This window comes from Pseudarthrobacter sp. SSS035 (assembly GCF_023273875.1).
Classification (GTDB): Bacteria; Actinomycetota; Actinomycetes; order Actinomycetales; family Micrococcaceae; genus Arthrobacter.
The window spans coordinates 1,657,765-1,715,435 of sequence record NZ_CP096882.1 but is presented as its reverse complement, the minus strand read 5'-3'; the positions used below and the strand labels follow the sequence as shown (position 1 = coordinate 1,715,435).

Here is a 57,671-nt window from a genome sequence, read left to right as displayed (position 1 = left end):
CGATGGGGGCGGTGATTCCCTCCACCCGGGCGAAGCTGAGGTAGCCCATAAAGACGGTGAAAAACAGCCACCACCAGGCCGGGGCGATGCCCTTCGCCTTCCGCGCACCGCGGGTAAGGAAAGCAAGCCCGACGGCGTTCAGGGCTGTGATGATCAGGAACCAGCACAGGAGGTAGAGGCTGGGTCCGGCAATGTTCGCGAGGAAGATGGGGATCTGCGCCAGCACCGGGTACACCCAGGGGCTGATCTTGCCGTCCAGGCTGTCCGGGTTGTAGCCGTCCATCGCCCACTGGCGGTACTGCTCGGTGTCGCTGAACGTATCGCCGTTGAGGAAGAACGACGCCATCCAGCCCAGGAAATACAGGTGGATGACCGCGAAGCCCCACCAGACGCTGGTCGGACGGGCGAACCAGTCCACCACGCGGGCGGGCAGGACGGTGCTGCGGACGCTGACCAGCCGGTCGAAGAACTTCGTGGAAATCTCAGGACTCCTTGAGCGCGGGGACGGACGCGGGAGTCTTTTTGCCCAGCGAGTACAGGCGCCGGACCGACCACAGGAACAGGACCACCAGGAGGACGTTGCGGATGGTCAGCACGCCGGCCATGAGGGGGTTGTTGTGGCTGAGGGCATCGTAGAACAGCGGGTAGATGAAGAACGTGGCCACGGCGATCGCGATGAGCATGGCCGCGGGGACCCGCCACTCACGCCAGCTGTGCGCCAGGCCCACCGCTACGGCCGGGGCCAGCCACACCATGAACTGGGGCGAGCCCACCTTGTTGAACACCACAAAGGCGGTGGCCAGGGTGAGCGCCCCGGCCAGCAGCAGCTCGGTGCGGTCCACGCCGCCGTCGGCCTTGCCGTTGCCGTTGAGCTTGCCGTTGTGCAGTGCCCAGAACGTCAGTCCGGCTACGAGCAGCGCGGCAAGGATGAGGAGCGGCTGCATGAGCACGGACATCACCGCGGTGCCGGGGCCGTCCACCTGCATGGAGTTGATATCGGTGTTCATGTACATCCGGGAGTCGCCGATGTTCAGCACGGACAGCCACAGCCACGGGGTGGTGAATGTTGCCTCGAGCTGCATGCCCCTGTCGCCCTGCTGGGTCAGGAAGTTCAGCAGCTTGGACACACTGCCAACCGCGGCGGCGAGTGCCACCACCACTGCTGACGTGGCCACTCCGGCCAGCACCACCAGCAGGCGGTTCTTGACCACGGCGAACAGGGCCAGCATGACGGCGGCCGGCCACACCTTCACCCAGGTGGCCGCGGCGAGCAGGACCGACGCGATAAACGGCCGGCCCACACCATAGGCCAGGGCCACCAGGACGATCGGTGCGGTGAGGCCGTCCACGCGCGCGAAGCCGAGCCAGCCCATCAGCAGCGTGAAGATCAGCCACCACCAGCCCGCGGGGATCGCGTCCTGGTTGCGGCCACGCTCCGTGAGCTTGGCCAGGGCCCAGCCGTTGAGGATGGTGGTCATCAGCACCCAGAGGAAGAAAAACGGTCCGGGACCGGCAAGCCCTGCAAGTGCCATGGGGATCAGCGCGAGGATCGGGTAAACCCACGGGCTGGGGCCGCCGCTGAGGTTGGTTTCGTCAAAACCCGCCCGGGCCCACTCGCGGTAAATGAAGGTGTCGCTGAAGGCCTCGCCGCGCAGGGAAAGCAGCGCCGCGAAGATCAGAAACCCCAGGTGCACCAGGATGAAGCCGGTGAGGAGCCCCCGCGGCGTGTTCAGCCAGGACCGTGCGCCCGCAGGCAGGATGACATTGCGGATCCGGGTGAGCGTGGCGAAGAATGCGTCCGTGGAAATGGCGGAATCCTTGTCAGAGAGGGGCAAAAACAGGTGCCGGATCTTGCCGCGGGGCTGGAGCCGGGAGCAACGGAGGTCCGTCTACAACAGCCTCCACCTTGAGTCAAGGGTAGTTGAATCTCGGAGGTGCCCAATAATCCTGCGGTTTCGTGAGCGGTCTACTCGGACTTGGTCTGGCGGTAGCGCTCGATCTGTTTGAGCCGCCGCAGGAGGCTGTCGCGCCGCGGGTGCGGGACGGCGTCGGGCGCCTCTGCGGTGAGGTCGATGTGTTTGGTGCCGTACTGCCAGAGCAGGAGGTCATCCAGCAGGCGGTCCGGGCCGGGGGAGTAGCGGTGGTCCAGCGCCTTGCGGACCTCGGTGATCCGTTGGGCGCTGAGCAGGCCGGCCAGCTGGACGGTCTGGTTGAGGCCGTGGGCGGCCATGAGCTCGGCGGCCCAGCCCCAGTCGTCATCCACTTTGCGGTCCACGTGCGGCAGCAGCGTCCGCCAGACGTCGCGGATCCGGTTGGGTGTGAGCTGCGCGGCGCCTTCACCGTCCAGGTCCCAGTAGCTGCGGACTTCCTCGTAGCGTTCGTGGAGGTCCGCGAAGGCGCTTTCCACGGTTTCCAGCATGGCGGCGGTGGCGGTGAACTGCCGGTCGAAATGCGGCGTCCAGGCGCGTGGGTCCTCTGCCTTGAAACGGATGTCGTGCTCGATCTCGCTCCACGCGTGGGCGAAGACGGTGCGGATCTGGCATTCAAAGAAGTAGCTGCCGTTGGCCGGAACGTCAGGATTGAAGGCCTGCTGGTAATCCTTGACGGCCTCGTTCTGGATGGTGCGCAGGATGAGGTGGCGGCTGGAGTAGCCGTACGTGCCGGACTCGATGGAGCCGATGTCCTTCTCGCGGTCGCCGCGGCAGTCGAACACCTGGCGCTGGCGCTTGATGATGTTGGCCACCAAGGCATTCTCCGCGGGCAGCTTGGTGATAACGCGCACGCCCACCATGTCGTTGAGGGTGCGGAACGGGTCCGGGAACTTCAATACTGGCGGACCGCCGGGTTCCAGCGGTTCCTCAATCCGGGAAATCTTCTCCCGGAACGATTCCACCGATTTGGTGCGCCCGGTGACAAACAGCGGCGTGACCTCGGTGTCCTTCAGCATGTCGCGGAGGATGTGGAGAACGTCCTTGGTGACCAGCTTCAGGGCAGGGCGGACGCGCTCGTAGATCTCCACGTTCTCCTGCACGGATTCACGCAGGCTGATGTCCAGGCTGTCCCAGTTACTCGGCATGCCCCCAGCTTACGGCGGGGGTGTGACAGCGGGTTGTCATGCCGGCACAGTGTTATGCCGAGGTGGAGTTGCGGACCACCAGGGAGCTCTCCAGCGTCAGCTGCGGCTGCTCCAGCCGATGGCCTTCTATGAGCCGGCGCAGCTGCCCGCCTGCCTTCAGCCCCAGTGAGGTTGCCGGCAGGTGAACGCTGGTCAGGCTGGGATTGCTGGTGGCGGAGTACGGCAGATCGTCGAAGCCGGCGATGGCCAGTTCGTCCGGAATCTGCACGCCTGCCACCCGTGCTTCCTGCAGCACGCCATAGGCGTGGGTGTCCGTGCAGCAGACGACGGCGGTGACCCCGGCCTGCTGCCACTCCGGCCAGGCGGCGGCGAACGCGGCGGCGGACGCGCCGACGTCGATGGTGGTACTGATGATGTGGCCGGGCTCCACCTTTATTCCGTGGGCCGCTGCCTCGTCCAGGAAGGCTCCGCGGCGGATGGCGAACGTGGCTGTGCCGGTGACGCTGTCCACGTAGGCCACCCGGCGGTGCCCGGTGTCCGCCAGATGCGCGGCCAGCTGGCGCGCGCCGTGCGCAACGTCCAGATTCACGGACGGGGCGTAGGCCTCCAGCCCCGGGGCATCGAGCAGGACCACGGGGCCGGCGGCTGAAAGATCGTCCAGGAATTCGGCGTTGGGGGGCACCCACCAGCAGCCCGGCCGGCCGGAGCGCCATCAGCTTCCGGACGTCGCCCGCCTGCGGGAACTCGCCGGCGGGGGTGACGGACAGCAGCAGCTGGTAATCAGCCCCGAGTGACTCCCGGACGCCGGCGATCACCTTGGCGAAAAACGGGTTGGAGATGTCCGGAGACACGAGGATAACGATGGAGCTTACACCTTTGGCCAGTGAGCTGCCGATCCCGTCCACCACGTACCCGAGCTCGGAAATTGCGTCCCGCACCCTGGCGACGTTGTCCTCAGAAACGCGGCCCGCAGTCTTGCCGTTGGCCACCAACGAAACCGTCGCCGTCGAGACGCCGGCGCGGGCCGCCACCATGGCGGCGGTGATGCGCGGCGTGCGTCCAGGGTGCTGCGCCTGCTCGACGGATTCCATACCCCCGATGGTAGCGGGCAGTAGGCGGTCGGGGTTGATGGCCAACGCCGCGGCTGGATCTACTTTCGGTGCGGGGCGGCTCCGGTGGAGGCGCGGATGGTTAGGTGGGTAGGAAGTTCGACCTGCATCCGAGGGGAAACGGTTGAGGGACGCAGGCGGCTGAGGAGCATGTCGGTTGCCACGCGGCCCGCCTGCTCGATGGGCGCCGTCAGGGTGGTCAGCGGCGGGTTGCAGAAGTCGGCGCCGAAGACATCGTCGCAGCCGATCACGCTCAGCTCCCCGGGCACGTCCACTCCGCGTTCCTTGAGCCGGACGAGCATGCCGATGGCGACCAGATCGTTGAAGGCGATGCACGCCGTGGCCCCGCTATTGAGGGCCGCATCGGCCGCGGCAGCTCCGGAGCGCTGGCTCGGATAATACGGCCCTAGCCTGCGGATGGAGATGCCCAAGGTGTCGGCGGTTTCCTGGAGTGCGGTCCAGCGGCGGCCGTCCGACCAGGAGGCAACCGGCCCGGCCATGTACGCGATGTCGCGGTGGCCCAGGGAAAACAGGTGCTCAACGGCTTGCTGGACACCGCGGGCGGTATCGATCAGGACGGTCGGAACGCCGGGGCTGGTCCTGTTGATCGTGACGATGGGGACCCTTGCGGCGGCCTGCGCGAGCTTGTCGTCGTCGAGCCGGCTGGCCGCCAGGATAAATCCGTCTACGGAGCCCCGCATCTGGTCCAGGTAGTTCTCCTCAAGGTCGTTGTCTTCTTCGGTGTCTACCAGCAGCTGCGTGAAACCCGAGGCCCGCAGCTGGCGCTGGGTGCCGCGGATGAGATCCAGGAAAAACCCATTGTTGATGTCAGGAACGAGCAGCGCGACGAACCCGGTACGCACGGAGCTTCTCGCACGGCCAACGGAGGTGGGCACATAGCCCAGCTCTGCCGCGGCCGCTTCGACCCGCTCCCTCGTGGCCCAGTTGACCCGACCGGGCTGGGACAGTGCCCGTGAGACCGTCGAGGTGGCAACCCCGCTGAGGGCCGCGACGTCCTTGATGGTCGGTGCCCGCCTGTGCACAGCCTCGTTTGGTTCAGCGGCGGTGACGTTTTCCATGGTAATCCCCTTGGCAACCCTGTTCGGATGATGTGTTTATCATGGCATTTTTGGCAATTTTTGGCAACGCATTGCGCCTGTTGCCATGCTTGCCATAGTGTCCCAGGTAACACTTCGGCCCTTTTGGCCGTGCCCTGTATATCCGGGCGATGACTCAATGAGGAGATACCAGAAGACATGAACAGAGCTAAGTTGCGGCTTATCGGCGCCGCCGCCTCCATCTCAATCGGTGCGTTGGGCCTCGTTGCCTGCGGCGGCCCCGAAGCCGCCACTGACGGCAAGGTAGACGGAGCCGGTAAGACACTGAACGTGCTGGTCGGAGCGAATGCCCAGCACGGTGAGAAGTACAAGGTCTGGCAGGCGCACATCGCTGAGGAGTTCAAGAAGTCCACCGGCGCGGATGTTGAGTTTGAGACGTTCGCGTCGGCTTCTGATGAACTGTCCAAGATCCAGACCTCGGTTGTGTCGGGGCAGGGCCCGGACGTTTATTCGGTGGGTACGACATTCGTGCCGACGGCATATTCAACGGATGCCTTCGTCAAGTTCGATGACCAGCAGTGGGACAAGGTCGGCGGCCGGGACCGTTTCGTGCCGGCGACGCTGGGTATCTCCGGTCCCGACGAGAAGAATGAAGTGGGAGTTCCTTTCCTGAGCCGGCCGTTCGTGCTGGCGTACAACACTGAACTCTTCGAGAAGGCGGGCCTGGGCAAGCCGGCGGAGACCTGGGACGGTTTGCTGGAGCAGGCGAAGAAGCTTACTGGCGGATCGACCTATGGGTTCGCGACCGGCTATGCGGATAACTATTCGCCGTGGAAGTTCATCTGGACCATGGCCAACCAGGCCGGAAATCCCCTGGTAGACGGGGACAAGGCACGCCTCGAGGACCCTGCAGTGCTGAAGGCCTACGAAACCTACTTCGGCTGGCTGACAAAGGACAAGGTGGTCAACCCGGCCGCAGCGGGCTGGAATGACAGCCAGGCTGCTGCAGATTTTGCCGCCGGCAAGTCGGCGATGATGCTCATGACGACGGCAAATGCCAAACCGACCTTCGACTCGTCCGCTATTAAGGGCAAGTACGCCTTCACCACCATGCCCACCGTACCGCCGGGCCAGAGCACCGCTCCTTCCGGCGGGAACGCTGTCACTTCGATCATCTCGGGTGACGATCTTGTGATCGCGGAGTACTCCGAGAACCAGGACTTGGCAGCCGCCTACATCAAGCTCGTGACCAGCGAGGACGAACAGCTGCACTACCACAAGACGTTCGGCGACCTGCCCGCCAATGCGGCGGCTGCAAAGAAGGTCGCTGACGCCGATGCGGCCCTGGCACCCATGATCGAGTCCGCGAAGCAGGCCAAGTCGACCCCCTTCACCGGAGCTTGGGGTGACATCCAGCTGGCCCTGACCAACATTGTTGCCCAAGCGCGCCCGGCCCTGGCCAACGGCGGGGTCAGCCAGTCCGCGATCGAAGCTGCCCTGGCCCAGGCGCAGAAGGACGCCCAAGCCTCACTGGACAGGGCAGCGGCCAGCAAGTGAGTATCCTGACGAAGAACAAAGACGCCCGACAAGGGCGCCCACCGGCCCCGGCACCTGACGGGGGGACGCCTACTGTCCGGCGGCGGACCGTTAGCGAACGCAGCCGCCCGTTGTGGCTGCTTACCCCCGGCGGTCTGCTGATCGGCCTGATCATAGTGATACCCCTGCTGCTGGGTGTCTACATCTCGATGCTGCAGCTGGACCAGTACACGATCCGCAAGTGGGTCAGCGCACCCTTCGTGGGCCTGTCCAACTTCGTTGAAGCGTTCACTGCCACGGACATGATGCACGCCTTCGGCAACAGCGTCTCGTTCTCCATCATCGCGACTTTGCTGACCGTGCCCCTCGGAGTGTTCGCAGCGCTTGCAACTCAGAATGCGTTCCGTGGCCGGGCGCTTGTCCGTTCGGTTTTTCTCATCCCCTATGTGCTGCCGTCTTTCGTAGTTGGCACGTTCTGGCGGACCATGCTCCAGCCCGACGGGATAGTCAACCAATTCTTGATGAGCGTGGGTCTCCCAGCCGGCCAATGGCTGAGCGGCCCGGCGAGCTATTGGGTGCTGGTCATGGTCGAAGTTTGGGCGGCCTGGCCGTTCATCTACCTCATGGCCCTGTCGGGTCTGCAGGCCGTGGACCAGGAGGTCCACGAGGCCGCGGCCATCGACGGCGCCCTGTGGTGGACGAAGCTGCGGTACGTAATCTTTCCCTACCTGCGCGGGCCGGTGGCCCTGGCCTGCCTCATTGCCACGCTCCATCACATCGAAAACTTCTCGCTGGCCTTCGTCCTCTTCGGCGTTCCGGCCCCGTACGACATCCAGCTCCTGCCGACCCTGGTCTACAGCATGAGCTTTACCAGCCTCCGGTTCGGTGTGGGCGCGGCGATGGGCCTGCTGTCCCTGCTGTTCATCGCCCTGCCGTTGTACTTCTACCTGCGGGCCGTCAAACTCGATACCGGCGCGGATTCAGGAGCCAAAAAATGACCGACACAACTACGGCCGCTGAGCAGGAGACCCTGCCGGGCAGAACCGAAGTCCGGGAGGCCGGCCGAAAGAGGGCCCGCTCAGGAGGGCAGTCGGCGGCCGTCAACAAGCTGCTGCCCAAACCACTGCTGGTCACCGGCATTGCGGGCCTCTGCACGATGATCGCCATCCCGCTCCTCTACCTCGTGTTCGCCTCGATGAATTCCGACGTGGAGGTAGCACGGGGCGCGTTCTTCCCCACCGAATTCACCTTGGAGAACTACACCAAGATCTGGAAAACGCTGCCCCTGGGCCTGGGCCTGACCAACAGCATCCTGATCGCCGGCGCCGTCGCGGTCGTAGCCTCCTTACTGGGCATCATCACCGCGTACGTACTGGTGCGTTTCGAATTCCGCGGACGTCTCGGCATCCTGCGCGGGTTGATCGGATTGCAAAGCCTGCCCGGCACCCTCCTGCTCCTGCCGGTGTTCGTGGTCTTCGCCTCCGCCGGAAACTACCTGGGCATCACCGTCATCGGCACCAGCTGGGGACTGTTCCTTGCGTACCTGACGTTCGCCCTGCCATTTGCGACCTGGGTCATGGTGACTTACCTGCGCGGACTGCCGAAGGAACTGGAGGAGGCGGCCCGGATCGACGGAGCCTCCTCCGTCGGTGTCCTTTTCCGGATCATTTTCCCGCTCAGCTGGCCAGGGCTGGTCGTTGCCGGCGTCTTTTCGTTCCTCCTAGGATGGAATGACGTTCTCTTCGCCTCGGTACTGACCCGCCCGAACACGCAGACCGTCGCCGTCGTCCTTCAGGTCTTCGGTTCCTCCTCGGAAGGAGGTGCACTGCCTCTCTACGGGCAGATGATGGCCGCCTCGCTGGTCTGCGCCGCACCGGTGGTCATCCTTTACCTCATTTTCCAACGCTTCCTCGTCGGCGGGCTCACCGCCGGCGGCGTCAAATAGCGACTCAAGTCCCTAAGGAAACCAAGAATGAACGAAAACAAGGTCACCTGGGCACTGTCCGGCTTCGGCGACGAAATCAGCCCCGACCCCGTCATCCAGATCGCCGTCCTTCAGGCGCTGGGCGCCAACCACATCGAAGTCCGCAGCACCTGGGGAACCAACATCGTTGACTTGTCCGAGGAAGACCTGCAGCGGCTGCAGGGCATCCTGTCCGAGCACAGCATGGGCGTTTCCGCGATCGCCTCGCCCGTCGGAAAGGTGGATGTCAGCGAACCGGTTGAGGCCGAAGTCGCACGGCTTCTCAGGGCCATCCATGCCGCGAAGACGCTGGGCACGCGATACATCCGCATTTTCTCGTTCTACCGCGCTCAGGATGCGACCGCCGAATCGATCCGTGAGCCGGTGATGGAGCGGATGCGCGCCCTGGCCGCCGCGGCCGAAGCCGCCGACGTGATCCTGCTGCATGAAAACGAAAAGGACATCTACGGGGACACCCCGGACCGCGTCCTGGACATCATCGAGACCGTTAACTCGCCGGCCCTGCGGGTGGCGTGGGATGCGGCCAACTTTGTCCAGGTCGGGGTCAGGCCGTTCACGGAGGGGTATGCACGACTCCGTCCCTACCTTGAATACCTTCAGGTTAAGGACGCCCGCATGGACAACCAGCTGGTCATGCCCGCCGGTGAAGGCGACGGAGAGATGCAGGAAACCATCAATGCGTTGCGCGATGACGGATTCACCGGGTTTGCTTCCCTGGAACCGCACCTTGCCAACACGCACCACCTTGGCGGATTCTCCGGCCCGGCCGCCTTCGGCGTCGCCGGACGAGCCTTCAACCGCATCCTCGACGCGGCAGGAGTGGCAACCCGATGAACAACGAAGCCGCGAACACCGAGACTTCACTCCCGGTCCAGCCCCCGGCCCGGTTACGCACCGCCCTGGTCGGTTGCGGGGTGATCGGTCGGCAGCATGCCCGCGTCGTCGCCTCCAACGACGACCTGGACCTCGTTGCTGTAATCGACGTTGCGGAACCCGCCGCAACGGCCCTGGCCGACACCGTCGCAGCCGAACTTCACCGCCCCCGCCCGGCCATCCACACTTCCCTGAGCGATGCCCTCGTAGGCGAACGCATCGACGTCGTGGTGATTTGCACACCCAGCGGTCTCCACTCCGACCTGGCAGTGGAAGCGCTGAACGCCGGCAAACACGTCATCATCGAGAAACCCCTCGACGTCGATCTGCCTAGCGCCCGCAAGGTGTCCAAGGCCGCCGAAGAGGCCAGTTCCCGGGGCCAGGTCATTTCAGTGATCAGCCAGCACAGGTTCGATCGGGCCAGCATCGCGGTTGCCTCGGCGATCGACGCCGGCCGCTTCGGCCGCGTCACCTCCGTCGTCGCCTCCCTTGCCTGGTGGCGCTCACAGGACTACTACGATTCCGGGCAGTGGCGGGGCACCTGGGATATGGACGGCGGCGGAGCCGTGATGAACCAGGGCGTGCACACCGTGGACCTGCTCCTGTGGTTCCTTGGCAGGCCCATGGAGATTCACGCCCACACAGCGCTGCTGGCCCACGAGAACATCGAAGTCGAAGATACCGCAGTGGCCACAATCCGCTTCGAATCCGGGGCCCTGGCGGTGCTGCACTGCACCACCGCCGCATACCCCGGGCTGACGGCCCGGCTGCAGGTCCACGGCAACCGCGGCTCTGCAGTCATCGACAACGACCGCCTGGTGTACTTCCATAGCGCCGCCAACGACCCGGACGTTGCCTCCGTTCCCTCCTACGGCCTTGCCGGCGGAGGGAACCAGGCTTTGGACGAAGTGGGCGAACGGGACGCGTCAGCCAACGCGAGCGGCGCCGATGACCTGCAGACAGCACACCAAAAGCAGTACGAAAACGTTGTCGACGCCATCCGAACAGGTTCCCCGACGCTCGTGGGGCTCAGTGAGGCCACCGCCGCGCTGGCCACAGTCCGCGCCCTCTACGTCTCGGCCACACTGGGAACCCCGGTGAAATTCGAGGATGTCATGGCCGGCAAATACGATGACCTCCGGCTGCTGACAGGCGGAGCGCCGTGAGGAGCGCCCGGTACTCCGCCTGAGCTGTGCCCGGAGGTTCCGGTGCATGCTGCAGGGCCCTCGGCCATCGACGGGACCCGCGGCACTTCATTGACCGGCCTGCGCTGACCGGCCGCGTCGCCGGAGCCGGCGGCGTGGCCCGGCAGGGTCAAGCCGCGTTAAGCCGCGGCAATGCGTCAAGCGTTTGACGTGCGGCAACGTTAAGCGCTTGACGCGCGGCTTGGGCAGGTGTCATGATCTCCGTGAATGCTTTCGGCCACTGCTCCGGCAGGCCCCAATGACGTGGAGATTTAACGTGGAATCCAAACCGATGAAACCCGCCCCCAAGAAGATCATTCTTGACTGCGACCCCGGGCATGACGACGCCGTGGCCATCCTGCTCGCACACGGCAACCCTGACATTGAACTGCTGGCCGTCACCACCGTGGTGGGCAACCAGACGCTCGAAAAGGTCACCAAGAACGCGCTCGCCGTCGGGACCATCGCCGGCATCACCGGTGTGCCGTTTGCCGCCGGCTGCGGCCGGCCCCTGGTCCGCACCATCGAAACCGCGCCGTCCATCCACGGCGAAACGGGCATGGACGGCCCTGCACAGCCCGAGTCCTCCATCGAACTGGACCCGCGCCACGCCGTCGACCTCATCATTGACACTGTGATGGCCCACGAACCGGGCACGGTCACTTTGGTCCCCACCGGCGGCCTTACCAACATCGCGCTGGCAGCCCGCAAGGAACCGCGCATTGTGGAACGCGTCAAGGAAGTTGTCCTGATGGGCGGCGGCTACCACGTGGGCAACTGGAGCGCCGTGGCCGAATTCAACATCATCATCGACCCCGAAGCCGCCCACATCGTGTTCAACGAGAAGTGGCCCGTGGTGATGGTGGGCCTGGACCTCACGCACCAGGCCCTGGCCACCCCGGACGTGGTGGAGAAGATTGCGGCTGTGGGAACCGGACCCGCCAAGTTCGTGATGGAACTGATGGAGTTCTTCACCCAGACCTACAAGGACGCCCAGGGCTTTGACTTCCCGCCCGTCCACGATCCGTGCGCCGTGGCCTATGTGATCGATCCCAGCATCGTCACCACCCGCAAGGTTCCGGTGGACATCGAACTGCAGGGCACACTGACGCTCGGCATGACCGTGGCCGACTTCCGCGCCCCCGCACCGGAGGACTGCACCACCTCCGTGGCCGTTGACCTGGACCACGCCCGTTTCTGGGACCTCGTCACGGATGCCCTCTTGCGCATCGGCGAACCTGCCGTTCTTGAAACCGCCGGCCTTGCAGCAGCCACGGGAGGCAAGTAAATGAGTGCCACCCTCACCGACACGAAGACCAGCCGCGGCAACGTCACTGCCCTGATGGTCGCCCTGCTGGCCGCGTGCGTCGCCTTCCAGCTCAACGCCTCCATGCTCAGCCCCGCCCTGGTCACCATGGGCAAGGAACTGAACACCGATCAGGCCGTCATCGGACTCTCCCAGACCTGGTTCTTCACCGCGGCCGCCCTGTTCTCGCTCTTCCTGCCGCGCCTGAGCGACATCATCGGCCGCAAGAAGATCCTGATCGGCATGATGCTCCTGATGGCCGTCGGTTCGGTCATCGCGGCCATGGCCCCGGACGTGACCTGGCTCTTTGTGGGCCGCATCATCCAGGGCGTCAGCGGCCCCACCGTGCCGTTGTGCCTGATCATGCTGCGGTCCGCCGTCAGCAACCCGCGCAAGTACGGGACGCTCATGGGCCTCATCACCGCCGTCAACGGCGGCGTGGCCGGCGTCGACTCCTTTGTGGGCGGCTACTTCGCCGAACACTTCGGGTTCCGCAGCATCTTCTGGCTCATGGTGGTCCTGGCCCTCGTCGCCACCGCCCTGATCGCCTTCCTCGCCGGCGAGAGCAAGCCGGCCGCCGGCACCTCCATGGACTGGCTGGGCGTGTTCTTCATCGTCGTCGCCGTGGGTGCGCTGCTCACCGCCCTCAACGAGGGCTCCAAGCTGGTGGGCGCCTTCGCACCCGGCACGCTCCTGCTGGCGATCGGACTGGTGGTGGTCGCCGCCGTCGCGTTCTACTGCTTCTGGACCGTGGAAAAGCGCGCCAAACAGCCCATGGTGGAAACCGTCCACCTGCGCCAGCGTTCCACCTGGGCGCCGCTGCTGACCACCACGCTGACCATGACCGGCATCTTCGCCGTGATCAACGGGATCGTGCCGGCGTATGTGCAGGCCGCGGACCCGGGATTCGGCATCGGCCCGACCGAAATGTCGCTCATCATCCTCACCCCGTACGCCCTGCTCGGCTGGCTGGTGGGTCCCCTCAGCGGCAGGCTCGCGCCCATTCTCGGCTACACCAAGGTCCTGCGCATCGGCATGCTGGGCAGCATCGCCGCCCTGGCCATCATCGCGTTCTTCGGCCTCAGCAGCCTGCCCATGATGATCGCCGGAACCGTCTTGCTGGGCATCATGTACGCCGGTACGGTCAACATCATGCTCAACGGACTCGGAGTTGTCCTCTCACCCGCCGGAAACCCGGGGTTCCTTCCCGGCATGAACGCGGGCGCCTTCAACCTGGGCGCCGGCCTGAGCTTCCTGGTGCTGCCCGCCGTGCTGGTGGCCACCTCGGCCCTCGGCGACGCCCAGGCGTCCTACCTCTCCGTGGTTGTGACGGGCTTGGTCATCACGGTGGCCGCTTTCGCCGCCTCGCTCCTCATCCCCAAGCCCGTCGAGGCTGAGGTGACCGAATGAGTTCCGCAACAGCCGGCACCCAAGGCCGGATCGTCGTCGTCGGTTCCCTGAACGCGGACCTGACCATCTACTGCGAGCGGCTGCCGCTCCCCGGCGAGACGGTGCACGGCAACGGTTTCGTAGTGAACCCGGGCGGCAAGAGCGCCAACCAGGCCGTCGCCGCCAGCCTGCTGGGCGGGGCCGTCAGCCTTGTCGGTGCCGTGGGGGACGATTCCAACGGGAAGATGCTGCTTTCCTCCACCGCCGGCGCGGGCGTCCATGTCGGAGATGTTCGGACCGCCCCCACGGAGACCGGCGTCGCCGTCATCGCCGTGGATGCCCACGGCGAAAACAACATCATCATCTCTGCCGGCGCCAACGGCACCCTGTCGCCCGCGGATGTCACCGCCGCGGCGGAAACGTTCCACGGCGCCGCGGTGGTCTGCCTCTGCCTGGAGGTCAGCCTTGACACGGTTGAGGCCGCCGCCCTGGCAGGGCGCGACGCCGGCGCCACAGTTCTGCTCAACCTCTCGCCGTACGCGGAAATCCCGCAGCAGCTGGCGGACCTGACGGACGTCCTGCTGGTCAACGCCCATGAGGCCTCGCAGTTCCTTGGCGGCGCCGCCATTTCCGGCAGCGACGCGGATGCCGGCGACTGGGACACCGTCCGCCTCCGTTTCGCCGAGCGCGGGCTCCAGCGGGTCCTGGTCACGCTGGGTGCCCACGGTTCCGTGGTGCTGGATTCGCTGGCCCCCACCGGGCAGCAGCTGGTCCAGATAGCACCCGTCAAGGTTGACGCGGTGGACACCACCGGCGCCGGGGATGCCTTCACTGGCGCGGTGGCCGCGCGGCTGGCCGACGGGGCGTCACTGGCTGACGCCGCGGCCTTCGCCTCGATCGCCGCCGCACTCGCCACCACCCGCAAGGGAACGCAGGCCGCCTACCCGGATGAGAACGACGTCAAGCGCGTACTCACCTCGGGTGCCGTCTGACAGTCTGACGGCAGCTACACAAGAAGCGCCCGACGGCGGCAGTCTCCTGCCGCCGTCGGGCGCTTCTTTTCCTTGGGGTTACGGGTCCGGGGCTATCGGCTGCGGCTGCCGGATGGTTTCCACTGGTGAACGGCGGCCGGCGTGAACCGGGCTCCCGTGTCGGGGAACGAAGGGACCTCGATCCGGGCGTGAGTGTGGACCTCCTCGACGGTCCTGCGGGTGTGCTCGGCGATCTCCTCCATGGTGGTGACCCACATGCCGTCCATTGATTTCACCCGGTCAATCAGCTTTTCCAGGGCGACGGCCTTGGACGGGCGCCCCGAGATGAACGGGTGGTTGGTCAGGACAAAGCAGCTGCCCTGGGCGTGGTGCGCCTCGGCTTCCAGTGTCCACATTTCCAGGACCTTGGCCGGGCTTTCGATCACACCGCTGCCGGTGACGCCTGGGTAGAACGCGTACTGTTCCCAGTCGTCCAGGGTCCAGTCGACCGGGATCTCCACGATGTCCCGGGAATCGCCTTCCGCCACCGCAAAACGGTACGGTGCGTCGCCGTCGAGCAGGCTCGAATCGTAGAGGAAACCGCGGTCCGCCAGCAGCGCCGGGGAGTGCCAGTTCAGTTCCCACCACGGCGCGCGGTACCCCACCGGTTCCACGCCGACCTTCGCGAGGGCCTCGAGCCCGCGGTCGATAAAGCGGGCCTCGGTCTCGGCATCGATCCCCTGCATGGGTTCGTGCAGGTACCCGTGGTGGGCCACCTCGTGCCCGGCGTCCACGATGCGCCGGACCGTGTCCGGGTAGCAGTCTGCCGTGAAGCCGGGAACGAAGAAGGTGGCCCGGATGTCCTGTCGCTGGAGGATCTGAAGCAACCGCGGGACCGCCACCTTGGGCCCGTACGACTGGTGGGTCATCAGGGACATCCGGCGCGTGCTCTTCGGATCGTGGGCGATGGTGCAGGACTCGGCGTCGACGTCGAACGTGAATGAGGCTGCTGCCCGCTTGCCCTCGGGCCAGGTGATGGGGTGGGCTGAATCCGCGAATGCTTCAAAGGTCATGGTGTGGTTCCTAGAGGTTCAGTGTCCGTCAGTAATTCAGGTCCGGGGCGTTTCAGAGACCGGCGGGGGCGTTGGTCCGGGCGGCGAATCCCAGGTCTGCGGACGCCGGATGGGCGGCGGCGTCCGTTTGGTCGGCCTCGAGGTATTTGCGGTGGACCTTCGGCCCGAGGATGGCGTAGGTGCCTGCACTGGCAAGGCCGCCGGCAAGCCAGGACAGGTCCCAGCCGCCCAGGGCCACGGCAATGGGGCCCTGCATCGCTGGAACGAGTCCGTACATAAACAGCCAGGTGGCGAAGATGCCGACCAGGAGGGAAACGACGCCTGCCCAGTTGACGCCGGGGAGGCGTTTGGTGCCGACGGCGTCGAAGAGCCTCTCCGGGTTGCCCGGCCAGCGCTTCTCGATCCAGAAGTAGTGGACCAGCATGACTCCGCCCCACGCGGCAACCCACGCCACGAGCCCGATGAGCCAGGCGTCGAGGACTGTTGCGAAGTCTTCCTGGAAGATGAAGAACACGACGGCGGCGAGAGAGAAGACGCCGACGAACAGGTTGAGTTTGCGGCGGCTGATGGTGATGTCCAGCGACTGCGTGGCCACGGAGAAGGTGTAGATGTTGAGGATGTTGGTGGCGATGGGGCCGTGCAGCACCATGAGCAGCACCGGCAGCGCGAGGACGCCGAAGTTCTGGACGATGAGCTTCCCTGGGTCGATTTCGCCGCTGTTGGTGGCCAGGCTTGCGCCGAGGATTCCCAGCCAGACAACGGGGATGAACTGGCCAAGGACCGACGCCAAGTAGACCTTTTTCTTGGGAACTTGGGTGCTCACGAACCGGGAGTAGTCTGCGGCGTAGGTGAACCAGGTGATGCCCCAGCCGATGCCGATGGCGGTCATCACGGCGCTCATGGCCGCGATCCGTTCGGAGCCTTCCAGGATGTTGCCGGCGGGCCCGGCGTACGTCCAGTTGATCTTCATGCCGAACCAGGCAACCGCGGACATCACGGCCAGGATGAGGATGGTGGGCGGCACGGTCCACTTTTCGAAGGCGGCGATGGCTTTGTAGCCGAACCAGGCGATGGCTACCTGCGCGGCCATGATGGCGGTGGCGACGCCGATCTTCCAGCCATAGTTGTGTGCTGTGGGATCCACCCATCCGAGCGTGCCGAAGAGTGCCATGACCAGGTCCAGGATGATCCACGTGTTAACCGCGCACCAGCCGATCACCAGGACCGCCTGGATGGCTGCCGGCAGGTAGTTGCCGCGGCGGCCGAAGGCTGCGCGGGCCAGGACCATGCCGGTGGCGCCGGTCTTTTGGCCGAGGAGCACAAAGCAGCCGAAGAGCAGCATGCCGATCAGGTTGCCCAGGACCAGGACGATGACGGTATCCGCGAAACCCAGCCCCAAGTGGATTCCGAGGGCACCCAGAACCCAGTTGATGGGCGCCAGGTTGGCGCCGGCCCAGATCCAGAACTGTCCGGAGACCTTGTGCGTCCGCTGGGATTCGGGGATCGGCTGGAGCCAGGCTTCGCAATCTTCAAGTGCAGGTTGCTGTCCTGCTCCTGCGGTTGAGGGTTTTTGTTGCATTGGGGCCTCTTCGTTGAGGGGATGGGGATTCCTCAAGATTATGTGTCTCACGCCACATGCACCACATACAATGTGTCTTGAAGTTTATGAGAAAACGCGACGGAGTGTCATGCCAATACGCCTGCAGGATGTTTTGAACCATTCCACCCTCACGCCCGCGGATCCGGTGGTCCGCGCAGCGGCGGCCATTGCGGCCCAGACGCAGCTGCGCTGGATTCACTCCAGTGAGGTTTTGGACATTGCCCCGCTACTTGGCGGCGGTGAACTGTTGCTGACCGGCGGCCAGGCTCTTGCTTTGGCAACGGACAAACGGCGCGCGGACTACATCTGGGAGCTGGCAGAACGCGGCGTGGCCGCGCTGGCCATAGAGACTGGCACGGAGCTGGCCTCGATACCGTCGTCGATGGTGGCAGCAGCTGAAGCGGCCGGCCTTCCGCTGATAGAGCTTCGCAAGGTGGTGCCCTTTGTAGGCGTGATGGAAGCCATCAACTCACTCCTGGTGAGCGAAACTGCTGCCCAGCTGCAGCAGGCTGACCGGGCCAGTCACGCGATGGCGGTGGAGTTGGCCCACGGCGGCAGTCTTGACCGGATCCTGGCTGTCCTGGCGGACGCTACCGGCGCGGAAGTTGTCCTGACATCCACCGCGGGTGCCCCGCTGGCCAGCGCACTGCCGGCTGATCATACGGTTGAGCCGGAGCCCGCCGAATCCAGCGACGCGCCGGACCGTGCCCGGACCATCCAGGTTGACGTGTCCGTGCGTGGCATTCCTTCAGCCCGCCTCAGCCTTCATGCCCTGGCGGGTGCCGACGTGAACCTGGCGAGGATCGCAGGGAACCGCTCGGTGGACATTCTGGCGTTGGCCCTGCTGCAGCGCATGCCCCCCGGCCTCAAGGAGATGGCGGGTGCGGCGCTGATCCGCGCCGTCGATTCCGGAACTCAAAACTGGCGGCTCCAGCAGCTCGCTCCGGCAGCCGGGATCCCGTTGGCCGCGCAGCTGGTGGCTGTTGTGGTTCGTTCCCCCGGCTCACGGCAACCCCGGATGGCTGTGGAGCACGTGCTGGAGCGGGTGGGGCATCACAGTGCAAGCTACGCCGACAACGCGGAACTCTTGGCGCTGGCCGTGCTCCGCCCCGGGAAGACGCAGGAAGACCGGGACGCAATTCTGGCCGGACTGCAGTCGCTGGCGTTGCCGGAAGGGACTGTCAGCGCCGTCGGTCCGGTGGCCACCGGAATCTCGGCGGCGCCATGGTCCCTGACGGAAGCCAGGCTGACGCTGGACCTTGCCGCCGGCGCCGAGCCGTTCAAGGCCGGGCCGGGGCAGTCCGGTGTGGTCCTCGATGCCGACGCTTTCGCGGTGGAGCGGCTCGCGTTCCATACGCTGGATGAAACCCAGCGCACGGACTATGTCAGCCAGCAGCTGGGTGCCCTCCTCGTCCACGATGCCCAACGAAACTCCGCGCTGGTTGAGACGCTGCGGGTCTGGCTGGATTCCGGTTGCAACACGGCGCAGGCCGCGCGTGAGCTGCACCTGGAGCGGCAGTCGATGCATCAGCGGCTCCAGCGGATCTTCTCCCTTTGCGGCGGCGATCCCCGCGGAACGGGCCGTCTGGCAGCGCTGCACCTGGCGACGAAGTTCGTGCGGCTGCCCCGCGCTGGATCTGTTACGCGTAACTAGAAGCGCGCTGTACGCAATGGGTTGAGGGTGGTGAGACCCCGCTACAGAAAGGTCCTGAAGAACGGCGAGAAAGTCAGCTCACGTTCTCTGACACCGAGTTCGAGCGCCGTCTCGCCGTCCTCCGCCGCATGGTGCGTAAGGATCAGGCGATGGCGGCCCGGAGCTCCTTGGCTGCCAATGCGGGATCAGCTGCACCATAAATGGCACCGCCGGCTACGGCAACCTCGGCGCCGGCCCGCTGGACGGCTTCGATGGTGGAGAGGTTAACGCCGCCGGCCACTGAGAAGGGCACGCGGGCCTCTTCCCCGGCACTGAGCAGTCCATCCAGGTCGAAGCCAGGCTGGGCCTGCTCGTCCAGGCCTGCGTGGAACTCCACGAATTTGGCGCCGAGGGCCCGTGCTTCCTTGGCGCGGGTGACCTTGTCCGGCACGCCGATGAGGTCCACGACGATGCCTTTGTTGTGTGCACGGGCCGCCTTCACGGCGCCGGCGATGGTCGAATCGTCGGCGCTTCCCAGCACGGAGACGAGGTCTGCGCCGGCCTTGAATGCGATGTCGGCTTCAAGTTCTCCGGCATCCATGGTCTTCATGTCGGCGAAAACGATCTTGTCAGGGTGGGCCTGCTTGACTGCGGTCACAGCCGTTAGTCCGGCTGCCTTGATCAGGGGCGTACCGAGTTCGATGATGTCAACGTACTCGGCGACCTTGCCGGCCAGCTCAAGCGCGTCTGCGGTGGTCAGGAGGTCCATGGCTACCTGAAGCTTCATGATGTTTCTCTTTCTGTTGGTGTTGGTATGGGGTAAAAGCGGGGGTTTATTCGAGGTTTGCGTGCCGGAGCCAGAGTTCTTCAGCCGGTGCGTCGGTGTCGTTCCAGATGGTTTGGAAAATGGCTTCGGTGAGGACAAAGAGGACCTGCTCGAACAGGCTTCCCGAATACTGGCGGGTGACATTGGAGCTGTGATCCGTCTTTTGCGCGGCAGGTACGATCACCAGGGAATCCGCCAGGTCTGCGAGGCGGGAGTCGGGGTTGGTGGTCACCGCGGCCACACGGGCACCGGCCGCCGCAGCTGTTTCGGCTGCCTTCACCACGCCGGATGTGGAGCCGGAGCCGGAAGCGACCAGAAGCACATCGCCGGCACGGATGGCCGGAGTTGTGGTGTCGCCCGCTACATGGACGTTGAGGCCGAGATGCATTAACCGCATGGCAGCCATACGGAGGACGAGGCCGCTGCGGCCGGCACCGGCGACGAAAACCCTGTCGGCGGAACGGATGGCTGCCGTCAGTGCTTCCAGGCGGTCTCCATCGACCTGGGCAGCGGTGCCACTGATCTCGCCGGCAATGAGGGACAGGTTCTGGAGAATTGCGCCGGCGCTGAGTCGGTCCGATGAACCGAGTGCTGTTGGACCCACAGTTATTTCCTTCGCTCTGTTGGAGGCGTCCATCCATCTGGGATGTATTCCGCCATTAATCCTGCCGCTGCTTTGGTATGGGTGGAACGCCCGCAAAAGGTGGCTATAGCTATACTTTCTGGTAGTTCGTAAGCTGTGCCCGTCGAAAGGACCCCATGACCGGCTCGCCAGTGGACAAGCTCCCACCACTTACACCGGATGGCAGCCCCGGAGTCCCGTCTTTGCCGTGGCCTTTGCTGCAGTCCATCGCGGCGGTGGCGAACGCGCCACTGACCTCCATAGCGGAAGAACTACGGAAGGCGCTTGCTCCTTATCTCGGAAGCAGCGCCCTGGTGATCTTCACGGAGGACTGCACCGGCAGGCCCCGGAAAAAGGCGGGTTTGGAGAGCATCATCTCAAGCGTGTCCATCGACGAACTGGACAGCCTCCGTGCTGCCCTCAGCGGGGAGGAACCTTGGGTGGGGGAGGCCGCGATAGCGGCAAAGGAACGACCAGTTCTCGCGATGAAATACCTCGCCAGCAGGGCCTTGCTGGTGGTTACAGACCCTGTTGCGCCCGGTCCTGAGACCGGTAACGCGGAAGCGGACGCAGACATCGCCAAGTACCTCTGGCACCTTGCCGCGCGCAGGATTCACGAAAAGGTCGCGGATGCTCCGCCCGCATATTTGTTGGAGTCCAGGGCGGCGTCTGCTGAACGCCTCCGGGTGACTTCCGAGCTGGTGGACCAGCACGCGACGACGCTTGAGATCGTCGCTGGGGCGCTGAGGTCAACGGCACTGGACGACGCCTCAGCACGTACGGCAGCCACGGATTTGGTGGCCAAAGCCCTTGTGCGTCTGCGCACGGTGAGTGACAGGACCACGGACCTGATCGAAGAACCGGTAGCCAGGGCATTCGAGCGCCTCAGGGAAGACCTACTTCCGCTGACGCGTTTCAGTGGGGTGGAGGTGCAGTTCGTCGAACCTCCCCTGACGGGGCGGGCCCTCCCGGGGGAAGTCGCCCACGCAGCCCGGGCCATCGTGCGGGGCTTACTGCTGGCCATGCTGGATCAGCCGGACGTTCGAAGGGTCAGGGCCCAGTGGGATTGCGACGGCGAGAATCTGCTGATCAATGTCTGCGACGACGGCGGCGGCACGCTTGCCGCCGACGCATCCAGTTTGGGCAGGCTGGACCGGAGGGTTCAGGCCCTGGACGGAAAGATGCAGGTAGATGTCATGCCCGGCTGGGGTGCAGATGTCTCGGTGACGCTTCCGTTGGATGCCCCGCAGGTTGCTCCTGCCGACGTCAGCGCTTGGAAATTGGGCAGCCGAGAGTTGGAAGTGCTGCAGCACCTTGCATCCGGTCAGCGGAACAGGTCCATCGCAGGCGCCCTCAACATCAGTGAAAACACGGTCAAGTTCCACGTGGGAAACATCTTCCGGAAGATGGGCGTCACCTCGCGTACGGAGGCAATAGCTCTGGCAACCAGCTTTGGCGTGCGATGAATTGAAGCACTAACCGCCCGCGAAGGGCGGCAGGACGTCAACCACATCGCGCGCACGGAGCGCCGAGTGGCGTTCCCGCACCGCGGCGATGATGCCGGCTAGGTCCGGTCGGATCAAGGGTTCGCCACCGGTGATTCGGAGTTCCCTCACACCCGGCATCTCGACACCGAGGCTCACGATTCTCTGGATCTCAGCTGCCGTCATGACAGCCTCCTTCGGAAGCCACTGCATGCCGTCTGCCGGCATGCAGTATGTGCAGCGAAGGTTGCATTTGTCGGTGACTGACAGCCGCAGATCGGTTGCTTGGCGGCCAAAGCGGTCCAGCAACTTCGAAGGCAATCCGGCCGGGCGTGAACTAAGTGCTGGCCCTTGATTGCTGTCCCTGGAACGCCGGATTACCGGGATGCCCAGCTGAACGGTCATGCTTTTGGGGCTGATGCGGCGCGGCCGGTGCAGCCTCCCTCAGCGGATACCAAAGTCGCTGTCGACGTACGAGCCGGGGCGGTTTTGCGTGGGGTGGTGGCAGGTGCAGCCGCTGACCAGCTGCAGCCGAACGGTTACTGGGTTTGATGATTCAAGCTGGATTTCCACAGACTCCTTCCCTTCACTGCTAACCCGGAGGATCTGTTCTTGATCGTGGCGCTCGGACATGTAGGTAACCTTTGCTGCTGGGTGTGGGGGTGTGCCCCGGTGGCACGGGCTGGGAAGCCGCGTGCTACCGGGGCGGGTTGTTTTGGTGGCGGGCTTATTTGGCGTTGTGGTCTGTGTGGCGGGTCTGGATGATGGGGATGCTGCCGGTGTGGGTTCCGCCTTGGTGGGAGTCGGGGTCCGGGCATGTATCGGCGCAGTCGTGTTTTGTGACGAGGTCGAATTGGATGCCGCCGTGTTGTTCCACGCCGGTTCTGATGGCCCGTTCGACGACGGATGTGGCCAGGCGTCGTCGTAGGGAGAGGGGATCGCGGCGCAGGTCTTTGGCGAGAGCGAAGCAGAGCAGGAGCATGACCACGATGAAGGGTAGTGCTGCCACGATGGTGATGCGTTGCAGTCCGGCCAGGGCTTCGGAGGGTTCGGCGCCGCCGGCGAGCAGCATGACTGCGGCGACGGCGCCGGTGAGGGTGCCCCAGAAGATCACCACTCCGCGGCGCGGGTGTTCGGCGCCGTTGGAGCTGAGTGATCCCATCACGATGGAAGCGGCGTCGGCGCCGGTGACGAAGAAGATCGCGACCAGTACCATGGCGAGCACGATGACGGCGGCAGTGAGCCAGCCGGGCATGCCAAGGTTTTTGACGAGGTCGAAGAGTGCGCCGTCGAAGTTGACGGACGAGACTCCGTCGGTTGTTGTTACGAGCCCGGGTGTGCCTGCCTTATCGGCTTCCTGCTGGACGTGGAAAGCGGCTCCGCCGAAGATTCCGAACCAGATGACGCTGACGACGCTGGGGACCAGCAGCACGCCGGTGACGAACTGGCGGATGGTGCGGCCGCGGCTGATGCGGGCAATAAACATCCCTACGAAGGGCGTCCAGGAGATCCACCAGGCCCAGTAGAAGATGGTCCAGCTGGTCATCCAGCTCCGAAGGGCTTCATCGCCGACTGCTTCGGTCCGGGATGACATTTCGGCCAGGTCGCGGGCGTAGTCGCCGACGGCGGACGGGATCAGGTTGAGGATGAACAGGGTGGGGCCGGCGATGAAAACGATGAGTGCGAGGATGACGGCCAGGACCATGTTGATGTTGGAGAGCCACTGGATGCCGCGGCTGATGCCGGAGACGGCCGAGGCGACGAAGCAGAAGGTCAGGACGGCGACGATCACAACCAGCACGGGAGTGCCGACTTCGCCGAACCAGCCGTTGGAGGTCATACCGCTGCCGATCTGCAGGGCGCCCAGGCCCAGGGAAGCGGCTGTGCCAAAGAGGGTGGCGAAAATGGCCAGGATGTTGATGAATTTCCCGAGCGGGCCTTCAACCATTCTGATACCGAAGAGTGAGGTGAAGGCTGCGGAGACCAGTTGCCGGCGGCCGAGGCGGTAGGTGCCGTATGCCATGGCAATGCCGACCACTGCGTACATTGCCCAGGGGTGCAGGGTCCAGTGGAAGATCGAGGTGGCCATGGCCGTTTGGATCGCTGCGGGGGTGCGGCCGTCCACGGTTCCGGGCGGGGGAGAGATGTAGTGGTAGAGCGGTTCGGCTACACCGTAGAACATCAGTCCGATGCCCATGCCGGCGGCGAACATCATCGCAACCCAGGAGACGGTACGGAATTCGGGTTTCTCGCCGTCCTTGCCCAGTGGGATGTTGCCGAACTTGCCTAGGGCCAGCCACAGGACGAACACTACGAACAGGGACGCCAGGACCATGAAGAGCCAGCCGGTGTATTCCATGACCCAGTTCAGGGCAACCGTGGAGGACGAGGCGAGGCTGTCCCGGCCGGCAAATCCCCAGATCACAAAGGCGACGGCGATGGCGCCAGTGATCCCGAAGGTGACTTTGTCGAGCGTGAGCGAGTGGTTCCGGCGCCGGGAGACGGCCTGTTCGGTTTTGGCATGACGCAGCTCTTCGAGGATCTGCTCGTATTCTTCTGAATCCGGCAGGTCCTCTGCGGCTCCGTCCTCCGGAACGAGGACAACAAGGCCCGTGTCTATCTCCTCGGAGACACCAAGGGCTGCTTTACTCCTCTTTCCACCTCCAGGTTCTTCGTTGCGGGGAGTTGCGGCCAAAGCGTTCTCGGCAGGCAACTCCTCGGGGGTATGGGATTTTAGATCACTATTTAGAGCCATGAACGGTCCTTTGATCGATGAGGCATGGGCCTGCGGCATAACACGGCCGTCAGGAATCAGGCCGGGAGGCTGGGGGCCCCGCCCAGTCGGGGCCTTGTGTATGGGGCACCTAGTTGGGGCCAGGGATCAACTTTGCTTACGTAAGGCCGGAAGCCTCCCATCGTTAGGCGCGGATCAACACATTTCCTCGGACTAGTTGCTGAGGTAGCCGTTCGGGTCCAGGACATACTTCGTGGCGGCTCCGGCATCGAATTCCGCGTACCCCCGAGGGGCATCCTGGAGCGAAATGGCCGTGGCGTTGACCGCCTTGGCGATCTGGATCCTGTCATGCAGGATCGCCATCATCAGCTGCCGGTTGTACTTCATCACCGGGCACTGGCCGGTGGCGAAGGAGAGGGACTTGGCCCAGCCGGTGCCCAGGGACAGGGACAGGCTGCCCTTCTGGGCCGCCTCGTCCGCGGCGCCCGGGTCCCCGGTGACATAAAGGCCGGGAATGCCCACGGACCCGCCGGCGGCGGTGAGATCCATCAGCGAATTGAGCACGGTGGCCGGCGCCTCCTGGGCACCGTGTCCGTGTCCGCGGGCTTCGAAACCGACTGCGTCGATTCCTGCATCGACCTCCCGGACCCCCAGAATCTGTTCGATCTGGTCAGCCGGGTCGCCGTTGGCCACATTGACGGTTTCGCAGCCAAAGGATCGTGCCTGGGCCAGGCGATCCTCATTGAGGTCCCCCACGATGACCACCGCGGCGCCCAGCAGTTGCGCGCTGGTGGCCGCGGCGAGACCCACGGGACCGGCCCCGGCAACGTAGACGGTGGACCCGACGCCGACACCTGCCGTGACGGCCCCGTGGAAACCGGTCGGAAGGATGTCCGAGAGCATGGTCAGGTCCATGATCTTCTCCAGGGCCTGGTCCCGATCAGGGAACCGCAACAGGTTCCAGTCCGCGTAGGGGACCAGGACGAACTCCGCCTGCCCGCCGACCCATCCGCCCATGTCAACATAGCCGTAGGCGGAGCCGGGACGGTCCGGGTTCACGTTCAGGCAGATTCCGGTCTTGCCCTCCTTGCAGTTCCGGCAGCGCCCACAGGAGATGTTGAAGGGGACCGAGACGATGTCCCCGACCTTGATGAACTCGACGTCGGGCCCGGTCTCGATGACTTCCCCGGTGATTTCGTGCCCCAGGACGAGACCGGCCGGGGCGGTGGTCCGGCCACGAACCATGTGCTGGTCCGAGCCGCAGATGTTGGTGCTCACGGTGCGCAGGATGACCCCGTGCGGGACTTTCCGGCCGACATTGACGGGATTGACGCCGGGACCGGCCTGCAGTTCAAAGGTGGGAAACGGGGTATCGATGATTTCCACGATCCCCGGCGCCTTGTATGCAACGGCTTTGTTACCTGACATTGAATGGCTCCTATGGGTTGGCGATCGAACCTCACAGTGTTGTCGGTCGCATCAGACTGTCTGTGAAGTAGTTGTTGTCAGTTTTGGTGAAGCTAGCTGGAGGCGGCTAGGCATCGATCACCAAATCGGTCCGGGCGGTGGAGCAGCAGGGCAGGAACTTGCCTGCATCGATTTCGCGGGCCCGGATCCCGCCCTGGTGGTTCATCTCGACCTCCCCGGAAAGCTTGACGACCTTGCAGGAGCCGCACATGCCCTCCTTGCAGTTCGCGCCGATCCTGACGCCCGCACGCTGGGCCGCCCCGAGGATGTGTTCGGCGGGGTCGATGCGCACGTTGATGCCGGTGCGCATGAAAGACAGGGTGAGGCTTCCTGTTCCGACCGTGTCGAAGCTCGAGGCATCGGGGGACCCGGCCTCCGGCCCCACGTCCTGACCGACGCCGGCAGCTTCGGGGTCGGGCGTCTCCGAGTCGAAGGTTTCCAGCGGCAGCCCCGTGGCTTTCAGCGTTCCCTCGGCGTCGTAACCGGGCTCATAGAGCCCGAAAGCGGTGGGCTGGCTTTCATAGTAGTCCTCGGCGGAATCGGCGATTTCCTCGGCGATTTCCTCCGCAATGTCCGCTGCAAGCGCTAGCTCGGCCTGGTATTCCAGGAGCGTCTGGCGATCCCCCGAGAAGAACTCCATGTGGATGGAGGTGCCGTCGACGCCCACGTTCCCCAGGAGCTCGGTGGCGGTATTCAGGTAACCCTCGGGGCCGCAGGCATAGACCTGGCGGCCGTTGGCGTCGGGGGCCACCTCGTCGAGCATGGCCGCCGTCAGCCTTCCGCTGAGCCCTTCCCACCCCTCGGGTTTGCTACGGTCGCCCAGGGAGTAGAAGACCTTGACCCGAGAGTCCACGGAGGCGATGTAGGCCAGCTCCTTGTGGAAGGCAAAGCCTCCGGCCTCCGCCCCGTGGTACAGCACCACAACATCGGCCTGTCCAGGAAGGGAGTGGATGGTCCGCACCATCGACATGATGGGGGTGATGCCGGCGCCGGCGGCAAGCAGGAGGTACCGTGCCCGGCGGTCGGCATCTGGCAGATGGAATGCCCCGACCGGTCCCAGCATCTCGAGGACGGTGCCGGGCTTGATGTTCTCGTGCACCCACGGTGAGACCAGTCCCGTGGGATCGCGCTTAACTGTGATGTCGAAGGTCCACGGTTTGGTGGGCGAACTGGACAGCGAGTAGCTGCGGTCCGCGGGATCCTGGTCCTCGCCGTTCACGGGGAAGGCAACGTTCACGTACTGGCCCGCGCGGAAAGCCAGGGGCGCACCGTCAGAGCGACGGAACACGAAGGTCATCATGCCGCCCACCTCGGGAACGATCTCGACACATTCGGCCATGAACTCCTGCGGATGCCAGGGACCCAAAGCACGGGCTGCACTGGCGGGTCCCTCTGTGCTGCCCATGACCCTGTTCCACGGCATCTCAAGACCGCGAATACGCTGTGGTTCCTGGGTTGCCGTCTCAGTGAGGAGTTCAATCATGCCAAGTGCTCCTGCACACGCTGGACATACCAGTTGATGAACGCCTCCACCTGGTATTCGCTCTTCATGTACGGGCCGGGCTCGTAGGCAGGACTGCCGGCGCCCTTCTGGCACAGCTCCACGAACGCCTTGTCCTGCAGATTGGTCTGCTTCCAGGTGTAGGTGAGTTTGTCCAGATCGTAGTCGACGCCTTCCTCGGCGTCGTCAGCTACCAGCCAGGTGGTGCGTACAAGTGACTGGTGTTCGTTGATGGGGAAGACGCCGAACGTGATGACGTGGTCCCCCAGGAAGTGGAACCAGCTGTTGGGCTGCAGGTGCATCGAGCAGCGGCCAAGGCGGAAGTCCCGCAAGTCGCCGAGCAGCTTCTTGGAGAGCCTGCGACCATCGGGCGAGAACGATTCGCCGTCACCATCGAGTGATTCCCGTGAGATGCGGATTCCCGCGATGCGCGTGTCAAGTTCCTCCACTACCTCATAGGGGAGACCATAGCGGCGGCAACGTTCCTCGAGCGATGACTGTGCTTCCTTGTTGCGGTCCCACACTTCCTCAAGATGGGCAGGGATCAGCCCCTCCGTCAGGCCCCAGGTGGGAAAGAGGGAACAGGCGAGCTCTGGGTGGCCGTCGCAGTGGTAGCACTCACGGTTGTTCTCCATGACGAGCTTCCAGTTGCCTTCCTCTACGATGTTCTGCTGGTAGGCGACTTTCGTCTTCGACAGATCGTGGGGCGCGAGGTAGGGCTCGAAGATCTTGGCGGTTTCGTCAAAATCCGCCGGCGGCTCGTCCGCAATGCAGACGAAGATGAGTCCGGCGACCACGCGGCTGTGGGCGCGCTTGAGGCCGAAGCAGCCCTTGTCGAACTTCGTCTCCCCCGGAGCGGAGGCGTGGATCAGATTCCCCTCCGGGGAGTATGTCCAGGAGTGGTAGCCACAGACCAGGTTTCCGGTTGACCCTGCGGGCTCAGTCAGGACGCGGGCGCCGCGGTGGCGGCACACGTTATGCAGGACGTTCACGCCGCCGTCGTCGTTGCGCAGCACGATCAGGGAGTAGGGCCCGTAGTCGACGGTGACGTAATCGCCCGGCTCCGGCAGTTCGGCGATGCTGGCGGCAAAGATCCAGTGCTGGCCGAAGATGGACTCCATATCGATCTTGAAAATCGTGGCATCGGTGTAGAAGGGGGCATCGAGGGAATATCCCTTGCGCCGGAACTCGAACAAATCGCTGATTTCCGCCAGCTGCTCTGCAGGCAAGGATGAAGCGAGCTTTCCGCGTGAGTTGAGGGGCAAGACTGGAACAGACATATGTTTCCTCCCGGGAGGCGTGGGTAAGTGTGTGATTCGTGGGGACCACGGCTGCGTGGGGCGCGAGCGGCGTTGTCGAAACCTTGTATTCATGAGATTAGGGATCATTGATCCGCAACAAAAGCGCAAGATTTGGATGATATCTGTGCACAATAGGTGCATGATCGATGCGAGGCTCATCACACTTCGGGTGTTCGCCCGGTGCGGCACCATTGGCGCCACCGCGGAGCTCACAGGGTATTCTCCCTCCGCCGTCTCCGCACAATTGCGCGAGCTCCAGCGTGTGCTTGGAATGCAGCTGCTGACGAAGGACGGCCGCGGAGTGCGCCTCACTGCCACGGGCCGCTTTCTAGTGGCCGGCTCGGACACCCTCATCGCCGAATGGGAGCGCCTGCGCGCAGCAGCCATGGAGGCCGGCGACCAGGTACAGTCCCGTTTTGGCCTGGGCGGTTTCTCCACGGCGGCCGCGCAGTTGCTTGCGCCACTGGCCGCTACCCTGCGTTCGACACGCCCACTGCTTGAGGTGCAGGTACTCGAGGCCAACCCGGCCCGCTGCTTCGATTTGTTGGTTGCCGAGCGAATCGACCTTGCGGTCATTGTTGCGATGCAGTCCGACACCTACGTTGAGGACGATCCTCGCTTTGAACAGACCGTTCTGCTCGACGATCCCCTGGACGTGATCATTCCCGCTGACCATCCGCTGGCATCGCGGGAAACGGTGACGCTTGAAGAGCTCGCGTCGGAGCCATGGATCACCGAAGCCGCCGGTTCCACCTACCACTCCCTCTTCACGGCGGCGTTCACGGCGGTCGGGGTGACACCGCGCATTGCCCATGAGGCCGTTGAATGGGAAACCCAGATCGCCTTCGTGGGTGCGGGGCTGGGCGTGGGCCTGCTGCCGCGACTGGCACCCCTGCGCAGTGCCGAAAACGTGGTTCGGCTGCGCATCACTGGCAGAGGGAAGCCCTCGCGCCGCATTGTCGCTGCGGTGCGGATGGGCAGCATCGCATCGCCTCTTATCCAGGAGTCACTCGGAATCCTGCAGGTCAGCGCTAATCGGATCCTCGCCGCCCGACCCGAAGACGATCTCTGAAATCGCCTGGCCGCGATTTGAGGGGCCTGCGGAAACCACTCATCGCCCATGAAGAATTGGTCGCATGGCTCACTAGCCGTACTGCCCGAAGAGCCCAGTAGCACTGGGGGCCTATGTCAACGACCCATCGCCCCGCCCTCCGTAGATGGAGAGCGTGGCGTTGGTGTTTGGCTATTGCGGTTACGCGGTCAGGGATTGTTGCATGTGCCCGCGCTGTTTTAGCGCCGTGGGGGTGGGATGTTTTTGGTGGTTGGTTGTGGGTGCCGCCTTGGCGGGAGTCGGGGTCCGGGCATGTGCCGGCGCAGTCGTGTCTTGTGGCGAGATTGAATTGGATGTCGCCGTCGTGGTTCCGGGCCACTCCGCTGAAGCTGGGCCCAGCCTTTCGCGACCGGCGTAGACGTTCAGGCTGTGACCCCGGCTGAATCCAACCAGCGTCAGTCCGGTCTCGACGGCGAGGTCGGCGGCCAGGCTTGAGGGCGCGCTCACAGCAGACAGGACGGGAATGCCGGCCATGGCGGCCTTCTGGACAAGTTCGAAGGACGCGCGCCCGGACACCTGGAGGACCGTGCCACTCAGAGGCAGCACGTTTTGGCGCAGCGCCCATCCCACCACTTTGTCCACAGCGTTATGGCGTCCGACATCCTCACGGAGACAAAGCAACTCAGGGCTGGCGCCATCCACCTTGAATAGGCCGGCCGCATGGACGCCGCCCGTCTTGTCGAAGACCGCCTGGGCCTCGCGAAGCCGCTCCGGCAGTTCGGCGAGGACATCCACGGGAATCTGCAGCGTGTGCTGGGCAGGATCGAAGGGAAGGGTCTTGCGGACGGAGTCGATCGAGTCTGTCCCGCAGATGCCGCAGGAGCTTGAGGTGTAGACATGCCGCATGGTGTCAGGCATGGGGACATCCGGCCTTAGCTGGGCCTCGACTACGTTATATGTCTGTTCTCCCCCGGCATCGCCGGCGCAAAAGCGCAGCGATACCAGCTCGGAGGGGGAACTGATGATGCCTTCCGAGACCAGGAACCCGGCCACCAGGTCAAATTCGTCCCCTGGGGTCCTCATGGTGACAGCGAAGGAGCGGCCGCCGATGCGGATTTCCAGGGGCTCCTCGGCGGCGAGTACGTCTTCCTTGAACCGCACCGGGTATTCGGCGCCGGAACCGTCCAGCTGGAAGCGGTGGATTTTGCGGCGCTGTGTCATGCGGGCCATGCTGTGCTCCGTGCTCGGTTGGTGGTGGAACGGATTGTTTCGTTGGTCTGCGTCCAGGGGAGTGGGAGCACAGGAACTGGCTCGCCGGATTGGACTCCGGCAGGGGGAACGGCCATGACGCCGTCGGCCCAAGCCAGTCCACGCATCATGCCGGGTCCTGTATGCGAGGTGGGGAAGGCAAGCCCCTCGATGAACGTGCAGGGAATCAGACGCGTACGGCCGGGGCACGGATCAAGGTCAGCCGCGGAGGTCACCTGTCCAACGGCACTCAGGGGCCTGCCTCCGAGTGCCTCCAGCAGCGGTGCACCCATAGTGATGAGAGCCATCATTGCTGCCAGGGGGTTACCGGGCAGCCCGACGACGAAGCGGCCGTCCGGGAGCCCCGCCAGGACTGCCGGGTGGCCCGGCCGCATGGCGATGCCATCCAGCAACAGCTGTCCGCCAAGGGCAGCGATGACGGCGCGAAAATAGTCTGTCCCGGAACAGCCGGTTCCGCCGGTGGTTATGGTCAGGTCCGGCATCCGCCCGGGGAACGCCTCAGAACCGCCAATCGCCGCGAGCCACTCGGGGTAGGAATCCCCGATCCGCAGGGAGCCGGCAGGCGTGCCCCCCAGAAGGGAAATGACCGTCCCCAGCTGCGGACCAAAAGTGTCCCGGACATGTCCTGGTTCCGGAACGCCTGACGTGACCACTTCGGAACCGGTCAATACGATGCCGACCATGGGCTTGGCCTGCACCTGCAGGTTGTCGTGGCCGGCCACGGCGGCGAGGGCAATGTGTCCCGGGTTCAGTGTTGTGCCGGCGGGGATCAGCACCTCACCGGCAGCAGCTTCCTCGCCCGCAGGACGAATGTGTTGGCCCAGGCCCGGCTCGCCTTCCTTTGCGTTGTCGGTGAGCCGCAGGAGAAGGCTGCCGTCGGCATCTTGGTGGATCTGGCCACTTTCCTTGCGGAGTATCGACTGGGCGCCAACACGTACCAGTCCGCCGGTGGCTATGACGCTGGCACTCCCGGGGCGCAAAAAGGGTTCGTGGCCGGCAAGGATCCATGGACCTCCGCCGTTGATGGCCCAGCCGTCCATGGCAGAAGAGTGGTAATGGGGGAGCTCCTGCAGGGCGGCCACGTCGCGGGTAAGCCTGTGGCCTGCTGCCAACGCGAGGGGAACCTCCACGGGCGCGAGCGGGACGGCGCAGTCGAAAGCCAGTTGCCGGGCTTCGAGCCAGGTGGGGGAGGGGTGTCCTGAAGATGGCTTTGCAGAGCGCAACTCCGAAGTGCTGCCGCTGGTGGCGGTATCTTGGGCCAGCAAGGGTGCCCCCTTTCCTGTAGGTAGTTGTGCAATGAAACGTGCGGGCCCTGGCCGGGTTGGTGCCAGGCTGGCCACGTCGGATTGCATTGCTCTCCGGCCATTGCCGGTGCTGCCCCGTTGCCCGAAAGCGGTGCTTCGATGAGGATACCTCCCCAGGTTTCAGGCCCACCGAAGCACCATTTACAGGAACGGGACAGCTCATTCTTCGCAAGGACGAAGGCTGTCAGTGGGATGCCGGGCGAGATTTCCTATCGACCGTGGATGAGACTCAACGCCTCGGCGCGGGCGGCCGGCAGGCGCAGTTCACCGCGGACTGCCGATGTGATGGTCTTGGCCCCGGGCTTGCGCACGCCCCGCATCGACATGCACAGGTGCTCGCACTCGATCACTACAATGGCGCCCAGCGGCCGCAGTGATGTGACCAGCGCGTCCACCACCTGGGTGGTGAGCCTCTCCTGGACCTGTGGCCTTCGCGCAAAGACGTCCACCAGCCTGGCAAGCTTGCTGAGGCCGGTCACGAGTCCCTCAGCGGACGGGATGTAACCTACGTGCGCCACGCCATGGAACGGCACCAGGTGATGTTCGCAGGTGGAATAGAACGGGATGTCCTTAACGATGACCATTTCACCGTGGCCGAGGTCGAAGGTCCTGTCCAGGACGGCAAGGGGATCCTCATGGAGCCCGCCGAAAATCTCCGCGGCCGCCCGGGCTACCCGCGCCGGGGTATCCACGAGCCCTGGCCTGTCCGGGTCCTCCCCGATGGCCAGGAGGTACTCGCGGACAGCCCGTTCCACCCTTGGCCCGTCCACACCCTGGGTGACGGTCGCTTCGGTCGTCAGGACGGAGCTCACGCTTCGGCCCGCTCAAGCCGCACGATAACGGACTTGGAGGTCGGCGTGCCGCTGGTGTCGGCTACCGAATCAAGCGGCACGAGGACGTTGGTTTCCGGGTAGTAGGCCGCCGCGCACCCCTTGGGCGTCGAGTATGACACGATGCGGAAGTTATCGGCGCGTCGTTCGGTCCCCTGGAATTCGGAGACGAGATGAACCATGTCCCCGTCCGTGAACCCCAGCTCAGTAATGTCGTCGGCGTTGATCATGACGACGCGGCGCCCGCCGTGGATGCCGCGGTAGCGGTCGTCCTTGCCGTAGATGGTGGTGTTGTACTGGTCATGGGAGCGCAGGGTCTGAAGGACGAGCCGTCCCGCGGGGACACTGATGAATTGGAGTTCGTTGCCTGTGAAGTGGGCCTTGCCCGAAGCCGTATCGAACTTTCTGGCATCCCGGGGAGGGTGGGGAAGGACGAACCCACCAGGATTCTTGATCCGTTCCTCGAAGTTCTCGAAGCCGCTGAGGACCGCCTCGATGTGTTTCCGGATGATGGAGTAGTCGTCCCTCATGGCGAGCCAATCGGCTTTGGGGGTATTGGGCAGCGGGAGGTTGTCGCTGCCGGTGAAGATTTTGTGGGCAACGTTGCAGACAATAGCCACTTCGGAGTGCAGGTGCTCACTGGCGGGCTTGAGGCGCCCGCGGGAGGCGTGGACCGCGCTCATGGAATCCTCGACTGTTACCCTCTGGTCGCCGGTGCGCTGGGTGTCCCGCTCGGTACGTCCGAGCGTCGGAAGAATCAGCGCACGACGACCCGTCGATACGTGGGAATGGTTCAGTTTCGTGGAGATCTGTACCGTCAGGCGGGTGTTGGCCAGCGCCTGTTCCGTGACCTCGGAATCGGGGGCTGCCCGCACGAAGTTGCCGCCCATGCCGATGAATACGCGGACCTTGCCGTCCCGCATGGCGCGGATGGCGGCCACGGTGTCGAAGCCATGCGCCCGGGGGGAGTGGAACTGGAACTCGTGGTCAAGCCGGTCGTGGAAGTTCTCCGGCATCTTCTCGAAGATGCCCATGGTCCGGTCGCCCTGGACGTTGGAGTGGCCGCGGACGGGGCAGACGCCGGCTCCGGGCTTGCCGATGTTGCCTTGCAGAAGCAGGACGTTGACCACGTCGCGGAGCGTGGGTACCGAGTGCTTGTGCTGGGTCAGGCCCATGGCCCAGCAGACGATCGTGGCGCTCGAGGCCAGGAGGCGCTCCCCGATGGACTTGATCTGTTCCAGTGTCAGTCCCGTGGCTTCGACGATGTCGTTCCATTCCGCCTTTTCGAGGTACCGCAGGTATTCGTCGATACCAACGGTGTGGTCCTTGATGAACTCATGGTCCAGCACAGTGGGGAGGCCGGGGGTCTTGCGCCCCTGGGCTTCGGCTTCGAGAAGGTATTTGCCAAGCCCTTGGAAGAGGGCCTGATCGCCGCCGGCACGGATTTGGAGGAAGTCGTCGGTCAGTTGTGTGCCCACCACCATGCCGGAAATGTTCTGCGGATTCTCGAACCGCAGGAGCCCGGCCTCGGGAAGCGGATTCACGGAGATGATGACGGCGCCGTTCTTCTTCGCCTTCTCCAGCGCGCTGAGCATACGCGGGTGGTTGGTGCCGGGATTCTGCCCCGCCACGAAAATCAGCGATGCCGTTTCCAGGTCCGTGAGGCTGACGGAGCCTTTGCCGATGCCGATGGTTTCGACCAGGGCGGAGCCGGACGATTCGTGGCACATGTTGGAGCAGTCGGGCAAATTGTTGGTCCCGATGCCGCGAACGAGGAGCTGGTAGGCGAAGGCTGCCTCGTTCGATGTCCGGCCGGAGGTGTAGAAGACCGACTGGTCGGCGTGCTCCATGTCCCTGATCTCCTGGGCGATCAGCTCATAAGCGTCGTCCCACGCGATGGGCTTGTAGTGGGTTGCGCCTTCATCGAGGAGCATCGGATGGGTCAGCCGGCCCTGTTGACCCAGCCAGAAGTCATCACGCGTCTTCAGGTCCGCAATGGAGTGTTGTGCGAAGAATTCGGGCGTGACGCGGCGGCGCGTGCCTTCTTCGGCCACCGCCTTGGCGCCGTTCTCGCAGAATTCCGCAGCATTGCGCTTTTCGTGTTCAGGCCAGGCGCAGCCCATGCAGTCAAAGCCGTCAACCTGGTTGACAGCCATGAGCGTCTGGATGCTGCGCAGCGGGCCCATCTGCTCAAGGGAAATTTTCAACGCGTTCGCTACAGCCGGAAGGCCGACGGCCGTCGTTTTGGGCTTCGTCACGGTCAGTTTTGACTCGTCGATATTCTGCTTGGGGGCTTTGGAAGCCATGTGATCTTCCCTTCAGATCTTGGCAGGAAACAATGGAATGGAGGTGCTGCCTGGGGCCAGCGTGGCGGTCGGCGGCAGTGTCCGCAGATCATCCAGGAGGCCAGGCATGCGGCCGAGATCGTTGAAGGTGTAGACATGGAACCCGGCAAAAAGGGGATCGCCCGCCACCTCCTGGCGGACCTCGCGGATCAGGCGTCCGCTGTCGTAGCTCAGGAAGTCGTCCCGACGCCAGAGAGCCCCCGCCATACCCGTCCCGCGGGCGAGCTTGAGGGAGCGCCCCACCCCGAGGCGCGCTCCCAGGGAGACCAGCTTCCTGATGGATACCGGGCCGGGGACTCCGACCCACACGGGCAGCTCTATGCCGCCCTTCCGGATTGTCCGAAGGTACCCGCTGATTGCCTCGGCGGAAAAGCACATCTGCGTGACGATGGAGGACGCCAAAGGCGCTTTCATGAGGAGGCTGCTGGTGAGCTGTTCCTCGCTGAGCTCCGGGTGGCCCTCCGGGTAACCGGCGATGCCTATGGAGAAGTCGGGTGAATAGGCGTTGACCGCCTCAAGGAGTTCTCCGCTCCAGGCGTAGGGACCTGCGGGCTTGTGCCGGTCACCGGCAACAATAAACAGTTCCGAGACCCCAGCGTTCTGCAGTTGCAGCAGCAGCGAATGCAGTTCTGCCTCGCCCGTGATGCTGCGGGCTGCGAGATGGGGAACGGTGTGATAACCCAGGCTCGCCAGATACACAGACGCCGCCACAGTCCGGGCAGGCCCGTGGTGCGGGAGGCACGTCACGCTGACGGACCCCGTGGTGTCAAAGGCTGCTGGGAGACGCGTGAGCAGATCGGCAGACGGAACCACTTCCAGTCGTATCCTTGCAACAGCCTCTGTGCTCATTGCTCTCCATTAAGGTTGACATTTTTCTGATGGAATATTGATATATCAGTTCTAGGAATACTATGTACACGAGGCCTTCGCGTCAAGGCTCAGCCGTGCATCGGGAGGAGACTTGGAAATGGCAAGCGGTGGAGAACTACCGTCGGATGCTGGGGGGTCCTTTCTGCCAACGAGGCAGGAGGAAGAGTCCTTCGCCGACTTCGCCTACAGGGTGCTCTGCGATGAACTGATCGTTTTGGACATCAAGCCCGGCGAACCATTGAATGACGAAGTGATTTCCAGGCGGCTCGGAGTGGGGAGGACACCCATCCGGGAGGCCATGAAGCGCCTTGAGAGCGACCATCTGGTGGTGGCATATCCCCGCCGGGGAACATTCGCCGCAGGGGTGGACATCACGGATTTGGCTGAAATCTCCGAAATCCGGCAGCTTTTGGAGCCTGCGGCCGCTGCACGGGCAGCCCGGATGGCGTCGCCGCAGCTCCGGCAGGAGATCAAGGAATTTGCCACGGAAGTCGGCCAGCTCCTGCCAAGAACGCACTCCCAGCGGGACCTGATGCGCCTGGACATGCGGGTCCACCGGATGATCTACCGGGCCACAGGGAGCCGCCATCTTGAGGATGTCCTGATCCGGTACGACAACCTGGCGACGCGGATCTGGAGCCTAGTGCTGGAGAAACTTCCTCCGGTATCCGAGCATATTGCCCAGCATATTGAGCTGCTCGAGTGCATCGCCGAAGGGGATTCCGAGGCGGCTGCGCGGCTGACCACCAAGCATGTGACGGACTTTGAGAACCTCATCAGGGCCGTTCTGTAGCTCCTTGGCAGGACACGGCCTCCGCGCCCGTGCAGATCGCATGGATCTGCACGGGCGCGGAGGCAACAACCGTGCCTAAGCGAAGCAGGTGTGCCTGCCGTGGGTCACCCGGCTGTTCCCCGGACCAAGGCACGCGACTGTTCCCGCGCGGCCTCGGTGGTGTGCAGGAGCAGCAGGGACGTGGTGACTGAGCCAACGCCACCCGGAACGGGTGTCAGCGCCCCGGCGATGCCCCGGACGCTGGCTTCGTCCGCATCCCCCGCGAGGGACCCGTCGGAAAGGACGTTGGTGCCGACGTCGATCACAACAGCCCCGGAGGAAATGTGGCCGCCGTTCAGCAGGCCGGTGCGCCCGGCGGCGACCACCACGACGTCGGCCGTCTTGGTGTATTTCTCCAGCGCCCCTGACCTGGAATGGCAGACGGTGACGGTGGCGTCGCGTTCCAGCAGTAGCAGGGACAGCGGTTTTCCGACGACGGCCGAGCGTCCAATCACGACGACGTTCCGGCCCGCCACAGGGATGTCGAAGTGGTTAAGGATCTCGGTGACGGCCCGTGCGGTGGCGGGGGCGAACGAGGGCTGGCCCACGGCCAGCCGGCCAAGGCTCAGAGGGTTCGCGCCGTCGATGTCCTTCTCAGGGGCGATGTGCCCAACCAGCGCCTCGGCGTCAACGCCGGGAGGCAATGGCGTCTGCAAGATGATGCCGTTCACCGATGACTCGGAGCTGAGGTCCTTCAGGACAGAGGCCAGCACCTGTCCTGTCGCGTCGCGGCCCAGGTCCACGATCCGGCAATTGATGCCCGCGCTTTCTGCAGCCCGTTGGATGGACCGCACATACCAGTGCGTGGAGCCGTCGTCGGTGGCCACAACCACTGCAAGGGTGGGGCGCAGGCCGTCAGTTTCGAGGTTCCGGGCTTCGTCGTGGGCCTTCTGCTGAATGAGCTTTGCCAGGTTTCGTCCGGAGAGGAGTGTGGTGCTCAACCGAGAATCCTTTCGCGCACGCGCTTCACGAGCGAGTCGGCTGCCAGGATGACCTTGTCCTCAAGGCCGTCCGTCTGCTCAGCCAGCCGGGAACGGGCTTCGGTGTCCTTGATGGCCACCACATTGATGTCGATGTTCACCCGTGCAGTGGTGGCGGCTGCCCGGGCTGCGTCGACGGCGGCGGCGACGTCACTGATCACGTTGGCATTGGCCACCTCGAACAGTTCCGTGGCAAGATCCACGATGGCGCCGGCAACGAGAATCAGTTGTGCCGGCGTTTTTGCGGCCTGGACCAGCGCGTCCTGGATGGATGCTGTCCGTTCGGCCTTGAGGTCGTCAGTGCCGGCGGGGAGCTTGTAGGCATCAATGACGCCTTGGAACGCGTGCTGGTCGGCGTCCGCGAGGTGCAGGGCCTGGGCCACCAGTCCGTCGGCGCTGCTGATGATCCTGGTGACTAGTTCGGTGTGCTGTTCGTATTTCGTGCCGGTGGTGTACCTGGCCACCATGGCGACAAGTGCCGCCCCCTGAGCGGCGTGGAGTGCTGCTGCGGCGCCGCCGCCCGGGGTGGGTTCGCGCGAGGCAAGCCTGGCGAGGTAGTCGTTTATTGTTTCTGAACTGATCATGTGTCTTCCTGGGCTGAAGCTCTACTCGACTGGCCTGGGGCATGGGACGGGCCATGGAAAAGCAGCGGCCCGGACTCTGGTTGCGAGGAAATGAATCCGGGCCGCGTGCCCTTGAATGGCCCGGCAGCTGTCAGCCGCGGAGCCGGGTCATCGTGGGGTCATACAGTGGATCGGCCGTGACCGTGGCCTGGATGCGCCGGCCAAAGTACTCGATTTCAACCGCGTCACCCACGGAGACGGCGGCGGGCAGGTACGCGTAGGCAATTGGCTTGGCCACGGTGTAGCCATAAGCGGCGCTCGTGACGTAGCCAACTGCCTGGTCCTTGTAGAAGACAGGTTCCTTGCCCAGCACAATGCTGCGGCCGTCGTCGACCGTCAGGCAGCGAAGGCGGCGGGCGGAGTTTTCCTCGGTCCGGCCTTCCAGTGCTGCCTTGCCGACGAAGTTTTCCTTGGTCATCTTCACTGCGAAACCGAGTCCCGCTTCCAGCGGGTCGTGCTCGGTGGTCATGTCGGTGCCCCACGAGCGGTAGCCCTTTTCCAGGCGCAGCGAGCTGAACGCGGCGCGGCCGGCAGCGATCACGCCGAACGGCTGCCCTGCCTTCCACAGTGCGTCCCACAGGCGCTGGCCGTTGTCCGCGCTGGTGTACAGTTCCCAGCCCAGCTCGCCGACGTAGGACAGCCGCATTGCGGTGACGGTGACGCCGCCGATGACAACCTTCTTCGCCCGGAAGTAGCGCAGGCCGTCGTTGGAGAAGTCGTCGCTGCTGACCGTGCTGATCAGGTCCCGGGCGAGGGGTCCCCACAAGCCGATGCAGCATGTCCCGCCGGTGGTGTCGCGCACCTGGACCCAGTCGCTGGCGGTTCCGTTCTCCGTCTGGTGGCGTGCGGCCCGCTCAAAGTAGGCCGTGTCGATGTTTCCATTTGCTCCGAGCTGGAAGGTGTCTTCGCTCAGGCGTGCCACGGTGATATCGCTTCGGATCCCGCCGGCGTGGTCCAGTAGGAGGGTGTAGGTGACGGCCCCCGGCTTCTTGGCCATGTCGGCCGTAGTCAGCTCCTGCAGCAGCTTCAGGGCTCCGGGGCCGGATACCTCAAGGCGCTTGAGCGGGGTCATGTCGTACATGGCCACCGCGGTGCGGGTCTTCCAGGCTTCGGCGGCGGCGATGGGCGAGCTGAACATCCCAGCCCAGGCGTCACGTGCGGGCGGCTGCCATTCGTCAGGCATCTCCTTGAGCAGTTCGGCGTTGGCTTCGAACCAGTAGGGGCGCTCCCATCCGGCGCCCTCCAGGAAGTAGCCTCCCAACTGCTTGTGACGGGCGTGGAACGGGCTGACTCGGAGGTTGCGTGGAGAGAGCTTGGGCTGCAGCGGGTGCAGCACGTCATAGATTTCCACGAAGTTCTGTTGGGACGTCTCGCTGACGTACTCGGGGGTCAGCTGGACCTCTTCGAAACGGTGGATATCGCAGTCACCAAGATCAATGCTGGACTTGCCGGTGGTCAGCAGCTCAGCAACGGCGCGGGCAATGCCGGCGGAGTGGGTCACCCACACGGCCTCAGCCACATAGAAGCCGTCCACTTCCTTCGATTCGCCCACCAGGGAGCCGCCGTCCGGGGTGAAGGAGAAGATGCCGTTGAAGCCATCCTCGATTTCGCTTTCGCGCAGGGCCGGCAGCAGTTGCTTGGTGGCTTCCCACGCAGGAAGGAAGTCCTCCAGGGTGAAGTCCAGGCGCGAAGGCATGTTGTGTTCGCTGATGCTGCTGGGCTCGTAGCTGCTCAGCTCGTCAAGATCCACAGGCATAGGGCGGTGCGCGTAGGAACCAATGCCGTAGCTCTCGCCGTGTTCGCGGTAGTAGAGGTCCTGGTCCTGGTGGCGCAGGATGGGCAGCGAAGCGCCGTTGGGCAGTTCGTTCTTGCCCTGCTGTGCCGGTACGGGAGTGGTCTTGACGTACTGGTGGGCCAGCGGGAGGAGCGGAACGGACATCCCGATCATCTCGCCGATCTTCGCGCCCCAGAAACCGGCGCAGGAAACCACGATGTCCGCGGGGATGACGCCTTCAGCGGTCTCCACTCCTGTGACCCGGCGGTTGGACTGTTCGATTCCGGTGACCTCGGTGTTGCCGATGTACTTAACCCCGGCGGCTTCCGTGCGCTTGATGAGCAGCTGGACTGCGCGGGCGGCGAGGGCCAGGCCGTCGCTGGGTACGTGGAGGCCACCCAGGATGTCTTCCTCATTGATGAGCGGGTAGAGCTCCTTGCATTCCTCGCGGGAAAGGATCTTGCCGTCGATGCCCCACGCGGCGGCATACCCGAGCTTCCGCTTCAGGTCCGCGAGGCGGGTCTCGGTGGTGGCAACTTCCAGACCGCCGACCTGGTTGAAGCAGCTGACGCCGTCTTCGCTCAGGGACAGGAGCTTCTCAACCGTGTACTTGGCGAAGGCAGCCATGGTCTTTGAAGGGTTCGTCTGGAAAACGAGGCCCGGAGCGTGGGACGTGGAGCCTCCAGGCATGTTCAGGGGTCCCTGGTCCAGGACCGTGATGTTGTTCCAACCCCGCGCGACCAGTTCGTCGGCCAGGTTCGTGCCGACGATTCCCGCTCCAATAATGACAATGCTTGGCGTCGAAGCCATGTGGTTTCTCCTGCTGATTTTCGGGTGTTGTCTCTGCTGATGTGGTGGTGGTGCTTACCGGAACACGACAGTGCTGGTTTGGTCCAGCAGCACACGGTGCTCGCAGTGCCACCGCACGGCGCGGGACAGTGCCAGCGCTTCCGCATCCTGCCCGACTGTTGACAGTGTGGTGGGACCGTAGCTGTGGTCCACCCGGATGACTTCCTGTTCGATGATTGGCCCTTCATCAAGTTCAGCCGTCACGTAGTGGGCGGTGGCACCTACCAGTTTGACGCCACGGTCGTACGCCTGGTGGTACGGGCGCGCTCCCTTGAAACCAGGAAGGAAGGAGTGGTGGATGTTGATGGCCCGGCCTTCAAGGGAGCGGCAGAGGTCATCGGAGAGCACCTGCATATACCGGGCGAGCACAACGAGGTCAATGTTGTGTTCGTCTACGAGGTCCAGCAGTCGCTGTTCGGCGTCGGCCTTCGTCTCGGGGGTCACGGGGAGGTAGATGAAGGGCAGGCCGGCGGCTTCGGCCATGGCCCGGTGCGTTTCATGATTGGACACCACGAGGACGATGTCGCCGCCGAGGCTGCCGCCGCGCCAGCGGAAGATCAGGTCATTCAGGCAGTGGCCGAACTTGGACACCATGACCAGAACGCGCTGTTTGGTCTGGTCGTGGAAGCTGAACTTCATCTCGAAGCGGTCCGCGATGGAATTGAACTCCGCCTCCAGCCGCTCCGGCGTGTACTCGGGGGAACCCGAGAATGCGGTGCGCAGGTGCAGCGTCTCGCGGAGCCCGTCGTCGAACTGTTGGTGCTCATCGATGTTGAAACCACGTTCGAAGAGAAAAGTGGTGACTGCTTGGACAATGCCGGCACGTTCGACGCACGACAGTGTGAGTACGAACTTCTGGGCCTTGTCCTTCACGCGGGGGTCGTTCTGAGTCAGCGTGCTGGTTGATGAGTCTGTTGCCACTAGGGTCATGTCTCCTCCTTTAGGTATCTTCCCGCTAGATATATTCTCAAAACATCAACTGATATATTAGGGTTGGGAATCAGCGTATACTGGTCAGTGGGCGAGGTCAATAGCCTGTTTGGCTTGAATGGAAGGGGTCCAGGTTATGGCAGTTGAAGCGTTGGCGATCGTGGCAGATGCGGTCAAGCAGTCGTTGGCGGACGTGGCGTATGAGCGTATCCGCGACCGGCTGCTGATGCTTGACATCAAGCCCGGGGATCTTCTCAACGACGACCACCTCGCCAGGGACCTCGGCATGGGGCGGACTCCGGTGCGGGAAGCTTTGAAGCGGCTCGAGCTCGACCGCCTGGTGGTTTCGTATCCGCGCAGGGGCACCTTTGCGACCCGCGTGGAGGTGACCGACCTTGCTTTCATTTCAGAAATCCGGACGCAGCTAGAACCGCTCGCCGCGTCCCGTGCCGCCCGGGTGGCCACGGAGCGGCAGCGGGAGCAGTTGCGGGCTGTGATGCGGGCTGTTGAATCCTTCGATACCCATGCGGCCTCCGTCGTCGAAACCCTGCGCCTTGATGCGCGCGTCCATCGAGGCATCTACGCGGCTGCGGCCAACCCCCACCTCGAGGACGTCCTGATCCGGTACGACAATCTCGCCACCCGCATCTGGTGCATGGTGCTGGATCGCCTTCCCGACCTTTCCCGCCACGTGCATGAGCACCTGGACCTGCTCGGCGCAGTGATTGACGGTGATGAGGCACGGGCCGCTGACCTGGCAAGGAGCCACGTCAGTGGCTTCGAGGATGCCGTCCGCAAGGCGCTCTTCACCTGATCCAAGCCCCACCTCGCAAACTTTCCACCAGAAGCGCGGCCCTTCCGGCCGCGCTTCCGGCGTCTCTGGGACGGCTTGAAAAATCTGTTGACACCCACTTGGCTGAATAGCATACTTGAGTCACGTAACTAATATATCAACAGGATATTAGATAGCAGAGGAGAAAAGATGGTCGACGTTCTGACCCGTACGCTCGCAGAGACCGATCCTGCGATCCACGCAGCCGTTCAGCAGGAGCTCCTGCGCCAGCAGGGCACGCTGGAGATGATCGCCTCCGAAAACTTTGCGCCGACTGCCGTCATGGAGGCACAGGGATCCGTCCTGACCAACAAGTACGCCGAAGGCTACCCGGGCAAGCGCTACTACGGCGGCTGCGAACACGTTGACGTGGTCGAGCAGCTGGCCATCGACCGTCTTAAGTCATTGTTCGGCTCCGAGTTCGCCAATGTGCAGCCACACTCCGGCGCCCAGGCCAACGCCGCGGCGATGTTCGCCCTGATCCAGCCCGGCGACACCATCCTGGGGCTGAACCTCGCACACGGTGGCCACCTCACCCACGGCATGAAGATCAACTTCTCCGGCAAGCTCTACAAAGTGGTCCCGTACGGAGTCGGCGAAGACACCCATACCATTGACATGGCCGAGGTTGAGCGCCTGGCGGTTGAGAACAGGCCGAAGCTGATCGTCGCCGGCTGGTCCGCCTACTCCCGGCAGCTGGACTTCGCCGAGTTCCGCCGTATCGCGGACCTGGTAGGCGCCTACCTGATGGTGGACATGGCCCATTTCGCCGGCCTCGTGGCCGCAGGGCTTCACCCCAGCCCCGTGCCTCACGCCCACATCGTCACAAGTACGACCCACAAGACCCTTGGCGGCCCGCGCGGTGGTGTGATCCTGACCAACGACGCCGGCATCGCCAAGAAGGTCAACTCCGCGGTGTTCCCCGGACAGCAGGGTGGCCCGCTGGAGCACGTTATTGCCGCGAAGGCTGTGGCGTTCAAGCTCGCCGCTGAGCCGGAGTTCCGCGACCGCCAGGAACGCACCCTGGAAGGCGCCCGCATCATCGCAGAACGCATGCTGGCGGCCGACGTTTCAGAGTCCGGCGTGACCGTCGTCAGCGGTGGCACCGACGTGCACCTGGTCCTGGTGGACCTCCGCAATTCTGAACTGGACGGCCAGCAGGGCGAAGACCGCCTGCACCGGATCGGCATCACGGTCAACCGCAACGCCGTGCCGTTCGACCCGCGTCCGCCGATGATCTCTTCCGGTCTTCGTATCGGCACGCCGGCACTGGCCACGCGTGGATTCGGGAAGACGGAATTCACCGAGGTCGCGGACATTATCGCCGGAGCACTCAAGCGCGAGTTCAGCGACGAGACCGTGGCGGAACTGCGGCAGCGGGTTGAACTCCTGGCCGGAAAGTTCCCGCTCTACCCCAACCTCTCCTCTGACGTGAACGAGGTGGCATGATGGCCGATCAGCTCCCGGAACACCCGGATTTCCTTTGGCGGAACCCGGAACCCAAGTCCTCGTACGACGCCGTGATTGTTGGTGGCGGCGGGCACGGCCTGGCCACCGCCTACTTCCTGGCCAAAAACCACGGCATGACAAACATCGCCGTCCTCGAAAAAGGCTGGCTGGCCGGCGGCAACATGGCCCGGAACACCACCATCATCCGGTCCAACTACCTCTGGGACGAGAGCGCGGCCATCTACGAGCACGCACTCAAGCTCTGGGAAGTCCTGCCGGAGCAGCTCGAATACGACTTCCTCTTCAGCCAGCGCGGCGTGATGAACCTCGCCCACACCCTGGGTGATGTCCGTGAAAGCATGCGGCGCGTGGGCGCGAACAAACTCAACGGAGTGGACGCCGAGTGGCTGGACCCGCAGCAGGTCAAGGAACTCTGCCCCATCCTGAACATCAACGACAACATCCGCTACCCCGTCATGGGCGCCACCTACCAGCCGCGCGCCGGCATCGCCAAGCATGACCACGTGGCCTGGGCCTTCGCCCGCAAGTGCGACGAACTGGGCGTGGACATCATCCAGAACTGCGAAGTCACCGGGTTCATCAAGGACGGTAACCGGGTCACCGGCGTCAAGACCAACCGAGGCACCATCAACACCGAAAAGGTGGGCCTGTGCGCCGCCGGGCACAGCTCGGTCCTGGCCGAAATGGCAGGCTTCCGGCTCCCCATCCAGTCCCACCCGCTGCAGGCGCTGGTTTCCGAACTGCACGAACCGGTCCACCCCACAGTGGTCATGTCCAACCACGTGCACGTCTACGTCTCCCAGGCCCACAAGGGCGAACTGGTCATGGGCGCCGGAGTGGACTCCTACAACGGTTACGGCCAGCGCGGCTCGTTCCACGTGATCGAGCACCAGATGGCGGCCGCCGTCGAGCTCTTCCCGATCTTTGCCCGTGCGCACGTACTCAGGACCTGGGGCGGCATCGTTGATACGACGCTGGACGCCTCCCCGATTGTGGGCACCACTCCGGTGGACAACATGTTCGTGAACTGTGGCTGGGGCACCGGCGGCTTCAAGGGCACGCCGGCCGCGGGCCTCACCTTTGCCCACACCATCGCCACGGGAACGCCGCACGAACTGAACAAGCCGTTTGCGCTGGAGCGGTTCGAAACCGGCGCCCTGATCGACGAACACGGCGCAGCCGCCGTGGCCCACTAGAAGAGAGTCCGGACATGCTCCTCATTTCATGCCCCAACTGCGGCTCCCGCGACGAGACCGAGTTCCACTACGGCGGGCAGGCCCACGTGGCCTATCCGGAAAACCCGAACGAACTGAACGACCGCGAATGGGCCGAGTTCCTGTTCTACCGGGACAACACCAAAGGCGCTTTTGCCGAACGCTGGCTCCACAGCACCGGCTGCCGCCAGTGGTTCAACATGCTCCGCGACACGGTCACCTACGAGATCCATGCGATCTACCCCATGGGCGCGCCCCGGCCTGACGCAGCCGCCCCGGCACGTGAGTCCGGCACGGCCAGCCTCGCGGCTGACAGCACCACCACCGGTACCGCTGCGCCGAGCACCGCCACGACCAGCATCGCCGCCAGCACCTCATCTGCCAGCATCACCGCCCCGGAAGGAGCAACCAAGTGACTTCCCAGAACGCCCGCCTCGCAGCCGGCGGACGCATCGACCGCACCATCTCCTGGCGATTCACCGTGGACGGCGAGGAATTCACCGGCCACCCCGGCGACACACTCGCCTCGGCGCTGCTCGCCAACGGCCGGATCGCCGCCGGAAACTCGCTGTACGAGGACCGCGCACGCGGCATCATGTCCGCCGGCGTTGAGGAATCCAACGCACTGGTTCGCGTTGAAGCCCGGTTCCCGGGCCACGTGGCCGAGTCCATGCTTCCCGCCACCACCGTCACCCTGGTGGACGGCCTGGCAGCAGGCATGCTGAACGGCCTGGGCAAGCTGGACCCGGAAGATGACCGTGCGGAGTACGACAAGAAGTACGTCCACACCGACGTCCTGATCATCGGCGGTGGCCCTGCCGGCCTGGCCGCGGCCCGTGAAGCGGTCCGCGCCGGCGCCCGGGTGATGCTGATGGACGACCAGCCCGAACTGGGCGGCTCCCTGCTGTCCGGGTCCACTGCCTCCGGCCTCGCCGAGACCATCGAAGGCAATCCGGCCCTGGAGTGGGTGGCGGACGTGGAAGCCGAACTGGTTTCCGGGGCCGAAAGCACGGTCCTGAACCGCACCACGGCCTTCGGCGCCTACGACGCCAACTACGTTATTGCGGTCCAGAACCGCACCGACCACCTGTCCAGCCCGGCAGCGCCCGGCGTCTCCCGGCAGCGGATTTGGCACGTGCGTGCTAATCAGGTGATTCTGGCCCCCGGCGCCCACGAGCGTCCGCTGGTCTTCGAGAACAACGACCGCCCCGGCATTATGCTGGCCTCCGCCGTCCGCAGCTACCTCAACCGTTACGCCGTCGCCGCTGGCCAGCGCGTGGTCATCAGCACCACCAACGACAGCGCCTACGCCCTCGCCGCGGACCTGCGGGCCGCCGGCGTCAAGGTGGCGGCCGTGGTCGACGCCCGCCCTGCCCTCACCCAGGTGGCAGCAGCCGCTGTCGAATCCGGCACCCGGGTTCTGATCGGCAGTGCCGTTGCCAACACGGCAGCCGGCGATGACGGCCGGCTGTTCGCAGTCACCGTCCGCAGCATCAACGACGACGGCGAGCTCACCTCCGGCGTCGAAGAGATCGCCTGCGACCTTCTGGCAGTCTCCGGCGGCTGGAGCCCGCTGGTGCACCTCCACTCCCAGCGGCAGGGCAAGCTGCGCTGGGACGACGAACTGGCCGCTTTCGTGCCAAGCACCGCAGTTCCGAACCAGCAGACCATCGGCTCCGGCCGCGGCAGCTTCGAACTTGCCGACGTCCTTGCCGAGGGCATTTCCGCCGGCGCCGCCGCGGCCATCGCCGCGGGATTCGCGTCGGAAACCAAACCGTCAGTCCTCGGCGAACCGAAAGCTTCAGCTCCGACCCGCCAGCTCTGGCTGGTACCGGGCCAGGACGGCACCCCGGATGACTGGCACCACCACTTCGTGGACTTCCAGCGGGACCAGTCAGTGGCTGACGTGCTGCGGTCCACCGGTGCCGGCATGCGGTCTGTGGAGCACATCAAGCGGTACACCTCCATCAGCACCGCCAACGACCAGGGCAAGACCTCCGGCGTCAACGCGATCGGCGTCATCGCCGCCGCGCTCCGGAGCGTCGGCGACGCGTCCCGAGGCATCGGCGACATTGGCACCACCACGTACCGCGCACCGTTCACTCCGGTGGCATTCGCAGCACTGGCCGGACGCCAGCGCGGCGAGCTGTTCGACCCCGCCCGCGTCACGTCGATCAACCCGTGGCACGTGGCCCAGGGCGCACTGTTCGAGGACGTGGGGCAGTGGAAGCGCCCCTGGTACTACCCGCAGATCGGGGAAGACATGGACGCAGCCGTGCTGCGCGAATGCGGTGCCGTCCGCGACTCCGTCGGGTTCATGGACGCCACCACCCTCGGCAAGATCGAAATCCGCGGCAAGGATGCCGGTGAGTTCCTCAACCGGATCTACACCAACGCGTTCAAAAAGCTCGCCCCGGGTTCGGCCCGCTACGGCGTGATGTGCATGGCGGACGGCATGATCTTCGACGACGGCGTGACCCTGCGCCTGGACGATGACCGTTACTTCATGACCACCACCACCGGCGGCGCCGCGAAGGTGCTGGACTGGCTGGAGGAATGGCTGCAGACCGAATGGCCGGAGCTGGACGTGCACTGCACCTCGGTGACCGAACAGTGGAGCACCATTGCCGTCGTCGGGCCTAAATCCCGCGCGGTCCTGGCAAAGGTGGCCCCCGAACTCGCAAAGGACGGCGGGCTGGAAGCCGAAGCCTTCCCGTTCATGACGTTCCGCGAAACCACCCTCGCCTCAGGCGTGCAGGCCAGGGTCTGCCGGATCTCCTTCTCCGGCGAACTGGCCTACGAGATCAACGTGCCGTCCTGGTACGGGCTTAATACCTGGGAAGCCGTGGCCGCGGCAGGCGCCGAATTCAACATCACCCCCTACGGCACCGAAACCATGCACGTGCTCCGCGCCGAAAAGGGCTACCCGATCGTCGGGCAGGACACCGACGGCACCGTCACCCCGCAGGATGCGGGCATGGAATGGGTGGTGTCCAAGGCCAAGGACTTCATCGGCAAGCGCTCCTACGCCCGAGCCGATGCCCGGCGCGAGGACCGCAAGCACCTGGTCAGCGTCCTGCCTGTGGACGGCACCATCCGGCTGCCCGAAGGCACCCAGCTCGTGGAGAAGGGCATCAGCACCAGCCCCGCCTACGGCCCGGTCCCCATGGAGGGCTTCGTCACCTCGAGCTACCACAGCGCCGCCCTGGGCCGCTCGTTTGGGCTGGCACTGATCAAGAATGGCCGCAACCGCATCGGCGAGACCCTGGTGGCCGCAGCCGGCGACCAGCTGGTTGATGTTGTTGTCGCAGAAACCGTACTTTTTGACCCCGAAGGGACCCGCAAAGATGGCTAATTCAGCAGCACTCGAAGGCATCAATGGACTCCGGGACATCCGCCGGAGCCCCGCCTCCCACCTGGCCCCGGCACTGGTGGCAGGCTCCGTCCGGGGCAAGGTTGTCCTGGCCGAGGGCCCCTTCCAGACCATGGCCGGGATCCGCGTGGACCCCCGCTCCGAGGAAGGGGCGCGGATCGCTTCTGTTGCCGGCGGCCTGCCGGCACGCTGCGGCGACGTGGGCGGCGCCGACGGCGTCAGCGTCCTCTGGCTGGGACCGGCGGAGTTCCTGGTGGTTGCACCCGAAGAGGCCCACGACTCCCTGGGCGGCAACCTCATCGGGTCCCTCACCGAGGCGCTGGGTGACGCCCCCGGCCAGGTGGTGGACCTGTCCGCCAACCGCACCACGTTTGAACTGTCCGGTCCCCGCGCCCGGGCCGTCCTGGAAAAAGGCTGCGCCCTTGACCTGCACCCGCGCAGTTTCACCCCGGGAACCGCCCTGAACACCGAGGTGGGCAACATCCCGGTGGTCCTGCAGAAGACCGGGGAGGAAAGCTTCCGGCTTTTCCCCCGCGCCTCCTTCGCGGACTTCCTGGGCCGGTGGCTCCTCGATGCAATGCGCGAGTATGCCTCGCCAGAGGTCCCCTAAATGGCACTCAGCGTCCTGGACCTCTTCTCCGTTGGTATCGGGCCCTCGTCGTCGCACACGGTGGGCCCGATGCGGGCGGCAAAGCTCTTCGCCGACGGACTCAAGGGCGACGGCCACCTGAGCGCCACCAGGCGCGTCCAGGCTGAGCTGTTCGGTTCGCTGGGTGCCACCGGGCGGGGCCACGGCTCGGACAAGGCCGTGGTCCTGGGCTTCAAGGGACTGGACCCGGAAACCGTGGACACCGCCACGGCGGACGACCAGGTGGCTGCCGCGGCCCTCGACGCCGAACTCCTGGTCGGTGGCCACCACCGCGTGGACTTCAACTGGGACGAGGACGTGGTGCTGCACCGGCGCAAGTCCCTCCCGGCCCACCCCAACGGCATGACCTTCCGCGCCCTGGACCACGCCGGGGCGGTGCTGAGCGAACGGAGCTTCTACTCGATCGGCGGCGGCTTTGTAGTGGACGGCGATGCCGGCGCCGAAGACAGGGTGGTGGCGGACTCCACCGTCCTCCCGTACCCCTTCAGCACCGCCGACGAACTCCTGGAGATCTGCAAGCGCGAGGGCATGTCCATTTCCGACGTTATGCTCGCCAACGAACTCACATGGCGCAGCGAAGCGGAACTCCGGGAAAAACTGCTGGCACTCTGGGCAGTCATGCGCGAATGCGTGGACAACGGCTGCGCCGCTGAGGGGATTCTTCCAGGCGGCCTTAACGTCAGACGACGGGCGCCGTCGTTGTTCCAGACCCTGACCGCAGACACCGGCGTCACCGATCCCCTGCGGGCCATGGAGTGGGTGAACCTCTTCGCCCTGGCGGTCAACGAGGAAAACGCCGCGGGCGGTCGCATTGTCACCGCCCCCACCAACGGCGCGGCGGGAATCGTGCCCGCCGTGCTGCACTACTACGTGAAGTTCGTGCCCGGCGCCAATGACGACGGTGTGGTTCGTTTCCTGCTGGCCGCGGCCGCAGTCGGAATTCTGTTCAAGATCAACGCTTCCATCTCCGGTGCGGAGGTTGGGTGCCAGGGGGAGGTGGGCTCGGCCTGCTCCATGGCGGCCGCGGGCCTATGCGAGGTCCTCGGAGGAACGCCCGAGCAGGTGGAGAATGCCGCCGAAGTAGGGATCGAACACAACCTCGGCCTGACCTGCGACCCCGTGGGCGGCCTGGTGCAGATTCCCTGCATCGAACGCAACGCCATCGCCAGCGTCAAAGCCATCAACGCCGCGCGGCTGTCCCTCCACGGGGACGGCAGCCACAAAGTGTCCCTGGATAAAGCGATCAAGACCATGCGGGAAACCGGCGCCGACATGAAAAGCAAATATAAGGAGACGTCCCGGGGTGGCCTCGCGGTAAACGTCATCGAATGCTGACTCGGTGAAACCCCTCTGGCCCCGGGTGTGCACATACACCCGGGGCCAGTCCCTTAACTCGAATGCCTGGCTTCGCAGGCGCCCCGTCCCCTTGGAGCAAGAAGTGACCCTGAAACGACTCCCCTACGAACATGTCGCTGTTACGGGCAGCAGCCGCGTCAAGCGCGGTATGGCTGAGATGCTCAAGGGCGGCGTCATCATGGACGTCGTCAACGTCGAACAGGCCCGCATCGCCGAGGACGCCGGTGCCGTTGCAGTGATGGCGCTGGAACGCGTTCCGGCTGATATCCGTGCCCAGGGCGGCGTGTCCCGCATGTCGGACCCGGACATGATCGAGGCGATCATCGCAGCCGTGTCCGTCCCGGTCATGGCCAAGGCCCGGATCGGCCACTTCGTGGAGGCCCAGGTCCTGCAGTCGTTGGGCGTGGACTACATTGACGAGTCCGAGGTCCTGACCCCGGCCGACTACGTCCACCACATCGACAAGTGGAACTTCAAGGTTCCCTTCGTCTGTGGCGCCACGAACCTGGGTGAGGCGCTGCGCCGCATCAACGAGGGTGCGGCCATGATCCGGTCCAAGGGCGAGGCCGGCACCGGCGACGTCTCCAACGCCACCGGGCACATGCGCCAGATCCGCGCCGAGATCGCCAAGCTTGCGGCGCTGCCCGAGGACGAGCTGTACGTCGCGGCCAAGGAACTGCAGGCCCCGCTCGAACTGGTCAAGGAAGTCGCCGCCGCCGGCAAGCTCCCCGTGGTGCTGTTCACCGCGGGCGGCATCGCCACCCCGGCCGACGCTGCGATGATGATGCAGCTCGGCGCCGAGGGGGTGTTTGTCGGTTCCGGCATCTTCAAGGCCGGCAATCCGGCCCAGCGTGCCGCCGCCGTCGTCAGGGCTACTGCCTATTACGACGACCCCGACGTCATCGCCCAGGTCTCCCGTGGCCTCGGCGAAGCCATGGTGGGCATCAACGTGGACGAGATCCCGCAGCCCCACCGCCTCGCCGAGCGCGGTTGGTAAAAAGGGGCGGCTGTGACGGGAAACCAACTGGAAAAGGCTGCCAGCGGACGTGGGTTGCGCACAGACTGGGCACGCCTCACGGGCCATACGGTTGAGGTCTGGTGCATGGACGAATACATTGTGACGGGCGTTGTTGACCAGGCCTCAGCAGACGACTCCGTGCTCTGGATTGCCGCAGCCGGAAACGACAGGCGACGGCTTTTCGACAAGCGGAGTGGATTTCAGGTCCGGGCCTAGGCCGCAGTGCCTTGGGAGGTGTTTCCTCGCCTCTTTGGCCGTACCCATGGTCGCCGCGGGCCGGAACGGGTACAACTGAGTGATGACGACTTCCCTGGTGCTTGGTCCCATGATGCGGTATGTGGATGAGACCTCGGCGAGCATCTGGGTGGAGACCCGGAGCGAGTCCCGCGTCACCGTCCGGGCCGGCGGCAGGGACTGGGCGGCGCGTACTTTCGCGGTGCACGGCCACCATTACGCACTGGTGGAGGCGGACGGACTGGAGCCCGGAACGGTGCTTCCCTACACCTTGGAAATCGACGGCGAACACGTCTGGCCGGATCCGGCCACCGGGTTTCCGCCGTCGGTGATCGCGACGCTGAAGCCCGGCAAGCCGCTGCGCCTGGCCTACGGCTACTGCCGCACCAGCGTCCCGCACGACGAGTCCGGCAACCGGACGCACGGCGTCGACTCGCTCCGCGCCTACGCCCTGGCGATGGCCTCAGGCGGTGACTTGCCGTGGCCGGACCTGGTGGCCTTCCTGGGCGACCAGGTCTACGCCGACCTGACCAGCGAACAGATGCAGCAATTCATCCGCGCCCGCCGCGACATCGACGAACCGCCCGGCGAGGAGCTCAAAGACTACGAAGAATATGCGCACCTCTACAATCTCGCCTGGTCCGACCCGGCGAACAGGTGGCTGTTGTCCACCCTGCCCAGCGCGATGATCTTCGACGACCACGACATCCGCGACGACTGGAACGCCTCGCTGAGCTGGAAAAGGGAGATGGAAGCCACCACGTGGTGGCACGGGCGGATTGTCTCGGGGCTTGCCTCCTACTGGGTGTACCAGCATCTGGGCAACCTCTCGCCACAGGAGCGGCGGGACGATGCCATCTGGCAGCGGATCGCCGGGCACCAGGGCGGGGCCGAACTCGACGTCAGTGCTGAACTGGACGGCTTCGCGGAACGCGCAGACCGGGACCCGGAATCCTACCGGTGGAGTTACTGCCGGGATTTCGGCGACACACGGCTGATAGTGGTTGACTCCCGCGCGGCCAGGAATCTGGACCCGGAAGCCCGCGCCCTGCTTGACGACGACGAAATGGCCTGGCTTGACGGCCGGATGCGAGGCGGATTCCGGCACCTGCTCGTGGCCACATCCCTGCCTTTCCTGCTGCCGATGGGCCTGCACCACGTTGAGTCGTGGAATGAGGCCGTTTCGGAGGGCGCGTGGGGGAAGCGCGCCGCCCGGGCTGGCGAGAAGCTGCGCCAGGCGGTGGACCTGGAACACTGGGGCGCCTTCCAAAAAAGCTTTCAGGACGTGGCTGCCATGGCGGCCGAGGTCGCCGATGGCAAGCGTGGCCCGTCACCCGAGACCGTGACATTCCTGTCCGGGGACGTCCATTTTTCTTACGTCGCCGAGGTGGAACGCTCCTCCGGCAGCCGGATCATCCAGGCAGTCTGTTCCCCGATCCGCAACCCCCTTCCCCGGCTGATGAGATACTTCGGGGCCGTCATGGCCTATGGCCTGGCTTCACCGGTAGGTGCCCTGGTGGCCCGCTCGGCGCGTGTGCCGAATCCGCCGTTCCGCTGGAAACGCCTCGAGGGGCCCTGGTTCACCAACAACCTGGCCAGTCTGGAGGTTGTCCCGGAGGGGCTGAAGCTGTGGTGGCAGACAGGCGTGGTGGAAGACGGCGACGAACTTCACCCACGGCTCGAGACTGTGGCATCCGTTATTGTGGCGTCCCGGGAGGAAGGCGGGAGCCCACGTGTCGGGCGGGGTTTGGACAGGCTCACCCACCGGCGCGCGGATCGAACCTAGCTGGCCAGGACCTAGCCGGCCAGGTGCACAATACCTTCGAGGTACCGCACGCACGTGCCGGAGAGCAGGGTGCGCTCCCCTTCCACACGGCAGAGCACGGTCCCGCCGCGTGCCGAGAGCTGGCGGGCGCCTGCCAGCCCAGAGCGGTGCCAGCTGGGAGTGCGCCGAGCCGGTCACCGGGTCCTCGCCAATGCCGGCCCGGGCACCGAAGAACCGTGAGACGAAGTCGTGGCCGGTTCCATCACCCGCAGCGGTGACGACGACGCCCCGCACCGGCAGCTTCGCAAGCGCCCCAAAGTCGGGGGTCAGGTTGCGCACGGTCTCGGCGTCCTTGACGACATGGATGAGGTCGGTTGCCAGGAAAGCCTCGAGTGCCGGAACGCCGAGGGCTTCGGTGACCGAGGGGTCGACGGCCACCGGTTCGGGCATCTCGGACGGGAAGTCCAGGATGAAGCCGTCACCGTCGCGCTCCACAAACAGCCAGCCGCTGCGGCTCCAAAATTGCAGCCGTTTGGCGTCAGGGTGAACGTCCGTGAAGAGGTACGACGCCGTGGCCAGGGTCGCGTGCCCGCAGAGGTCCACTTCAATGGCCGGCGTGAACCAGCGGAGGTGGTAGGCGGGCTGCGAGGAGTCGAAGGGCGTGGCCTCGTCCGGGATCGCGGCAACGAGAAAGGCCGTCTCGGAGAGGTTGTTCTCCTCGGCCAACTGTTGGAGCACACGGTTACCCAGCCAGCCCTCCAAAGGCATCACGGCTGCTGGATTGACTTCAAAAGGCTTGGTGGCGAAGGCGTCGATCTGGATCAGGGGTATGTGCATGCGCCCCACGGTAGCGGCGAACTGGACTGGAAAAATATAGCCAGTTTGAGAAAGTGTTTGCCCGCCGCGGTGGAAACGGCGACGGCGGCACACCGGACTGACCGGTGCGCCGCCGTCGGGGTTTCCGAAGAAGCGTCAGGCGTGAGTGCCCGCCAGGGCCGATTCCTCGTCCGTTGCGAGTGGGCCGTGCGGCTCAAATCGGACGAACATTGCCTTGAAGCCGGGGGAATTGGATTCGCGGGCCACGTTTTCCTGGTGGACCAGGGCGTTGGCTTCGGGGAAGTACGCGGCGGCGCAGCCCTTCGCCGTGGGGTAGGCCACCAGGCGGAATTTGTCGGCCTGCCGGTCGTGGCCATAGAAGGTGGTGTTGTACTGGTCGTGGCTGCGGATGGTCTGGAGGACCAGGTGTCCGTCCGGCGGGGTGAGGTATTCGAGCGGGCTGACGGTGAAGCGGCCGCGGCCGATGTCCGTCTTGAGCGAGCGGGTATCCCGCGGCCATGGCCTTCCAGTCCACGCCGTGGTCCTCGCCGAAGGACCGATAGCGCTGACCACCCTTGTGGCCTCATGGCCCAGCAGGATGGGGAAATCGTCAGTGATGCCGCCCTGCCTGTAGTGCAGGTCCGTGTGGCAGACCCCGCAGGTGAGGATGTCCACCAGTGCCTCCCCCCGGACCGGGGTCCCGGACCAGGATGGTCTCCACCGATACCGGGGCATTCTTTTGCTTGGCGATGACCGCCTTGACTCTGTGAACCATTAGCTGGCGTTCCTTTCCTGAGTCCAGGGACTCCTGGGCGACGGCGCTCCGGGCAATCCAGTCGACCCGTCGGGTTCAAAAGGTTCTCACGCCGCAGCTCCGGGCCCCCAGCCGCTGGTTGCTGGAACAGCTGTCCGAGCGACGGTGTGGATGTACGCCATTGTCGCAACATGATTTCATCCTACGCAACTGATGCCTTGTCTTCTCTGGCTGCGCGCCGCCGGGAAGCCCGATGCTGTCCCGGCGAGGAGCCATGTGCCGAGCAACAAAATAACCATTGACTGTGTTGCTGATCACGCTTAGTCTGTTGCAACAGCGTTGCGCTGATTGCAACCCCAAACAAACTTGGTGGATTCATGAGTAACGAAACTTCCTCTCCCGCTCGTGCGGGAGGCCGTGGCCCGCAACCGCATGATGTACCTGACGGCCACCCGTCCGGCCGCAGCACCATGAACGGCCAGAATTTTGAACCCGCTGACAACGTGGTCAGCAAAGAAACGCGCCGCAGAGTCATTGCGGCCAGCTTCATCGGCAACTTCGTTGAATGGTTCGACTACGCCGTCTACGGCTATCTGGCCGTCACGATTGCCACAGTCTTTTTCCCTGAATCAGATCCCCAGACCGGACTTCTGCTGACCTTCGCCCTGTTTGCGATTTCATTCCTGGTACGCCCGCTCGGCGGGTTCGTCTGGGGCCACATCGGTGACAGGGTGGGCCGGCGCACAGCGCTGTCCCTCTCGATCTTGATCATGTCAGGAGCAACCTTCTGCATTGCACTCATTCCGGGCTATGCCACGATCGGTATCTGGGCTCCCATCCTGCTTCTGGTCATCCGGGTAGTGCAGGGCTTCTCCGCCTCTGGTGAATACGCTGGAGCGTCGGCCTTCCTGGTCGAGTACGCTCCGGCCAACAAGCGTGGCCTATACGCCGCGGTTGTTCCCGCCAGTACCGCGGCCGGCTTGCTCCTCGGCTCCCTGATCGCAGGCCTGTTGACAGTCCTTCTGAGTTCCGATGCCATGCAAAGCTGGGGTTGGCGGCTGCCGTTCCTGCTCGCAGCCCCGATGGGACTGATCGGCCGCTACATCCGGACCAAGCTCGAAGACACCCCGGTGTTCCGCGAGCTGGCAGCGGAGGACGAGGCAATCAAGGCACCCGTATCCAGCCTGTTGCGGAACCACTGGCGGCAGCTGCTGCAGGCCGTCGGAGCGGTGCTGCTCAACGCCGTCGGGTTCTACGTCATCCTCAGCTACATGCCCACCTATTTGTCCTCGGAACTGGGCCTTGGCGAAACCGAATCGTTCCTTGCGACGACCATCGCGCTGGTCACGTACATCGGCTTTATCTTCCTGACCGGGATGCTTTCGGACCGTTACGGACGCAAGAAGGTGCTGATCAGTGCATCCGTCGCCTTTATTGTGCTGACCGTGCCCGCATTCGCACTGCTGGGAACCGGGAATTTCCTGGTCATCGTCCTCATGCAGATCCTGCTGGGAGCGATGCTCACCCTCAATGACGGAACACTTCCCAGCTTCCTGGCCGAAATGTTCCCCACCCGCGTCCGCTACAGCGGCTTCGCGGTCAGCTTCAACCTCTCCAACGCCCTGTTCGGCGGTACCGCCCCGTTCATGGCCACGCTCCTGATCGCGGCCACCGCAAGCGATCTGGCTCCGGCCTGGTACCTCGTCGCTGCGGCAGTCATCTCGCTGATCGCCGTTTCACTGTCCAGGGAAACCTGCAAAGAACCGCTGCGCCGCGAATAGCCGAACCCCTTCCAACCACTTCTCC

At 64.6% G+C, this 57,671-nt stretch carries 45 protein-coding genes and 4 pseudogenes (1 of these 49 running past the window's edge); 23 read left to right on the top strand and 26 right to left on the bottom strand.

Annotated features, from left to right (window positions below):
* From MUN23_RS07855 to MUN23_RS07835, 5 genes and pseudogenes are all read right to left on the bottom strand, one after another.
* On the bottom strand, positions 1 to 421 hold the 5' portion of the coding sequence (locus tag MUN23_RS07855) for a glycosyltransferase 87 family protein (protein ID WP_248763295.1). The gene continues 806 nt to the left of window position 1, outside the view; the window shows 421 of its 1,227 coding nt (coding positions 1-421); it begins with the start codon at positions 419 to 421; its stop codon lies off the left edge, out of view.
* A 61-nt stretch (positions 422 to 482) separates the two neighbouring features.
* Positions 483 to 1,808 carry a glycosyltransferase family 87 protein gene (locus MUN23_RS07850; protein WP_371876035.1) on the bottom strand — a complete coding sequence of 442 codons (1,326 nt, stop codon included), beginning with the start codon at positions 1,806 to 1,808 and terminating at the stop codon, positions 483 to 485.
* A 158-nt stretch (positions 1,809 to 1,966) separates the two neighbouring features.
* Positions 1,967 to 3,076, bottom strand: a complete 1,110-nt coding sequence (locus MUN23_RS07845; RefSeq protein ID WP_248763293.1) for a GTP pyrophosphokinase family protein — start codon at positions 3,074 to 3,076, stop codon at positions 1,967 to 1,969.
* Between the two features lie 52 nt (positions 3,077 to 3,128).
* A pseudogene (locus MUN23_RS07840) lies at positions 3,129 to 4,167 on the bottom strand (LacI family DNA-binding transcriptional regulator).
* A 59-nt stretch (positions 4,168 to 4,226) separates the two neighbouring features.
* Positions 4,227 to 5,264, bottom strand: a complete 1,038-nt coding sequence (locus MUN23_RS07835) for a LacI family DNA-binding transcriptional regulator (protein ID WP_248763292.1) — start codon at positions 5,262 to 5,264, stop codon at positions 4,227 to 4,229.
* 177 nt (positions 5,265 to 5,441) lie between these two features.
* On the opposite strand from MUN23_RS07835, the gene MUN23_RS07830 reads away from it, so the two are divergent.
* The 8 genes from MUN23_RS07830 to MUN23_RS07795 all read left to right on the top strand — a co-directional run bounded on the left by MUN23_RS07830 (position 5,442) and on the right by MUN23_RS07795 (position 14,507).
* Positions 5,442 to 6,800 (top strand): ABC transporter substrate-binding protein, encoded by a 1,359-nt coding sequence (locus MUN23_RS07830; RefSeq protein ID WP_248763291.1) that lies wholly within the window; start codon positions 5,442 to 5,444, stop codon positions 6,798 to 6,800.
* A complete protein-coding gene (locus MUN23_RS07825; protein ID WP_371875998.1) occupies positions 6,797 to 7,777 on the top strand; it encodes a carbohydrate ABC transporter permease in 981 nt (326 codons plus the stop codon). Before MUN23_RS07830 ends, MUN23_RS07825 begins: the two co-directional genes overlap by 4 nt.
* Before the next feature lie 158 nt (positions 7,778 to 7,935).
* Entirely contained in the window at positions 7,936 to 8,724 is a 789-nt protein-coding gene (locus MUN23_RS07820; protein WP_248764028.1) for a carbohydrate ABC transporter permease, read from the top strand.
* Between the two features lie 27 nt (positions 8,725 to 8,751).
* The gene (locus MUN23_RS07815; protein ID WP_248763290.1) at positions 8,752 to 9,597 is read left to right on the top strand and encodes a sugar phosphate isomerase/epimerase; all 846 of its coding nucleotides are present in this window, start codon (positions 8,752 to 8,754) and stop codon (positions 9,595 to 9,597) included.
* Positions 9,594 to 10,802: a Gfo/Idh/MocA family protein gene (locus MUN23_RS07810; protein ID WP_248763289.1), complete on the top strand. Its 1,209-nt coding sequence runs from the start codon at positions 9,594 to 9,596 to the stop codon at positions 10,800 to 10,802. Before MUN23_RS07815 ends, MUN23_RS07810 begins: the two co-directional genes overlap by 4 nt.
* A 277-nt stretch (positions 10,803 to 11,079) precedes the next feature.
* On the top strand, positions 11,080 to 12,108 hold the full coding sequence (locus MUN23_RS07805; RefSeq protein ID WP_371875997.1) for a nucleoside hydrolase: 1,029 nt from the start codon (positions 11,080 to 11,082) through the stop codon (positions 12,106 to 12,108).
* Complete coding sequence (locus tag MUN23_RS07800; protein WP_248763288.1) at positions 12,109 to 13,536, top strand: MFS transporter; 1,428 nt, start codon at positions 12,109 to 12,111, stop codon at positions 13,534 to 13,536.
* A complete protein-coding gene (locus MUN23_RS07795; protein ID WP_248763287.1) occupies positions 13,533 to 14,507 on the top strand; it encodes a ribokinase in 975 nt (324 codons plus the stop codon). The genes MUN23_RS07800 and MUN23_RS07795 overlap by 4 nt, the downstream gene beginning before the upstream one ends.
* A gap of 92 nt (positions 14,508 to 14,599) precedes the next feature.
* On the opposite strand, the gene MUN23_RS07790 is transcribed toward MUN23_RS07795, so the two are convergent.
* Positions 14,600 to 15,559, bottom strand: a complete 960-nt coding sequence (locus tag MUN23_RS07790; protein WP_248763286.1) for a polysaccharide deacetylase — start codon at positions 15,557 to 15,559, stop codon at positions 14,600 to 14,602.
* Positions 15,560 to 15,611: 52 nt separating this feature from the next.
* Positions 15,612 to 17,138, bottom strand: coding sequence for a cytosine permease (locus MUN23_RS07785; RefSeq protein ID WP_248763285.1), 1,527 nt, complete (start codon positions 17,136 to 17,138; stop codon positions 15,612 to 15,614).
* Positions 17,139 to 17,247: 109 nt separating this feature from the next.
* Between MUN23_RS07785 and MUN23_RS07780 the strand changes: the two genes are divergently transcribed.
* On the top strand, positions 17,248 to 18,813 hold the full coding sequence (locus MUN23_RS07780; RefSeq protein WP_248763284.1) for a PucR family transcriptional regulator: 1,566 nt from the start codon (positions 17,248 to 17,250) through the stop codon (positions 18,811 to 18,813).
* Between the two features lie 142 nt (positions 18,814 to 18,955).
* Here the strand turns inward: MUN23_RS07780 and hxlA are convergent, their stop codons facing one another.
* Together hxlA and hxlB are read right to left on the bottom strand one after the other, a co-directional pair.
* A complete protein-coding gene (gene hxlA / locus MUN23_RS07775; protein ID WP_248763283.1) occupies positions 18,956 to 19,579 on the bottom strand; it encodes a 3-hexulose-6-phosphate synthase in 624 nt (207 codons plus the stop codon).
* A 46-nt stretch (positions 19,580 to 19,625) separates the two neighbouring features.
* Complete coding sequence (gene hxlB, locus MUN23_RS07770) at positions 19,626 to 20,255, bottom strand: 6-phospho-3-hexuloisomerase (protein WP_371875996.1); 630 nt, start codon at positions 20,253 to 20,255, stop codon at positions 19,626 to 19,628.
* A 122-nt stretch (positions 20,256 to 20,377) separates the two neighbouring features.
* Here hxlB and MUN23_RS07765 point away from each other — a divergent pair, with 122 nt between their 5' ends.
* Positions 20,378 to 21,706 (top strand): LuxR C-terminal-related transcriptional regulator, encoded by a 1,329-nt coding sequence (locus MUN23_RS07765; RefSeq protein ID WP_248763281.1) that lies wholly within the window; start codon positions 20,378 to 20,380, stop codon positions 21,704 to 21,706.
* A gap of 57 nt (positions 21,707 to 21,763) precedes the next feature.
* Here the strand turns inward: MUN23_RS07765 and MUN23_RS07760 are convergent.
* From MUN23_RS07760 to MUN23_RS07735, 6 genes and pseudogenes are all read right to left on the bottom strand, one after another.
* A pseudogene (locus tag MUN23_RS07760) lies at positions 21,764 to 22,129 on the bottom strand (radical SAM protein); the annotation flags it as partial.
* Positions 22,130 to 22,168: 39 nt separating this feature from the next.
* Positions 22,169 to 22,357: a hypothetical protein gene (locus tag MUN23_RS07755; RefSeq protein ID WP_248763280.1), complete on the bottom strand. Its 189-nt coding sequence runs from the start codon at positions 22,355 to 22,357 to the stop codon at positions 22,169 to 22,171.
* Positions 22,358 to 22,451: 94 nt separating this feature from the next.
* Complete coding sequence (locus MUN23_RS07750) at positions 22,452 to 24,479, bottom strand: BCCT family transporter (RefSeq protein ID WP_248763279.1); 2,028 nt, start codon at positions 24,477 to 24,479, stop codon at positions 22,452 to 22,454.
* 192 nt (positions 24,480 to 24,671) lie between these two features.
* Positions 24,672 to 25,886: a formaldehyde dehydrogenase, glutathione-independent gene (fdhA, locus tag MUN23_RS07745; RefSeq protein ID WP_248763278.1), complete on the bottom strand. Its 1,215-nt coding sequence runs from the start codon at positions 25,884 to 25,886 to the stop codon at positions 24,672 to 24,674.
* Between the two features lie 106 nt (positions 25,887 to 25,992).
* Positions 25,993 to 27,408 (bottom strand): ferredoxin reductase, encoded by a 1,416-nt coding sequence (locus MUN23_RS07740; RefSeq protein WP_248763277.1) that lies wholly within the window; start codon positions 27,406 to 27,408, stop codon positions 25,993 to 25,995.
* Positions 27,405 to 28,706 carry an SRPBCC family protein gene (locus MUN23_RS07735; protein ID WP_248763276.1) on the bottom strand — a complete coding sequence of 434 codons (1,302 nt, stop codon included), beginning with the start codon at positions 28,704 to 28,706 and terminating at the stop codon, positions 27,405 to 27,407. The genes MUN23_RS07740 and MUN23_RS07735 overlap by 4 nt, the downstream gene beginning before the upstream one ends.
* Before the next feature lie 160 nt (positions 28,707 to 28,866).
* Between MUN23_RS07735 and MUN23_RS07730 the strand changes: the two genes are divergently transcribed.
* Complete coding sequence (locus tag MUN23_RS07730) at positions 28,867 to 29,799, top strand: LysR family transcriptional regulator (protein WP_248763275.1); 933 nt, start codon at positions 28,867 to 28,869, stop codon at positions 29,797 to 29,799.
* A 375-nt stretch (positions 29,800 to 30,174) separates the two neighbouring features.
* On the opposite strand, the pseudogene fdhD reads toward MUN23_RS07730, so the two are convergent.
* From fdhD to MUN23_RS07705, 5 genes and pseudogenes are all read right to left on the bottom strand, one after another.
* Positions 30,175 to 31,008, bottom strand: a pseudogene (gene fdhD / locus MUN23_RS07725) (formate dehydrogenase accessory sulfurtransferase FdhD); the annotation flags it as partial.
* Entirely contained in the window at positions 30,996 to 32,312 is a 1,317-nt protein-coding gene (locus MUN23_RS07720) for a molybdopterin molybdotransferase MoeA (RefSeq protein WP_371875995.1), read from the bottom strand. The gene MUN23_RS07720 and the pseudogene fdhD, both read right to left, overlap by 13 nt.
* A 248-nt stretch (positions 32,313 to 32,560) precedes the next feature.
* Positions 32,561 to 33,163 carry a GTP cyclohydrolase I FolE gene (gene folE / locus MUN23_RS07715; RefSeq protein WP_248763274.1) on the bottom strand — a complete coding sequence of 201 codons (603 nt, stop codon included), beginning with the start codon at positions 33,161 to 33,163 and terminating at the stop codon, positions 32,561 to 32,563.
* Positions 33,160 to 35,487, bottom strand: a complete 2,328-nt coding sequence (locus MUN23_RS07710; RefSeq protein ID WP_248763273.1) for an FdhF/YdeP family oxidoreductase — start codon at positions 35,485 to 35,487, stop codon at positions 33,160 to 33,162. The genes folE and MUN23_RS07710 overlap by 4 nt, the downstream gene beginning before the upstream one ends.
* Positions 35,488 to 35,499: 12 nt before the next feature.
* Positions 35,500 to 36,375, bottom strand: a complete 876-nt coding sequence (locus MUN23_RS07705; RefSeq protein WP_248763272.1) for a methylenetetrahydrofolate reductase — start codon at positions 36,373 to 36,375, stop codon at positions 35,500 to 35,502.
* 118 nt (positions 36,376 to 36,493) lie between these two features.
* Here MUN23_RS07705 and MUN23_RS07700 point away from each other — a divergent pair, with 118 nt between their 5' ends.
* Entirely contained in the window at positions 36,494 to 37,189 is a 696-nt protein-coding gene (locus MUN23_RS07700; RefSeq protein WP_248763271.1) for a GntR family transcriptional regulator, read from the top strand.
* Positions 37,190 to 37,293: 104 nt separating this feature from the next.
* On the opposite strand, the gene MUN23_RS07695 is transcribed toward MUN23_RS07700, so the two are convergent.
* The 4 genes from MUN23_RS07695 to purU form a co-directional block, all read right to left on the bottom strand.
* Positions 37,294 to 38,169, bottom strand: coding sequence for a bifunctional 5,10-methylenetetrahydrofolate dehydrogenase/5,10-methenyltetrahydrofolate cyclohydrolase (locus tag MUN23_RS07695; protein ID WP_248763270.1), 876 nt, complete (start codon positions 38,167 to 38,169; stop codon positions 37,294 to 37,296).
* A complete protein-coding gene (locus MUN23_RS07690) occupies positions 38,166 to 38,792 on the bottom strand; it encodes a cyclodeaminase/cyclohydrolase family protein (protein ID WP_248763269.1) in 627 nt (208 codons plus the stop codon). Before MUN23_RS07690 ends, MUN23_RS07695 begins: the two co-directional genes overlap by 4 nt.
* Before the next feature lie 130 nt (positions 38,793 to 38,922).
* Positions 38,923 to 41,415, bottom strand: coding sequence for an FAD-dependent oxidoreductase (locus MUN23_RS07685; RefSeq protein WP_248763268.1), 2,493 nt, complete (start codon positions 41,413 to 41,415; stop codon positions 38,923 to 38,925).
* A gap of 54 nt (positions 41,416 to 41,469) precedes the next feature.
* Positions 41,470 to 42,384 (bottom strand): formyltetrahydrofolate deformylase, encoded by a 915-nt coding sequence (gene purU, locus MUN23_RS07680; RefSeq protein ID WP_248763267.1) that lies wholly within the window; start codon positions 42,382 to 42,384, stop codon positions 41,470 to 41,472.
* A gap of 136 nt (positions 42,385 to 42,520) precedes the next feature.
* On the opposite strand from purU, the gene MUN23_RS07675 reads away from it, so the two are divergent.
* The 10 genes from MUN23_RS07675 (at position 42,521) to MUN23_RS07630 (ending at position 54,316) form a co-directional block, all read left to right on the top strand.
* Positions 42,521 to 43,198, top strand: coding sequence for a GntR family transcriptional regulator (locus tag MUN23_RS07675; protein WP_248763266.1), 678 nt, complete (start codon positions 42,521 to 42,523; stop codon positions 43,196 to 43,198).
* 168 nt (positions 43,199 to 43,366) lie between these two features.
* A complete protein-coding gene (gene glyA / locus MUN23_RS07670) occupies positions 43,367 to 44,665 on the top strand; it encodes a serine hydroxymethyltransferase (protein WP_248763265.1) in 1,299 nt (432 codons plus the stop codon).
* Complete coding sequence (locus tag MUN23_RS07665) at positions 44,662 to 45,882, top strand: sarcosine oxidase subunit beta family protein (protein ID WP_371875994.1); 1,221 nt, start codon at positions 44,662 to 44,664, stop codon at positions 45,880 to 45,882. The genes glyA and MUN23_RS07665 overlap by 4 nt, the downstream gene beginning before the upstream one ends.
* A gap of 14 nt (positions 45,883 to 45,896) precedes the next feature.
* Entirely contained in the window at positions 45,897 to 46,316 is a 420-nt protein-coding gene (locus MUN23_RS07660) for a sarcosine oxidase subunit delta (RefSeq protein ID WP_248763264.1), read from the top strand.
* The gene (locus MUN23_RS07655) at positions 46,313 to 49,255 is read left to right on the top strand and encodes a 2Fe-2S iron-sulfur cluster-binding protein (RefSeq protein WP_248763263.1); all 2,943 of its coding nucleotides are present in this window, start codon (positions 46,313 to 46,315) and stop codon (positions 49,253 to 49,255) included. The genes MUN23_RS07660 and MUN23_RS07655 overlap by 4 nt, the downstream gene beginning before the upstream one ends.
* Positions 49,248 to 49,883: a sarcosine oxidase subunit gamma gene (locus tag MUN23_RS07650; protein WP_248763262.1), complete on the top strand. Its 636-nt coding sequence runs from the start codon at positions 49,248 to 49,250 to the stop codon at positions 49,881 to 49,883. The genes MUN23_RS07655 and MUN23_RS07650 overlap by 8 nt, the downstream gene beginning before the upstream one ends.
* Complete coding sequence (locus tag MUN23_RS07645; RefSeq protein WP_248763261.1) at positions 49,884 to 51,257, top strand: L-serine ammonia-lyase; 1,374 nt, start codon at positions 49,884 to 49,886, stop codon at positions 51,255 to 51,257.
* 109 nt (positions 51,258 to 51,366) lie between these two features.
* Entirely contained in the window at positions 51,367 to 52,275 is a 909-nt protein-coding gene (gene pdxS, locus MUN23_RS07640; protein WP_371876034.1) for a pyridoxal 5'-phosphate synthase lyase subunit PdxS, read from the top strand.
* A gap of 12 nt (positions 52,276 to 52,287) precedes the next feature.
* Positions 52,288 to 52,512, top strand: coding sequence for a hypothetical protein (locus MUN23_RS07635; RefSeq protein WP_058930478.1), 225 nt, complete (start codon positions 52,288 to 52,290; stop codon positions 52,510 to 52,512).
* Positions 52,513 to 52,594: 82 nt separating this feature from the next.
* Positions 52,595 to 54,316 carry an alkaline phosphatase D family protein gene (locus MUN23_RS07630; protein ID WP_248763260.1) on the top strand — a complete coding sequence of 574 codons (1,722 nt, stop codon included), beginning with the start codon at positions 52,595 to 52,597 and terminating at the stop codon, positions 54,314 to 54,316.
* Positions 54,317 to 54,457: 141 nt separating this feature from the next.
* Here MUN23_RS07630 and MUN23_RS23620 read toward each other — a convergent pair.
* Together MUN23_RS23620 and MUN23_RS23615 are read right to left on the bottom strand one after the other, a co-directional pair.
* Positions 54,458 to 55,132: pseudogene (locus MUN23_RS23620) on the bottom strand (PhzF family phenazine biosynthesis protein); the annotation flags it as partial.
* Between the two features lie 135 nt (positions 55,133 to 55,267).
* Positions 55,268 to 55,846 (bottom strand): alcohol dehydrogenase catalytic domain-containing protein, encoded by a 579-nt coding sequence (locus MUN23_RS23615; protein ID WP_371875993.1) that lies wholly within the window; start codon positions 55,844 to 55,846, stop codon positions 55,268 to 55,270.
* A 489-nt stretch (positions 55,847 to 56,335) separates the two neighbouring features.
* Here MUN23_RS23615 and MUN23_RS07615 point away from each other — a divergent pair, with 489 nt between their 5' ends.
* Positions 56,336 to 57,646 carry an MFS transporter gene (locus tag MUN23_RS07615; RefSeq protein WP_248764023.1) on the top strand — a complete coding sequence of 437 codons (1,311 nt, stop codon included), beginning with the start codon at positions 56,336 to 56,338 and terminating at the stop codon, positions 57,644 to 57,646.
* The last annotated feature ends 25 nt before the right edge of the window (positions 57,647 to 57,671 follow it).

What these genes read in the sequence shown, in the direction of transcription:
- MUN23_RS07710 (WP_248763273.1), bottom strand. Translation starts at nt 35,487, where the DNA reads ATGGCTTCCAAAGCCCCCAAGCAGAATATCGACGAGTCAAAACTGACC.
- MUN23_RS07785 (WP_248763285.1), bottom strand. Translation starts at nt 17,138, where the DNA reads ATGCAACAAAAACCCTCAACCGCAGGAGCAGGACAGCAACCTGCACTT.
- MUN23_RS07800 (WP_248763288.1), top strand. Translation starts at nt 12,109, where the DNA reads ATGAGTGCCACCCTCACCGACACGAAGACCAGCCGCGGCAACGTCACT.
- hxlA (WP_248763283.1), bottom strand. Translation starts at nt 19,579, where the DNA reads ATGAAGCTTCAGGTAGCCATGGACCTCCTGACCACCGCAGACGCGCTT.
- MUN23_RS07645 (WP_248763261.1), top strand. Translation starts at nt 49,884, where the DNA reads ATGGCACTCAGCGTCCTGGACCTCTTCTCCGTTGGTATCGGGCCCTCG.
- MUN23_RS07705 (WP_248763272.1), bottom strand. Translation starts at nt 36,375, where the DNA reads ATGAGCACAGAGGCTGTTGCAAGGATACGACTGGAAGTGGTTCCGTCT.
- MUN23_RS07685 (WP_248763268.1), bottom strand. Translation starts at nt 41,415, where the DNA reads ATGGCTTCGACGCCAAGCATTGTCATTATTGGAGCGGGAATCGTCGGC.
- MUN23_RS07615 (WP_248764023.1), top strand. Translation starts at nt 56,336, where the DNA reads ATGAACGGCCAGAATTTTGAACCCGCTGACAACGTGGTCAGCAAAGAA.
- MUN23_RS07820 (WP_248764028.1), top strand. Translation starts at nt 7,936, where the DNA reads ATGATCGCCATCCCGCTCCTCTACCTCGTGTTCGCCTCGATGAATTCC.
- MUN23_RS07835 (WP_248763292.1), bottom strand. Translation starts at nt 5,264, where the DNA reads ATGGAAAACGTCACCGCCGCTGAACCAAACGAGGCTGTGCACAGGCGG.
- MUN23_RS07810 (WP_248763289.1), top strand. Translation starts at nt 9,594, where the DNA reads ATGAACAACGAAGCCGCGAACACCGAGACTTCACTCCCGGTCCAGCCC.
- MUN23_RS07780 (WP_248763284.1), top strand. Translation starts at nt 17,248, where the DNA reads ATGCCAATACGCCTGCAGGATGTTTTGAACCATTCCACCCTCACGCCC.
- purU (WP_248763267.1), bottom strand. Translation starts at nt 42,384, where the DNA reads ATGACCCTAGTGGCAACAGACTCATCAACCAGCACGCTGACTCAGAAC.
- MUN23_RS07830 (WP_248763291.1), top strand. Translation starts at nt 5,442, where the DNA reads ATGAACAGAGCTAAGTTGCGGCTTATCGGCGCCGCCGCCTCCATCTCA.
- MUN23_RS07805 (WP_371875997.1), top strand. Translation starts at nt 11,080, where the DNA reads ATGACGTGGAGATTTAACGTGGAATCCAAACCGATGAAACCCGCCCCC.
- MUN23_RS07665 (WP_371875994.1), top strand. Translation starts at nt 44,662, where the DNA reads ATGATGGCCGATCAGCTCCCGGAACACCCGGATTTCCTTTGGCGGAAC.
- MUN23_RS07790 (WP_248763286.1), bottom strand. Translation starts at nt 15,559, where the DNA reads ATGACCTTTGAAGCATTCGCGGATTCAGCCCACCCCATCACCTGGCCC.
- MUN23_RS07740 (WP_248763277.1), bottom strand. Translation starts at nt 27,408, where the DNA reads ATGATTGAACTCCTCACTGAGACGGCAACCCAGGAACCACAGCGTATT.
- MUN23_RS07845 (WP_248763293.1), bottom strand. Translation starts at nt 3,076, where the DNA reads ATGCCGAGTAACTGGGACAGCCTGGACATCAGCCTGCGTGAATCCGTG.
- MUN23_RS07630 (WP_248763260.1), top strand. Translation starts at nt 52,595, where the DNA reads ATGACGACTTCCCTGGTGCTTGGTCCCATGATGCGGTATGTGGATGAG.
- MUN23_RS07675 (WP_248763266.1), top strand. Translation starts at nt 42,521, where the DNA reads ATGGCAGTTGAAGCGTTGGCGATCGTGGCAGATGCGGTCAAGCAGTCG.
- fdhA (WP_248763278.1), bottom strand. Translation starts at nt 25,886, where the DNA reads ATGTCAGGTAACAAAGCCGTTGCATACAAGGCGCCGGGGATCGTGGAA.
- MUN23_RS07735 (WP_248763276.1), bottom strand. Translation starts at nt 28,706, where the DNA reads ATGTCTGTTCCAGTCTTGCCCCTCAACTCACGCGGAAAGCTCGCTTCA.
- MUN23_RS07795 (WP_248763287.1), top strand. Translation starts at nt 13,533, where the DNA reads ATGAGTTCCGCAACAGCCGGCACCCAAGGCCGGATCGTCGTCGTCGGT.
- MUN23_RS07660 (WP_248763264.1), top strand. Translation starts at nt 45,897, where the DNA reads ATGCTCCTCATTTCATGCCCCAACTGCGGCTCCCGCGACGAGACCGAG.
- MUN23_RS07815 (WP_248763290.1), top strand. Translation starts at nt 8,752, where the DNA reads ATGAACGAAAACAAGGTCACCTGGGCACTGTCCGGCTTCGGCGACGAA.
- MUN23_RS07765 (WP_248763281.1), top strand. Translation starts at nt 20,378, where the DNA reads ATGACCGGCTCGCCAGTGGACAAGCTCCCACCACTTACACCGGATGGC.
- MUN23_RS23615 (WP_371875993.1), bottom strand. Translation starts at nt 55,846, where the DNA reads ATGCCCCGGTATCGGTGGAGACCATCCTGGTCCGGGACCCCGGTCCGG.
- MUN23_RS07690 (WP_248763269.1), bottom strand. Translation starts at nt 38,792, where the DNA reads ATGATCAGTTCAGAAACAATAAACGACTACCTCGCCAGGCTTGCCTCG.
- MUN23_RS07755 (WP_248763280.1), bottom strand. Translation starts at nt 22,357, where the DNA reads ATGTCCGAGCGCCACGATCAAGAACAGATCCTCCGGGTTAGCAGTGAA.
- MUN23_RS07650 (WP_248763262.1), top strand. Translation starts at nt 49,248, where the DNA reads ATGGCTAATTCAGCAGCACTCGAAGGCATCAATGGACTCCGGGACATC.
- MUN23_RS07750 (WP_248763279.1), bottom strand. Translation starts at nt 24,479, where the DNA reads ATGGCTCTAAATAGTGATCTAAAATCCCATACCCCCGAGGAGTTGCCT.
- MUN23_RS07700 (WP_248763271.1), top strand. Translation starts at nt 36,494, where the DNA reads ATGGCAAGCGGTGGAGAACTACCGTCGGATGCTGGGGGGTCCTTTCTG.
- hxlB (WP_371875996.1), bottom strand. Translation starts at nt 20,255, where the DNA reads ATGGACGCCTCCAACAGAGCGAAGGAAATAACTGTGGGTCCAACAGCA.
- MUN23_RS07730 (WP_248763275.1), top strand. Translation starts at nt 28,867, where the DNA reads ATGATCGATGCGAGGCTCATCACACTTCGGGTGTTCGCCCGGTGCGGC.
- glyA (WP_248763265.1), top strand. Translation starts at nt 43,367, where the DNA reads ATGGTCGACGTTCTGACCCGTACGCTCGCAGAGACCGATCCTGCGATC.